This is a genomic window from Pandoraea nosoerga (genome assembly GCF_902459585.1).
Classification (GTDB): domain Bacteria; phylum Pseudomonadota; class Gammaproteobacteria; order Burkholderiales; family Burkholderiaceae; genus Pandoraea; species Pandoraea nosoerga.
In genome coordinates, this window is the sequence record NZ_CABPSC010000002.1 from 57,672 (window position 1) to 115,342 (window position 57,671).

The 57,671-nt window shown below is 66.1% G+C and carries 46 protein-coding genes and 2 tRNA genes (2 of these 48 cut by a window edge); 26 read left to right on the forward strand and 22 right to left on the reverse strand.

Going from position 1 to position 57,671, the window contains the following annotated elements; genetic code table 11:
- The 5 genes from PNO31109_RS03285 to map all read left to right on the forward strand — a co-directional run.
- Positions 1–273, forward strand: partial view of an MFS transporter gene (locus PNO31109_RS03285; RefSeq protein ID WP_150554228.1) — the 3' end only. 1,206 nt of this gene lie to the left of the window's left edge; only the last 273 of its 1,479 coding nucleotides appear in the window; its start codon lies off the left edge, out of view; it ends in the stop codon at positions 271–273.
- A gap of 15 nt (positions 274–288) precedes the next feature.
- Positions 289–987 carry an aspartate/glutamate racemase family protein gene (locus PNO31109_RS03290; protein ID WP_150554229.1) on the forward strand — a complete coding sequence of 233 codons (699 nt, stop codon included), beginning with the start codon at positions 289–291 and terminating at the stop codon, positions 985–987.
- Complete coding sequence (locus tag PNO31109_RS03295) at positions 984–2,321, forward strand: MFS transporter (protein WP_150554230.1); 1,338 nt, start codon at positions 984–986, stop codon at positions 2,319–2,321. Before PNO31109_RS03290 ends, PNO31109_RS03295 begins: the two co-directional genes overlap by 4 nt.
- Before the next feature lie 149 nt (positions 2,322–2,470).
- Entirely contained in the window at positions 2,471–2,722 is a 252-nt protein-coding gene (locus tag PNO31109_RS03300; protein WP_150554231.1) for a ParD-like family protein, read from the forward strand.
- On the forward strand, positions 2,722–3,549 hold the full coding sequence (gene map / locus PNO31109_RS03305; protein WP_150554232.1) for a type I methionyl aminopeptidase: 828 nt from the start codon (positions 2,722–2,724) through the stop codon (positions 3,547–3,549). The genes PNO31109_RS03300 and map overlap by 1 nt, the downstream gene beginning before the upstream one ends.
- A 104-nt stretch (positions 3,550–3,653) precedes the next feature.
- Here the strand turns inward: map and PNO31109_RS03310 are convergent, their stop codons facing one another.
- The 7 genes from PNO31109_RS03310 to PNO31109_RS03340 all read right to left on the reverse strand — a co-directional run bounded on the left by PNO31109_RS03310 (position 3,654) and on the right by PNO31109_RS03340 (position 14,151).
- Positions 3,654–4,481: a hypothetical protein gene (locus PNO31109_RS03310; RefSeq protein WP_150554233.1), complete on the reverse strand. Its 828-nt coding sequence runs from the start codon at positions 4,479–4,481 to the stop codon at positions 3,654–3,656.
- 241 nt (positions 4,482–4,722) lie between these two features.
- Positions 4,723–5,835, reverse strand: a complete 1,113-nt coding sequence (locus tag PNO31109_RS03315; RefSeq protein ID WP_150554234.1) for an HPP family protein — start codon at positions 5,833–5,835, stop codon at positions 4,723–4,725.
- 361 nt (positions 5,836–6,196) lie between these two features.
- The gene (locus tag PNO31109_RS03320) at positions 6,197–6,673 is read right to left on the reverse strand and encodes an RcnB family protein (RefSeq protein WP_150554235.1); all 477 of its coding nucleotides are present in this window, start codon (positions 6,671–6,673) and stop codon (positions 6,197–6,199) included.
- Between the two features lie 384 nt (positions 6,674–7,057).
- A complete protein-coding gene (locus tag PNO31109_RS03325; RefSeq protein WP_150554236.1) occupies positions 7,058–8,599 on the reverse strand; it encodes an efflux transporter outer membrane subunit in 1,542 nt (513 codons plus the stop codon).
- A gap of 12 nt (positions 8,600–8,611) precedes the next feature.
- On the reverse strand, positions 8,612–11,797 hold the full coding sequence (locus tag PNO31109_RS03330; RefSeq protein ID WP_150554237.1) for an efflux RND transporter permease subunit: 3,186 nt from the start codon (positions 11,795–11,797) through the stop codon (positions 8,612–8,614).
- Positions 11,798–11,861: 64 nt separating this feature from the next.
- Complete coding sequence (locus PNO31109_RS03335; protein WP_244958118.1) at positions 11,862–13,226, reverse strand: efflux RND transporter periplasmic adaptor subunit; 1,365 nt, start codon at positions 13,224–13,226, stop codon at positions 11,862–11,864.
- A 28-nt stretch (positions 13,227–13,254) separates the two neighbouring features.
- A complete protein-coding gene (locus PNO31109_RS03340; protein ID WP_150554238.1) occupies positions 13,255–14,151 on the reverse strand; it encodes an alpha/beta hydrolase in 897 nt (298 codons plus the stop codon).
- Positions 14,152–14,413: 262 nt separating this feature from the next.
- Here PNO31109_RS03340 and PNO31109_RS03345 point away from each other — a divergent pair, with 262 nt between their 5' ends.
- Positions 14,414–15,439 carry a LysR family transcriptional regulator gene (locus PNO31109_RS03345; protein WP_150554239.1) on the forward strand — a complete coding sequence of 342 codons (1,026 nt, stop codon included), beginning with the start codon at positions 14,414–14,416 and terminating at the stop codon, positions 15,437–15,439.
- Complete coding sequence (locus tag PNO31109_RS03350; protein ID WP_150554240.1) at positions 15,436–16,011, forward strand: GNAT family N-acetyltransferase; 576 nt, start codon at positions 15,436–15,438, stop codon at positions 16,009–16,011. Before PNO31109_RS03345 ends, PNO31109_RS03350 begins: the two co-directional genes overlap by 4 nt.
- Before the next feature lie 183 nt (positions 16,012–16,194).
- Here PNO31109_RS03350 and cphA (PNO31109_RS03355) read toward each other — a convergent pair whose 3' ends face one another.
- Both cphA (PNO31109_RS03355) and cphA (PNO31109_RS03360) read right to left on the reverse strand, forming a co-directional pair.
- The gene (gene cphA / locus PNO31109_RS03355; RefSeq protein WP_150554241.1) at positions 16,195–18,774 is read right to left on the reverse strand and encodes a cyanophycin synthetase; all 2,580 of its coding nucleotides are present in this window, start codon (positions 18,772–18,774) and stop codon (positions 16,195–16,197) included.
- A 141-nt stretch (positions 18,775–18,915) separates the two neighbouring features.
- Positions 18,916–21,549 carry a cyanophycin synthetase gene (gene cphA / locus PNO31109_RS03360; RefSeq protein WP_150554242.1) on the reverse strand — a complete coding sequence of 878 codons (2,634 nt, stop codon included), beginning with the start codon at positions 21,547–21,549 and terminating at the stop codon, positions 18,916–18,918.
- 294 nt (positions 21,550–21,843) lie between these two features.
- On the opposite strand from cphA (PNO31109_RS03360), the gene PNO31109_RS03365 reads away from it, so the two are divergent.
- The 3 genes from PNO31109_RS03365 to PNO31109_RS03375 all read left to right on the forward strand — a co-directional run bounded on the left by PNO31109_RS03365 (position 21,844) and on the right by PNO31109_RS03375 (position 25,769).
- Complete coding sequence (locus tag PNO31109_RS03365; RefSeq protein ID WP_150554243.1) at positions 21,844–24,297, forward strand: cyanophycin metabolism-associated ABC transporter; 2,454 nt, start codon at positions 21,844–21,846, stop codon at positions 24,295–24,297.
- Between the two features lie 18 nt (positions 24,298–24,315).
- Complete coding sequence (locus PNO31109_RS03370; protein WP_150554244.1) at positions 24,316–24,783, forward strand: cyanophycin metabolism-associated DUF1854 family protein; 468 nt, start codon at positions 24,316–24,318, stop codon at positions 24,781–24,783.
- Between the two features lie 77 nt (positions 24,784–24,860).
- Positions 24,861–25,769, forward strand: a complete 909-nt coding sequence (locus PNO31109_RS03375; RefSeq protein WP_150554245.1) for a recombination-associated protein RdgC — start codon at positions 24,861–24,863, stop codon at positions 25,767–25,769.
- Between the two features lie 108 nt (positions 25,770–25,877).
- On the opposite strand, the gene PNO31109_RS03380 is transcribed toward PNO31109_RS03375, so the two are convergent.
- Positions 25,878–26,594, reverse strand: coding sequence for an SDR family oxidoreductase (locus PNO31109_RS03380; RefSeq protein ID WP_150554246.1), 717 nt, complete (start codon positions 26,592–26,594; stop codon positions 25,878–25,880).
- A 197-nt stretch (positions 26,595–26,791) separates the two neighbouring features.
- Here PNO31109_RS03380 and PNO31109_RS03385 point away from each other — a divergent pair, with 197 nt between their 5' ends.
- A complete protein-coding gene (locus tag PNO31109_RS03385; RefSeq protein ID WP_150554247.1) occupies positions 26,792–27,388 on the forward strand; it encodes a TetR/AcrR family transcriptional regulator in 597 nt (198 codons plus the stop codon).
- A 164-nt stretch (positions 27,389–27,552) separates the two neighbouring features.
- On the opposite strand, the gene PNO31109_RS03390 is transcribed toward PNO31109_RS03385, so the two are convergent.
- The gene (locus PNO31109_RS03390) at positions 27,553–28,458 is read right to left on the reverse strand and encodes a LysR family transcriptional regulator (protein WP_150554248.1); all 906 of its coding nucleotides are present in this window, start codon (positions 28,456–28,458) and stop codon (positions 27,553–27,555) included.
- Between the two features lie 219 nt (positions 28,459–28,677).
- Between PNO31109_RS03390 and PNO31109_RS03395 the strand changes: the two genes are divergently transcribed.
- The 3 genes from PNO31109_RS03395 to PNO31109_RS22270 all read left to right on the forward strand — a co-directional run bounded on the left by PNO31109_RS03395 (position 28,678) and on the right by PNO31109_RS22270 (position 30,567).
- A complete protein-coding gene (locus PNO31109_RS03395) occupies positions 28,678–29,391 on the forward strand; it encodes an SDR family oxidoreductase (protein WP_150554249.1) in 714 nt (237 codons plus the stop codon).
- Positions 29,392–29,414: 23 nt separating this feature from the next.
- A complete protein-coding gene (locus tag PNO31109_RS03400) occupies positions 29,415–30,206 on the forward strand; it encodes an SDR family NAD(P)-dependent oxidoreductase (protein ID WP_150554250.1) in 792 nt (263 codons plus the stop codon).
- 235 nt (positions 30,207–30,441) lie between these two features.
- Positions 30,442–30,567 carry a hypothetical protein gene (locus tag PNO31109_RS22270; RefSeq protein WP_277396700.1) on the forward strand — a complete coding sequence of 42 codons (126 nt, stop codon included), beginning with the start codon at positions 30,442–30,444 and terminating at the stop codon, positions 30,565–30,567.
- Between the two features lie 95 nt (positions 30,568–30,662).
- Here PNO31109_RS22270 and PNO31109_RS03405 read toward each other — a convergent pair whose 3' ends face one another.
- Positions 30,663–30,851, reverse strand: a complete 189-nt coding sequence (locus PNO31109_RS03405; RefSeq protein ID WP_039411560.1) for a hypothetical protein — start codon at positions 30,849–30,851, stop codon at positions 30,663–30,665.
- Between the two features lie 351 nt (positions 30,852–31,202).
- Between PNO31109_RS03405 and minC the strand changes: the two genes are divergently transcribed.
- Genes minC through minE form a run of 3 tightly spaced genes read left to right on the forward strand, consistent with a single transcriptional unit; the run spans position 31,203 to position 33,122 of the window.
- Positions 31,203–31,988, forward strand: a complete 786-nt coding sequence (gene minC, locus PNO31109_RS03410) for a septum site-determining protein MinC (protein WP_150554251.1) — start codon at positions 31,203–31,205, stop codon at positions 31,986–31,988.
- A gap of 54 nt (positions 31,989–32,042) precedes the next feature.
- On the forward strand, positions 32,043–32,858 hold the full coding sequence (minD, locus tag PNO31109_RS03415; RefSeq protein ID WP_150554252.1) for a septum site-determining protein MinD: 816 nt from the start codon (positions 32,043–32,045) through the stop codon (positions 32,856–32,858).
- A gap of 9 nt (positions 32,859–32,867) precedes the next feature.
- Entirely contained in the window at positions 32,868–33,122 is a 255-nt protein-coding gene (minE, locus tag PNO31109_RS03420) for a cell division topological specificity factor MinE (protein WP_010808102.1), read from the forward strand.
- A gap of 140 nt (positions 33,123–33,262) precedes the next feature.
- On the opposite strand, the gene PNO31109_RS03425 is transcribed toward minE, so the two are convergent.
- From PNO31109_RS03425 to PNO31109_RS03455, 7 genes are all read right to left on the reverse strand, one after another.
- Positions 33,263–34,219: a DUF1571 domain-containing protein gene (locus PNO31109_RS03425; protein WP_241014025.1), complete on the reverse strand. Its 957-nt coding sequence runs from the start codon at positions 34,217–34,219 to the stop codon at positions 33,263–33,265.
- Between the two features lie 194 nt (positions 34,220–34,413).
- The gene (locus PNO31109_RS03430; protein WP_174966258.1) at positions 34,414–36,153 is read right to left on the reverse strand and encodes an AMP-binding protein; all 1,740 of its coding nucleotides are present in this window, start codon (positions 36,151–36,153) and stop codon (positions 34,414–34,416) included.
- A gap of 244 nt (positions 36,154–36,397) precedes the next feature.
- Positions 36,398–37,717 (reverse strand): acetyl-CoA C-acetyltransferase, encoded by a 1,320-nt coding sequence (locus PNO31109_RS03435; RefSeq protein WP_150554255.1) that lies wholly within the window; start codon positions 37,715–37,717, stop codon positions 36,398–36,400.
- 94 nt (positions 37,718–37,811) lie between these two features.
- Positions 37,812–38,858 (reverse strand): MaoC/PaaZ C-terminal domain-containing protein, encoded by a 1,047-nt coding sequence (locus tag PNO31109_RS03440; protein WP_150554256.1) that lies wholly within the window; start codon positions 38,856–38,858, stop codon positions 37,812–37,814.
- Positions 38,855–40,276 (reverse strand): 3-oxoacyl-ACP reductase, encoded by a 1,422-nt coding sequence (locus PNO31109_RS03445; RefSeq protein ID WP_150554515.1) that lies wholly within the window; start codon positions 40,274–40,276, stop codon positions 38,855–38,857. Before PNO31109_RS03445 ends, PNO31109_RS03440 begins: the two co-directional genes overlap by 4 nt.
- Positions 40,277–40,329: 53 nt before the next feature.
- On the reverse strand, positions 40,330–42,831 hold the full coding sequence (locus PNO31109_RS03450) for an acyl-CoA dehydrogenase (RefSeq protein ID WP_150554257.1): 2,502 nt from the start codon (positions 42,829–42,831) through the stop codon (positions 40,330–40,332).
- A 372-nt stretch (positions 42,832–43,203) separates the two neighbouring features.
- Positions 43,204–44,046: a TetR/AcrR family transcriptional regulator gene (locus PNO31109_RS03455; protein WP_150554258.1), complete on the reverse strand. Its 843-nt coding sequence runs from the start codon at positions 44,044–44,046 to the stop codon at positions 43,204–43,206.
- Between the two features lie 491 nt (positions 44,047–44,537).
- On the opposite strand from PNO31109_RS03455, the gene tig reads away from it, so the two are divergent.
- From tig to PNO31109_RS03495, 8 genes are all read left to right on the forward strand, one after another.
- Positions 44,538–45,878 (forward strand): trigger factor, encoded by a 1,341-nt coding sequence (tig, locus tag PNO31109_RS03460; protein WP_150554259.1) that lies wholly within the window; start codon positions 44,538–44,540, stop codon positions 45,876–45,878.
- Between the two features lie 125 nt (positions 45,879–46,003).
- On the forward strand, positions 46,004–46,657 hold the full coding sequence (gene clpP / locus PNO31109_RS03465) for an ATP-dependent Clp endopeptidase proteolytic subunit ClpP (RefSeq protein WP_150554516.1): 654 nt from the start codon (positions 46,004–46,006) through the stop codon (positions 46,655–46,657).
- 234 nt (positions 46,658–46,891) lie between these two features.
- Positions 46,892–48,172 carry an ATP-dependent Clp protease ATP-binding subunit ClpX gene (gene clpX, locus PNO31109_RS03470; RefSeq protein WP_150554260.1) on the forward strand — a complete coding sequence of 427 codons (1,281 nt, stop codon included), beginning with the start codon at positions 46,892–46,894 and terminating at the stop codon, positions 48,170–48,172.
- Positions 48,173–48,366: 194 nt separating this feature from the next.
- On the forward strand, positions 48,367–50,787 hold the full coding sequence (gene lon, locus PNO31109_RS03475) for an endopeptidase La (RefSeq protein WP_150554261.1): 2,421 nt from the start codon (positions 48,367–48,369) through the stop codon (positions 50,785–50,787).
- 278 nt (positions 50,788–51,065) lie between these two features.
- A complete protein-coding gene (locus tag PNO31109_RS03480; RefSeq protein WP_477642103.1) occupies positions 51,066–51,368 on the forward strand; it encodes an HU family DNA-binding protein in 303 nt (100 codons plus the stop codon).
- Between the two features lie 56 nt (positions 51,369–51,424).
- Positions 51,425–51,500 (forward strand) — tRNA-Val (locus PNO31109_RS03485).
- A gap of 14 nt (positions 51,501–51,514) precedes the next feature.
- A tRNA-Asp gene (locus PNO31109_RS03490) sits at positions 51,515–51,591 on the forward strand.
- An 82-nt stretch (positions 51,592–51,673) separates the two neighbouring features.
- Positions 51,674–53,596, forward strand: a complete 1,923-nt coding sequence (locus PNO31109_RS03495) for a SurA N-terminal domain-containing protein (RefSeq protein WP_150554263.1) — start codon at positions 51,674–51,676, stop codon at positions 53,594–53,596.
- 50 nt (positions 53,597–53,646) lie between these two features.
- On the opposite strand, the gene PNO31109_RS03500 is transcribed toward PNO31109_RS03495, so the two are convergent.
- The gene (locus tag PNO31109_RS03500) at positions 53,647–54,345 is read right to left on the reverse strand and encodes an arylesterase (protein WP_150554264.1); all 699 of its coding nucleotides are present in this window, start codon (positions 54,343–54,345) and stop codon (positions 53,647–53,649) included.
- On the opposite strand from PNO31109_RS03500, the gene PNO31109_RS03505 reads away from it, so the two are divergent.
- Entirely contained in the window at positions 54,344–55,036 is a 693-nt protein-coding gene (locus tag PNO31109_RS03505) for an ABC transporter ATP-binding protein (protein WP_150554265.1), read from the forward strand. The genes PNO31109_RS03500 and PNO31109_RS03505 overlap by 2 nt on opposite strands.
- A 46-nt stretch (positions 55,037–55,082) precedes the next feature.
- Here PNO31109_RS03505 and pgi read toward each other — a convergent pair whose 3' ends face one another.
- Both pgi and PNO31109_RS03515 read right to left on the reverse strand, forming a co-directional pair.
- Positions 55,083–56,753, reverse strand: coding sequence for a glucose-6-phosphate isomerase (pgi, locus tag PNO31109_RS03510; RefSeq protein ID WP_150554266.1), 1,671 nt, complete (start codon positions 56,751–56,753; stop codon positions 55,083–55,085).
- Between the two features lie 124 nt (positions 56,754–56,877).
- Positions 56,878–57,671 carry the 3' end of an NAD(P)H-hydrate dehydratase gene (locus tag PNO31109_RS03515; RefSeq protein WP_150554267.1) on the reverse strand. It continues 901 nt past the right edge of the window, so the window shows 794 of its 1,695 coding nt (coding positions 902–1,695); its start codon lies off the right edge, out of view — the gene reads right to left on this strand; the stop codon is at positions 56,878–56,880.

The window sequence follows — 57,671 nt, forward strand, 5'->3', positions numbered from 1 at the left end:
GCGTTCATTCTGGCGCTGGGCACGCTGGCCGGCGCGGCCATGCCGCTGGTCGCCGGACGCGTTTTCGACCACGCGGGCATTGGCGGCATGTTCGGCATGATGGCGGCCATGTATGCGGTGTTCGCTCTTGCGCTGACGTTCGCGCCGGAGACGTTCGGCAGGCCGATCGACGGCCCCGAGGCCGACGCCGGGCGCGAGACGTCGGCCGCAACGGACCATGACACGCACGCCGCGAGAACGTCTGCCGGCGCCCCCGTCACACCCGCTTCCTGATTCGCCGACATTGCCATGACCCGTATTCTGCTCATCAACCCCAACACGTCGACGGCGACGACGCACATGATGGCCGGCATCGCCCGAACGTATTTCGCCAGCGTGATGGCCGGGCCACCGAGCGTCGTTGGCGCGACCGTGCCGCAGGGCGCGCCGATGATCGTCGACGAGCACGATCTCGCCATCGCGGCCGAGGCGGTGAACGATCCGCAGATCATTGCGCTGGCGGCGCTGGCCGACGGCGTCATCGTGGGCGCGTTCGGCGACCCCGGCATCGACGCGCTGCGTGCACGGCTCGACGTGCCGGTCGTGGGCATCGGCGCGAGTTCGGTGCGCGAGGCGGCCACTGGCGGCCGACGCTTCGGCATTGCGACGACGACCCCGCGGCTCGCCGATTCGATCGCCGCGAACGTGCGTAAGCTGGGGCTCGGCGCCCACTTCACCGGCGCGCGATTCACCACAGGCGATCCGCTCGCATTGGGCGACGCGCCGGCGCAGTTGGAGTCGAGTCTCGCGGGCGCCGTGCAGGCCTGTATCGAGGCCGACGGCGCGCAAGCCGTCGTGATCGGCGGCGGACCGCTGGGCGAGGCGGCGCAGGCGCTGGGCGAGCGATTCTCGATCCCGGTCATCGGGCCGGTGCCCGCCGCTTGCCGGGCCCTGCTTCGGGCGATGCGCCTCGGCCAGGCACGCCCGTTCAGGGAGGAGACGACATGACTCAACAGCCACCATCACGCATGCAGGACGCGCAGCAGCCAATGCTCGATCCCATCTACAGAAAGATCATGTGGCGGATCATTCCCTTCATCTTCGTGCTGTGGATGCTCGCGTGGATCGACCGCGTGAACGTCGGCTTCGCGAAGCTGCAGATGCAGCAGGACCTCGGCTTCAGCGAGACCGTCTACGGCATCGGCGCGGGCATCTTCTTTCTCGGGTATTTCTTCCTCGAGATCCCGAGCAACTGGCTGTTGCTGCGCATTGGCGCGCGCCGCACGCTCGCGCGCATCACGCTCGGCTGGGGGACGATATGCGTGCTCATGATGTTCACGCATTCGCCCGTGTACTTCTACGTCATGCGCTTCCTGCTCGGGGCATTCGAAGCGGGGTTCCAGCCGGGCGTGCTGCTCTACCTGACGTTCTGGTTCCCGGCGCACCGGCGCGCCAAGGCGTTCGCGTGGTTCATCTCCGCGTCGGCGGTGTCGTCGGTCGTGGGCGCGCCGCTCGCAGGCGCGATCCTCAACGGCATGCACGGCGTCAACGGCTGGGCGGGGTGGCAGTGGCTGTTTTTGCTCGAGGGCGTGCCGACCGTGCTCGCCGGCGTGCTGGCAGTGTGGTTTCTGGTAGACCGGCCCGCGCAGGCGAGCTGGCTCTCGGAGACGGAGAAACGTCTGCTGCAAGCCGATCTCGACCGCGACCAGAAGAGCGCCGGCAAGCGCGAGCACAGCTTTGTGCAGGCGGTGCGCAGCCCCAGGCTGTGGCTGCTCACCGGCATCTACTTCGGTATCGTTGCCGCCAATGCGACGCTGTCGTTCTTCGCGCCGACCATCGTTCGTGCGCTGGGGCCGACCAATCCTTTGCACATCGGGCTGCTCGTCGGGGTGATGTACGTCTTCGGGGCGATCTTCCAGATCGCCATCGGCTACAGTGCGGACAAGCGTCGCGAGGCGCGCGTGCATTGCGCGATCCCGGTGTTCGTGGGCGCGTGCGGACTGGCCGGCGTGGGGCTGTTCGCCGGAAGTCATGGCGTGGCGGCGTTCCTGTGCCTCGTGGTCGCGGTATCGGGCACCATGGGCGCGATTCCCGTCTTCTGGCAGTTGCCGAACGCCTATCTCGCCGGCGGCGCTGCGGCGATGGGCGTGGCCTTCATCAATTCGGTCGCGAATCTGGCCGGCTTCGGTTCGCCGTACCTGCTCGGCATGGTCAAGGATGCGACGGGGAGTTTCAATGCCGGGCTCTGGATCGTGGCGGCGCTCGAAGCGTTCGTGGCGCTGCTGATCTGGTGGCGAATGCACCGCCGGGAGACCCCGGCGACCGTACCGGAGACGGCCTGAGCTCTCGGGGCGGGGCGGGGCAGCGGCACGGCGCTGGGGCCCGGTCCCGCAGTATTGCCGAGCGCCGTGGCGCACCTTGGGCGAGACAATCCCGCGCGGGCCTGTTAATATACGTTTCGTAGTTACTTTGTATATAACAGGGTCGCATCATGGGAATCATCAAAATCTCGGAGCCGATGCACGCCGCGCTGCGTAACACCAGCGGGGCGCTGAGCCGCTCCATCAACGCGCAGGCCGAGCATTGGCTGCGCGTCGGCATGCTTGCCGAGCTCAACCCGTCGCTGAGCTACGGCGAAATTTGCCGCCGTCTCATCGAATCCGACGGTGCGCTGGTCGACGCCAACGCCGCCGTGTCTGCCGCAGCCGGTGCGCTCGTCACCGCATTCGACAAGGTGGCGTAATGGTGCGCGAACGCGTTGTAATCCGCTCGAAAGAAGAAATCGCCCTGTCGCGCCGCGCGGGGGAGATGGCCGCGCAGGTGCTTGCCATGATCGGCGAGTACGTCAAGCCCGGCGTGACGACCGACGAGCTCGATCGTCTCTGCCACGACTTCATCGTGAACGAGCTCAAGGCGATTCCGGCGAACATTGGCTATCACGGCTATCCGAAGACGGTGTGCACCTCGGTCAATCACGTCGTGTGTCACGGCATTCCCGGCGAGAAGAAGCTCCACGACGGTGACATCGTGAATATCGACGTCGCCCTGATCAAGGACGGCTGGTTCGGCGACACGAGCCGCATGTACTTCGCCGGAAAGCCCAGCATTCTTGCCAGGCGCCTCGTCGACACGACCTATGAAGCGATGCTCGCGGGCATTCGCGCGGTGCGCCCCGGCGCGACGCTCGGCGACGTGGGTTACGCGATCCAGACGGTCGCGCATCGCGAAGGCTTCAGCATCGTGCGCGACTATTGCGGACACGGCATCGGCACGACGTATCACGACGACCCGCAGGTGTTGCACTACGGACGCCCGGGTACGGGGCTCACGCTCAAGCCGGGCATGATCTTCACCATCGAGCCGATGGTCAACGTGGGCAAACCCGACACGAAGCAGTTGGCCGATGGCTGGACGGTCGTCACGCGCGACCGTTCGCTCTCGGCGCAATGGGAGCATATGGTGGCGGTGACCGAGACGGGATTCGAAGTGCTCACGCAATGGCCTGACGGGCTCGGCGAGTATGCCCGCTACGGCGAGCTGGCCAGTCCGGCCGAGGCGAACGCCGCCTGATCGCTGATCGCGCCGGCCGATCGCCGGCCCCGTGATGGATGAGCGGCCCGCGCTGCCAATGCAGTGCGGGCCGTTTTTGCGTCTGGCGACGCCGGCACAGCGATTCAGACGTCGTCGGGGGCGCCGTCGAGTTGCAGCAACTCGTTGGCAAAACGCCGGTACACCCATGCCGCGCTGCCGATGGCCACCGCGATCCATGCGACAGACAGCAGCGTTTGCAGAATCAGCGAGCCGAGGACCACCACCGTGGCGTCTGGCGCGACGGCGAGAACCAGGCGGAAGAGCACCGTGAGCACGATGCCGACGACCACGAGCGGGAGCACCGAAACGAACGTCGTGCCGAACATCGCCCAGAAATGCCCGCGCGAGTCGTGCCAGGCGGCGCGCCAGCGCTTGCTGCGGCCCGCGCCGATTTGCCCGTAGATCAGCTGCACGCGCACGAGCGCGTATATCAGCGCACAGAACAGCAGCACGAAAAAGGTGCCGAGCAAGGCAAACGAACTGCCGTGTCCCATGGCGCGCAGGGCGAGCACCGCGAGCACCGACAGGACGATCCACACGACGGCGATGCTCACGAAAATCTGGATCGACGTCCACAGATATCGCCAGAGATCGCGGCCGTACCAGCGGGCTGCGCGTGCGGCTTCCGGCCCGAGGATCACATATCGGAAGATGTGGAGCGCCAGCACGGAGAACGCCACGACGTTTACGATCATCACGGCGAACGAGACGAGGCCCACGCGAATGCGAGGGCCCGCCGCGACGCCGTCGTGCGCCATCGTGGCGGCAAGCGACCTGAGCGAGACGCCGAGCGCGAACATCACCAGTACGATGACGGCAACCGACAGACACAGGATGGGACGATTGCGCAGGGCGTTGAAGCCGTCGCGCCATGCGCCTCTGAAACACTGCTTGAATGTGATCTGTTCCACGATTTCCCCCGGGGCGAGCGTTATTTCGCAGATCGAAGCGATATGGCGTGATGCGTCAGAACGCCGCCATTCTTGCAGAACGAGCCGGGGCTGACAATGCGGGAAGGGAGAACGAGGGAAGGGAGAACGAGGGAAGGGAGAACGAGCGGAGCGCTTCGAGGGGGCGCGGCGGGGCGAAGCCACCGCGGGCGTGAATGCGAACGCCGCGGCAGGGCGCCCGGTGCGGGCGCCCGCAGCGGGTTCAGGCGGTAACGACCCGGCGCAGCACTTCGGCGTGTGTGACGAGACCGACGAGCCGCGCGGCGTCATCGAGCACGGGCAGGGTGCCGTGGCGTTGCGCCATCAGCAGCGCGACGGCTTCGGACAGCGGCATGCCCGCCGTTGCCGTCTTGAGTTCCCCCTGCATGACGTCGCGCACCGCCGGGCGCGGCCTTGCCGCCAGGCCGAAGCGCGGCCAGCGCTGACGACGCGCCCGGCGCGCGTGCAAATCGTGACGCGTCACCAGTCCGATGACCCGAGCGTCGCCGTCGACGACGGGCAGCGCGTCCAGACCGTGCCGCTGCAGCAGGCGCCAGGCAGCCGGCGCTTCCTCATGCGCATGCACTTTGGCCAGCGGCGGGGCCATCACGTCGGCACACGTGAGCTCGCGGGCACGGCGTGCGTATGCTTCGCGCTGTGTGTCGCGCAGCAGACTGGCGAGGTCGTCCGGGGAAATGTCGAGCAGTTCGCTGCGACGCGCGAGTGCTTTTTCGGCGTCCGCGGTCGTGACCGGAATGGCCGACGGGTTGACCGGGCGCACCGGCGTCGTCTGCGCGCGCGCCGCATGCGGATAGCGGTGACCGGTGAGCGCGTGATAGCCGATCGCCGCGCCCAGCAGCACGACCGTCTGCACGGCGATCGGCTCGAGGACAAAGCCGTAGCCGAGCGCATGCACGGCGGGCCCGCCGAGCACGGCAGTCAAGGCGACCGCGCCCGAAGGCGGGTGCACGCAGCGCAGGGTGAACATCAGCGCGATGGACACGCCGACGGCGGCGGCCGCCGCGATGACCGGCGACGGAATGTAGGTCGCACACGTCACCCCCACCACGGCCGCAATCAGATTGCCCCCAACGATGGACCAAGGCTGGGCGAGAGGACTGGCAGGCACACCGAAGAGCAGAACGGCTGATGCGCCCATCGGGGCCACCAGCCACGGAATATAGGTTGCAGGGCCAAGCAGCCAGAGCATCAGGCCGCCCGTCAGCGCGATACCGCACAGGGCGCCGACGCCGGCGCGCAGGCGCTCTCGCCAGTGCACGGCGACTACGGCGGGCAGAAAGCCCGTCAACCATTGCCTCACGTCTTGTTGTGTCATTGCCATGTCGTCCGCTCCACCGAGTGCACCGAATCGGGGCATTCGTTTGATATTTTGTGCATGATATATCGTATATCGATGGATTGGGAGGGCACGAGGCGTGATTTTAGTGTTGCGCCGCAGCGAAAACAGCATCGCGATCAGCGTGGCGGGGAGAGGGCGCAGCAAATTTCAGAAAACGGGACGGACGGGGCGCGAACCTTGCTAGCGTTGTAGCGGCGCCTGGTGACGGAGTGACGGAGTGACGGAGTGACGGAGTGGCGTAGCGGGGGAGACGGGGCGCATGCGGCAGGGGCGAGACCCTGCCGCATGGCTGGCCAGTCAGAAGGAACTGCCGACGATCGCGTGGGCGCGGCGTGGCTCAGCGTTGGCTGCCAAGCACGATTTGTGAAATCACGCCCGTGCCGATAGCCACGAGCAGGAAGTCACCGCCGACGCCCACCCAGTGATAGCCGCGCGGTGGCGGGTTCAGGCGATATTGTCGATAGTCGTCGACGACGTATTGCCGGTCGCGATACTGCTGCGGCACGCGCTCGCCGCGGCGCCATTCGGGATGCTGCCAGGTGTCCGGTGCAGGACCCGCATTGCCGCGCGGCGGCGGGCCGCCATGCTGCGCCTTGGGCGCGCCGTGTTGCGGGTGTTGCGGGCCGTGGCCGGGAGGTCCGCCATGCGGACCGCCAGGGCGCTGCCCCGGAGGACCGCCGGCGCCGGGGCCTTCCGAGCCGCCCGGGCCGCCCGGGCCGCCCTGGGGCGGCGGTCCGCCTTGTGCGAGCACGAGAGTGGAGGAGACCGCCAGACCGGCGGCGAGGCAAAGCGACAACGTTTTGCGCATCTTCATTGTTTGCACTCCTTATCGTAGGGTCGAAGCGACCGAACGCGGGCAAAGCACTCGAGATGACTGGCCAGCGACGATTTCCGCATGCAGGCGCCCCGAGCCGGGGTGCGGCGAAAACCGTGCTGCCATCCTACCATTGCCGGATAAAAAAACGCCCGGACATGCCCGGTGTCGTGGGACGCGGGCATGCGCCGGGCAAGCAGGGACGCAGGGAAGAAGCCTGTGCGCTCCTTATCGGAGCTAGGGTGCATCGAGACCGGCGGCACGCATGACGCGCGTCGGGGGCAGGTCGGCGCGTCGCTCGGCTTGGGGATGACGAGTGGCCGCCGGCCCGATGCATTCACTACCGAGGACGGGCCGGACGCCCGGCGCCGCCCTCGCTTTGCGTTATCGTGCCGCCACCGTGGGGTTGGCGGCGTTCGCGCTGGCCGTGGGCGCACCGTTCGGCTTCGCGGCCGGCACATCGCCCCAGCCACCGCCGAGCGCACGGATCAGGTTGACCGTCGACACCGCCTGTGCGCCGGCCAACTGCACGGCGTTGCGCTGCGCCTGCAGCACGGTGCGCTCGGCGTCGATGACGTCGAGATAGGCGATCGAGCCTTCCTGGTACTGCGTGCGCGAGAGCTGCGCGGCGCGGCGCGACGATCTCACCGCATCGTCCTGCGCGCGGGTTTGCTCGTCGAGCAGACGCAGGTTCGACAGGTTGTCCTCGACCTCGCGGAACGCAACGAGCACCTGCTGGCGATAGTTCGCGACATCTTCTTCGTACTGAGCACGGGCGCGCGCCAGGTTGCCGCTGCGCGCCCCGCCGTCGAAGATCGGCAGCGAGAGCAGACCGCCCACGGCCGGCCCAAGCAGGAACGTGCGGCTCGACCAGTTGAACAGATCGCCGAGCGTGGCCGCTTCGAACCCGCCCGAGCCCGTCAGCGAGATCGACGGGAAGAACGCCGCCTTCGCCACGCCGATGCGCGCGTTCGCTGCCGCCATGGCGCGCTCGGCGGCGGCGATGTCCGGACGCCGTTCGAGCAGCGCCGACGGCAGCCCCGCCGGAATGCGAACGTTGACCGGCGCGAGCGGCGCGGGCTCGAACGTGAACTCCGCCGGCGTCTTGCCGAGCAGAATCGCGAGGCTATGCTCGGAAGCGGCGCGCAGGCGCGCGATGGCCAGCGCGTCGGACTGTGCCGTGGCCAGTTCGGCCTTGGCGCGCGCCACGTCGAGCTCACCGATGTCGCCTTCGGTGAAACGCCGCTGCACGAGCTTGAGCGCTTCCTCGCGCAACTTCACGGTCTGCGTGTACAACGCCTGCTCGGCGTCGAGCTGGCGCAGGTTGAAGTAGTTCTGCGCGACGTCGGCCTGCAGCGCGAGCTGCACCGAACGGTACAGCGCTTCGCTTTGCTCGGCGTCGGCGCGGGCCGCCGCCACGCTGTCGGAGACACGGCCGAACAGATCGACCTCGTAGCCGACGCCGGCCTGCGCGCGCCACAGCGTGTACGGCGCGATGTTCGTGCCATCCGGCTGCAGTTGTGATGCCGGCGAGATTTTCTGGCGCGTCGGCCCGAAGCTGGCGTCGAGCGTCGGGAAGAGCGCGGCGCGGGCCTGACGCTGCACGCCGCGCGCTTCCTGCACGCGGGCGGCAGCCGCCTTCAGGCTCTGATTGGCCGCGAGCGCGTCGGCTTCGAGCTTGTCGAGCGTCGGGTCGCCGAACACTTTCCACCATTCGCCGCGCTCCGTCGCTTCCGACGGCTCGGCGGTCTTCCAGGTGCCGGCCTGATTGGCCGGCAACGCGGCTTCCTTGAAGGCCGTCGGCGTTCCCTTGTCGGTCACCTCGGGCACTTGGTACGCCGGGGCCATCGAGCAGCCCGCCACCACGAGCAGCGTGGCGAGCATACCCGGGACACCCAGGCTGCGTTTGATCGATTGCGGTTGCATGATAGACATCCTTCAGACTTCGGCCTTGACGTTGGCGGGCATGGTCGACGCGTGCGCGCTATGCAGCGGCTTCTTGCCGGCGAGCGCGCGCAACAGCACGTAGAACACCGGTGTGAGCAACAGGCCGAAACCCGTCACGCCGATCATGCCGAAGAACACCGCGATACCCATGGCGTGACGCATTTCCGAGCCAGCGCCCGTCGACATCACCAGCGGCACCACGCCCATGATGAACGCGATGGACGTCATCAGGATCGGGCGCAGACGCAGCCGGCTCGCCTCGATGGCCGCGGCCACGGCCGAGCGGCCCTGCATTTCCAGCTCCCGTGCAAATTCCACGATCAGGATCGCGTTCTTCGCGGATAGCCCCACCAGCACCATCAGGCCGATCTGCGTGAAGATGTTGTTGTCGCCATTGGTGAGCCACACCCCGAACAGCGCCGACATGATGCTCATCGGCACGATCATGATCACGGCGAGCGGCAGCGTGAGACTCTCGTACTGCGCGGCGAGCACCAGGAACACCAGCAGCACCGAGATCGGGAACACCCACAGCGCCGAATTGCCCGCGAGAATCTGCTGGTACGTGAGGTCGGTCCATTCGAACTTCACGCCGCGCGGCAGCGTTTCGGCCGCAATGCGTTCCACGGCCGCCTGCGCCTGACCCGACGAGTATCCTGGGGCCGGGCCGCCGTTGATGTCGGCCGCGGTGTAGCCGTTGTAGCGCACCACCATTTCCGGACCGTAGGTCGGCGAGACCTTCACCAGCGAGGAGAGCGGCACCATGTCGCCATTCGCATTGCGCGTCTTGAGCAGGCCAATGTCTTCGGCATGGGCGCGGAACGGCGCGTCTGCCTGCACACGGACCTGATACACGCGGCCGAACTTGTTGAAGTCGTTCACGTACAGCGAGCCAAGATAGATCTGCATCGTGTCGAACACGTCCGTGATCGGCACGCCGAGCTGCTTGGCCTTCACGCGATCGAGGTCCACGTTGAGCTGCGGCACGTTGATCTGGTACGACGAGAACGTCGGACCGAGCTCCTTCGTCTGCGACGCCTTCTTGATGAAGGCCTGCGTGGCGTCGTTCAGCGCTTCGTAACCGAGCGCGCCGCGGTCTTCGATCTGCAGCTTGAAGCCGCCGAGCGTACCGAGGCCCATCACCGGCGGGGGCGGGAACACGGCGATGAACGAATCCTTGTTCTTCGAGTACTCGGCATTGAGCTTGTCCGCGATGGCGGCTGCCGCGAGCGTCTTGTCGTGACGCTTGGCAAAGGGCTCGAGCATGACGAACACGATACCGGCGGACGACGAGTTGGTGAAGCCGTTGACCGACAGGCCGGGGAAGGCCACCGCGCTTCTTACGCCGGGCGTCTTCAGCGCGATGTCCGTCATGTCGCGGATCACCTTGTCGGTGCGGTCGAGCGACGCGCCGTTGGGCAACTGGGCGAACGCGACCAGATACTCCTTGTCCTGCGCCGGCACGAAGCCGCCCGGAACCACTTTGCCGAGCAGCATCGTCACACCGATGAGCACCGCGAAGATTGCCATCATGAGCGCCTTGCGGCCGACCGCGCGGGTCACGCCCTGGCCGTACTTCTCCGAGCCGCGATGGAACACCCGGTTGAACACGGCAAAAAAGCGGCCGAGATATCGGTTCATCTGGCGCGTGAGCCAGTCCGGCTGCGCGTGATGGTCCTTGAGCAGCAAGGCTGCCATGGCCGGCGAGAGCGTAAGCGAGTTGAACGCCGAGATCACCGTCGAGATCGCGATGGTCATCGCGAACTGCTTGTAGAACTGGCCCGTCAGACCCGACATGAACGCCAGCGGCACGAACACGGCAACGAGCGTGAGCGCAATGGCGATGATCGGTCCGCTCACTTCGCGCATGGCCTGATACGTGGCCTCCTTCGGCGAGAGCCCCGCCGCGATGTTGCGCTCCACGTTCTCGACGACCACGATGGCGTCGTCCACCACGATACCGATGGCAAGCACCATGCCGAACAGCGAGAGTGCGTTGATCGAATAACCGAAGCCGAGCAGCAGCGCGAAGGTGCCGACGATCGAGACCGGCACGGCGAGCAGCGGAATGATGGATGCGCGCCACGTTTGCAGGAACACGACCACCACCAGCACCACGAGCGCGATGGCTTCGAGCAGGGTGTGGATCACGGCCTTGATGGATGCGCGCACGAACTGCGTCGGGTCGTACTCGATGCGGTATTCGATGCCCGGCGGCATGTCCTTCTGCAAGTCGGCCATGGCCTCGCGGACCTGGTCGGAGATCTGCAGCGAGTTCGCGCCCGGTGACTGATTGATGGCCAATGCCACGGCGGGCTTGTTGTCGAGCAGCGAGCGCAGGCTGTAGCTCGAGGCGTCGAGCTCCACGCGCGCCACGTCGCTCAGATGCGTGACGGCGCCGTCCGGCGACGTCTTCAGGATGATGTCGCGGAACTCTTCTTCCGTGTTCAGACGGCCGCGCGCGTTCACGTTCAGTTGCAGCGGCGTGTTGGGACCGGCCGGCGTCGCACCGATCACGCCGGCGGCGACCTGCACGTTCTGCTCGCGAATGGCGTTCACCACGTCCGAGGCGGTGAGGCCGCGCTGGGCCACCTTGGCCGGATCGAGCCAGACGCGCATCGAGTAGTCGCCGCCCCCCCACAACTGCACTTCACCCACGCCCTGGATGCGCGAGAGGCGATCCTTCACGTTGATGAGCGCGTAGTTGCGCAGGTACGTCATGTCGTAGCGGTCGTTCGGCGAGATCAGGTGCACCACCATGGTGAGCGTGGGCGAGGACTTGATCGTCGTCACGCCCAGACGCTGCACGTCTTCCGGCAGACGGGGCAGGGCTTGCGAGACGCGGTTCTGCACGAGTTGCTGCGCCTTGTCCGGGTCGGTGCCCAGGCGGAAGGTCACCGTTGTCGTGAGGTTGCCGTCGCTATTGGCCTGCGACTGCATGTAGAGCATGTTTTCCACGCCGTTGATCTGCTCTTCGAGCGGCGAGGCAACGGTCTCGGCGATCACCTTCGGGTTGGCGCCGGGGTATTGGGCGTGCACGACGACCGACGGCGGGACCACTTCCGGGTACTCCGAAATCGGTAGCTGGAACACGGCGATCAGGCCGGCCAGCAGCGTGACGACCGATAGCACCCCTGCGAAGATGGGCCGGTCGATAAAGAATTTTGAAATGTTCATAACGAAACTCTGGGGTGTCGTTCAGCGCGCGAGGCGTGTGATGTGTCCGTGTGCCCGAACACGCTCACGAACGCGTCGCCGCCGTCGTTGCAGCCACCGACTGCGACTTCGCCGTCCGGGCCGGGCCGGCTGCTTTGCCGTCGGTGCCGTTGTTCTGAGAGGTCTTGGCGCCGGCTTCGCCCGCGGCGGATTTGGCCGACGCGTCCTTGGTGCCGCTGGTGCCGCTGGTGTCGCCAGCGGCGAGAGCCGTCGTGGCGGCGTCGACCGGACCGCCGGTGTCGCCGGCCATCTTCACGACCTTGGGCGAGACCGCATCGCCCGGACGCACGCGTTGCAGGCCGTTCACGACGATGCGCTCGCCTTCCTTCAGACCGCCGGCCACTTCCACGAGCCCGCCGTGGCGCTCGCCGAGCTGCACTTCACGGTACTGCACCTTGTTCTGGGCATCGAGCACGAGCACGAACTTCTTGCTCTGATCGGTGCCGATGGCGGCCTGGTCCACGAGCAGCGCCGGGTGCGGCTCGCCGCCGCCCACGCGAATGCGGGCGTAGAGGCCGGGCACGAGCGCGCCGTCGGTGTTGTCGAAGCGCGCGCGCACGCGGATCGTCCCCGACGTGGTGTCGAAGCGGTTGTCGACCGAGTAGACGGTGCCCTTGCGCGAGTAGCCCGCTTCGTTGGCGAGGCCGAGATCGACCGGCACGCCGCCCGGTTTCGCGGTGTCGCGCGACAGATAGCGCAGGTACGTCTGTTCGTCGACGTCGAAGGCCGCGTAGATCGGTGAGACCGACACCACGGTGGTCAGCGCAGGCGACTGGGCGCCGGCCGAGACGGTGTTGCCCACGGTGATTTCCGCGCGCGAGACACGCCCCGAGACGGGCGCCACGATCTGCGTATAGCCGAGGTTGATGCGCGCCGCTTCGAGCGCGGCGCGAGCGGCCTTCACGCTGGCGGCGGCTTCGCGCGCGGCGTTCTCCTTCTGGTCGAAGTCCTTCTTCGCGATGGCGTTATCCGCGATCAGGCGTTGCGCGCGCGCAAGATCGGTGCTGGCGAAGACGTCGCGCGCCTGTGCCGAGGCGAGCTGGGCGGCGGCGCGGTCCACTTCGGCCGCATACGGGCGCGGATCGATCGTGAAGAGCGGGTCGCCCTTCTTGACGAGTTGTCCGTCCTTGAAATGCACGGCGGTGATGGTGCCTGACACGAGCGGCTTGATGTCGACGCGGTCCACGGCGTCGAGCCGGCCCGAGTAGCTTTGCCAGTCGGTCACGGTGCGCGAGATCACGTTGGCCACGTCGACTTCGACCGCGGGCATGACTTGCGCAGCGGGGGGCGTGCTGGCGTCGACGCGCACGACGGTGAACGTGCCTATGGCCACGAGGACGGCCGTCGCAGCGGCGGCAATGAGGACGGGTTTGCGAGCGAGGGTGGTCATTTCTTCAAATCTCCGGCTTCGGATGGACTCACTGGGTAGAGCCGGCGGCAGGCGGTGCCAGCCGGCGTGTCAGGAACGCGGCCACCTCGCGCAGTGCTGCGGGCAAGGCGGCCAGACCGTGATGGGAAGCGCTGCGATGGCGCGTGACCTGCGTCGGCACGCCGGCCGCGATGAGTTCGGCAGCGTATTTTTCAGCTTCGACGTGCAGCAGGTCGTGTTCGGCGGAAGCGATCAGCGTGGGCGGCAAACCCGCGAGACGGCGTGATTCGAGCGGCGCCGCGTAGGGGTGCAGCCGCTGCGCCGCGTGGGGCAGGTAAGCGCGATAGCACTTGGCGCATTCGCTTGCCTCGATGTCGCTCGGCGTGCGGCCGTCGGCCAGGCGCGTCATGCTGGGATCGAGCAGCGGGGCGAGCAGCGCCTGTGCCGCGATCGCGATTTCACCGCGATCGCGTGCAATCATCGTGAGGGCCGTGGCAATATTGCCGCCGGCATCGTGACCGGCCACCGCGAGACGGCGCGCGCTCGCCCCATACCGGCGGGCGTGGCGGTGCAGCCAGAGCGCGGCGTTCCAGGCGTCTTCGGGCGCGGCCGGAAACGGGTGCGCCGGAGCGAGCGAGTAGCCGACCGAGACGACCAGCGCCGGGATGTGAGCGGCGAGGTAGCGCGCGGCGGCGTCCCCGTCGTCGAGCGAGCCCCCGCAGAAGCCGCCGCCGTGGAAATACAGCACGGCGGGCAGGTGCGCTTCGAGCGGGACCACCACGCCCGGCTCGCCGGTGTGACCGACGCACGGCGCGGCAGACGGATTCGGCCGGTACAGGCGCAGCGTGACCGGGCCGACGTGGCCGGCAACGCTCACCTCTTCGATGCGCAGCCCGTCGTCGGTGCGGGACAGCTGACCCGAGTGCGGCTTGGTGTTGACAGACATATGGCGTTGGGCGCGCGCGAGCGACACCCCTCTGATGACATTGGATGGAGCGAAGTCTAGAGGCCACGGACATCCGGATAAACGCCTATAATTTGGCAACACTGTTCGGCTAGCTCGACTAATCGACGCAAGCCTTATGGGCATTGGCTTATGCCGCCGACCAATATGCATATGCCCGCGCCGTTCGGGCGGGTGACGGGCACTGCAGCGGGTGCGATGGCGGTTCGGTCAGTGCAACATCATTCTCATCGAGGGAAACACCATGGATCGCTTGCAGGCAATGCAGGTCTTCACGCGGGTGGTCGAGGCGAATAGCTTTTCGCGCGCGGCCGACAATCTCGGGCTGCCGCGCACCTCCGTGACCACCATCATTCAGAATCTGGAGGCGCATCTGGGCACGCGGCTGCTGCAGCGCACGACCCGGCGGCTCAATCTCACGCCGGACGGGGCGGCGTACTACGAGCGCTGTCTGCGCATCCTGGCCGACATCGAGGAGACGGAATCTTCGTTCCGTGAGAGCAGCCAGCGCGTGCGCGGCAAGCTGCGCGTCGACATGCCGGGCTCGCTCGGCAAGCTCGTGGTGCTGCCGTCGCTGTGCGAGTTCCACGACCGCTACCCCGAGATCGAACTCATGGTCGGCATGGGCGACAAGCCGGTCGACCTGATTCAGGAAGGTGTCGATTGCGTGCTGCGCGTGGGCACGCTGCAGGATTCGAGCCTCGTCGCGCGCCGCGTCGGGCTGTTCCAGAGCCTGACGTGCGCCTCGCCCGCGTATCTCGAGCGCATGGGCGTGCCGCATACGCTGGAGGATCTGCAGCGCCACACGGCCGTGCACTATTTCTCGAGCCGCACGGGGCGCGTGCTCGAAGAGCAGTTCCTCGTGGACGGCAAGGAAGTCGAAATTCGCGTGCAGGGCTCGGTGGCCGTCAACGACGCCGAGGCGTATCTGCAGCTCGGCCTGGCCGGTTTCGGCATGGTGCAACTCGCGCGCTTCATGGCGCTGCCGTACCTGCAATCGGGCCAACTCGTGGAGGTGCTCCATCAGTGGAAACCGCCGCCCATGCCGATCTCGGCGGTGTATCCGCACAACCGCCATCTGTCGCCGAAAGTGCGCGTATTTGTCGACTTCATCGCCGAACTCTTCGAACGTTGCCCGTTGCTGCAAGGACTCGACGAGACGGCCGGCCAGTGCAAGCCGACGGTCGCGGCGGCCGATGCCGATGCCAGCCCGAACGGTCGCTGGGGCACGTATGGCACCGAAATGGCGCCACAGGAGGTGGTGGTTTGACATCCGGGCCGGCGGCGCGGGTGAGGCGCGCCACGCCGGCCGACGCCGCCGCATTGCCGGGCGTCGAGCGCAGCGCCGGCGACCTGTTCCGGACGCTGCCCGGCCTGGGCTGGCTCGCAGATGGCGAGCCGATTGCCGAAGCGCATCATCGGCGATGGATCGCCTCGGGCACGGTCTGGGTGGCGGTGGACCCGCACGGCGAGCCCGACGCTCCCGTCGGTTTTCTGGACGCTGAAGCCTTTGACGACGCCCTGCACGTTTGGGAAATGTCGGTGCACAGGCGCTGGCAAGGGCGGGGCATCGGGCGGGCGTTGCTCGATGCGGCGAGCGCCCATGCGTGCGACGTGGGCCTTGCCAGGCTGACCCTCACCACGTTCTCCGACGTTCCCTGGAACGCGCCGTATTACGCGCGCATGGGGTTCACGCGCATCGACGCCAGCGCACTATGTACGCGTTTGCAAAGCGTACTGGAAGCGGAAATTGCCGCCGGTCTGCCGGCGGCACGGCGCTGTGCAATGCAGCGGTGGACGAACGCAACGGCCGGAACGTCAGGAATCACAGGATCGGCCTGACGCCGCGGCTTACGCAACGCCAGGCGCGCGGCCCAAAGAAAAGCCCCCGGCATTGCGGCTCGGGGGCTTTCGCGATACCTCCCTGTGTCAGGCGTCGGCAGCCGTGAGCCGGAAGGGCGGAAGAAGGGCGGAAGAAGGTGGGGGGAACGGGGCAGAAGCGGAGAGAAAAGGAGGGCGGTCCGGTCAGTGTGCCGAGGCTTCCTTGACGCGCTTGCCGATGTGCTCGAGCGCTTCGTCGACCTGATCGATGAGGATCAGGCACAGGTCGCCCGGTTGCAGGCGCGCCAGCGCCGTGTCGATCGCCACGAACTCGCCGCGGATTTCGTCGATGTGAGTGGCGCGGCGCGCGTTGGCCAGACCCTCGCGCAGCAAGCGCAGCACTTCACCGTCTTCGCGGCCTCGCTGGCATTGATCCTGATAGAGCAGCACGTCGTCGAAGGCGTCGCCAAGGATCTGCGTCTGGCGGCGGATGTCTTCGTCGCGACGGTCACCCGCCCCCGAAATCACCACCGAACGGCGGCGCGCCGGCATCGTTTCGACGGCCTGCGTGAGCGCCGCGATCGCATCCGGGTTGTGGCCGTAGTCCGCAATCACGGTCGCGCCCTTGTAGTCGAACACGTTGAATCGGCCGGGTGCGGTGCCCGCATCGTTGACGAACGTGGCAAGGCCCGCGCGGATCGTCACCGGGTCGAGCTCGAGCGCCCATGCCGCGCCGATGGCGGCCATCGCGTTCTCGACCTGGAAGCCGATCGCGCCACCGCGCGTGAGCGGAATTGCCGCCAGCGCATAGCGGGTTTCTTCGCTGCCGCGCGCGGCCACGATGTGACGGTCCTCGACGTACACGACTCGCTTGCCCTTCGCGCGATGCGTGGCGAGCACGGGATGCGCGCCGTCGACGGCGAAATAGGTCACGTCGCCGGGGCAGGCGTCGGCCATGCGCGCGACCATCGGATCGGCGGCGTTGAGTACGGCCATGCCGCGCGGCGCCACGTTGCGCACGATTACGCTCTTGAGCACCGCCAGATCCTCGACGGTATTGATGTACGACAGGCCCAGGTGGTCGCCCATGCCGATGTTCGTCACCACCGCCACGTCGCAACGGTCGTAAGCGAGACCCTCGCGCAGCAGACCCCCGCGCGCGGTCTCGAACACGGCCGCGTCCACGTCCGGATGCATCAGCACGTTGCGCGCGCTGCGCGGACCGCTGCAGTCGCCGGTGTCAATGCGTTGACCGCTGATATAGATGCCGTCGGTGCCGGTCATGCCCACGCGCAGCCCTTGCTGTGCAATCAGGTGGGCAATCAGGCGCACCGTGGTCGTCTTGCCGTTGGTGCCGGAGACGGCCACGACCGGAATGCGGCCGTCGTCTCCGTCTTCGAACATCGTCGAGACGATCGCTTCGCCGACCGCGCGGCCCTTGCCGTATGACGGCTGCAGATGCATGCGCAGGCCGGGCGCGGCGTTGACTTCCACGATGCCGCCCGCCTGTTCCTCGAACGGGCGGATGACGGTCTCGCACACGGCGTCGACCCCGGCGATGTCGAGCCCGACCTGCTGGGCCGCGGCTACCGCACGCGCGGCGATTTCCGGGTGGACGTCGTCGGTCACGTCGGTTGCCGTGCCGCCCGTCGACAGGTTGGCGTTGTTGCGCAGCACCACGCGCGCGCCGGCCTCGGGTACGGAGTCGGCGTCGAGCCCCTGCTTGGCGAGCGTGGCGAGTGCGATGTCGTCGAAGCGAATCTTGGTGAGCGACGTGGCGTGGCCTTCGCCACGGCGCGGGTCGGCGTTTACCGCATCCACGAGCTGGCGCACGGTATGCACGCCGTCGCCCGTTACCTGCGGCGGGTCGCGACGCGCGGCCGCCACCAGCTTGTTGCCGATGACCAGCAGGCGGAAGTCATGACCGGGGATGTAGCGCTCGATGATGACGTCGCGGCTGATGTCCTGCGCGGCCTCGAACGCCTTCTCGATCTCTTCGCGCGTGCGCAGGCGCACGGCGACGCCCTTGCCCTGGTTGCCGTCGCGCGGCTTGACCACGACGGGCGCATCGATTTCCTGCACGAGCTTCCATGCATCTTCGATATTGCGCACGGTGCCGCCGAGCGGGACCGGCACGCCGGCCGCGTGCAGCAGCGTCTTCGTCAGGTCCTTGTCCTGCGCGATCGATTCGGCCACGGCCGAGGTGCGATCGGTTTCGGCCGCCTGGATGCGACGCTGCTTGCTGCCCCAACCGAACTGCACCATCGAGCCTTCGGTGAGACGGCGGTACGGAATGCCGCGCGCCACGGCGGCATGGACGATCGAACCGGTGGACGGGCCGAGGCGCACGTCCTCGTCGAGATCGCGCAGGCGATGGAGCGCGTCGGCCAGATCGAACGGGCTGTCCTCGAGCGCGGCATTGACGAGCTGCTGCGCGAGATCGAACGCGAGACGGCCGACCGGCTCTTCGCTGTACTGCACCACGACCTGAAACGTGCCCGGCTCGATGGTCTGCGTCGTCTGACTGAAGGTGACCGGACAGCCCGCGGCGGCCTGCAGGTGCAGCGCCGTCGTGGCGAGCGCGTCGGCCAGCGACACCGGACGCTCCTCGGCATCCGGCGTGAGCGCCGGCAGCTCGGCGAAGCGAGCGCGCAGACGAGCCTCGAAGCCGGCCAGATTGCCGATCGAGTATTCCAGATCGGTGCACGTCACGATCGCCTCGATGGCGGTGTGGCGGCTCCAGAGGTTCGGGCCGCGCAATGCGCGGATACGGGAGACTTCCATAAATTGCAATCCCTGTCTGTCCACTTCGCGTCCCCTGTATGGCGGTTGGTCGGCGAGAAAAACGACTGTGGTTTGGGTATTCGGTAGCTATCTATATAGAGAAGACGGCGGCGGGCGGCGCGCGCCGTCTTCAGGCGCCGCTCAGGCGGCCAGCGCGCGCATCGGCTGGCCCATCCACAGATGCACCAGATCGAGCATTGCCGCGGCGCCGCCTTCGTCAGCCTGCAACACGAGCAGTTCGCCGCTCGCGAGTTGCGCGAGCGCCGCTTCGGCCGCTGCACGCCGCTCGCCCGCATCGCTCACCTGCACCTTGGTGCCGGCCGCGTCCAGGCCTGCGCGCAGCTGGGCCCGCATCTCGTCGGCCGGGCGCTTGCGCGCGACGCTCAGGTCGTCGCACAGCACCACGCGGTCGAAGGTCTCGCCGAGCAGCTTGCCCTGGGCTTGCAGGTCTTCGTCCATGCGGTCGGCGCCGGCGCCGTACACCGCAATGCGGCGGGCGGCAGGCAGCGTGCCGAGCGCGGCGGCGAGCGCGGCGAGCGCCGGGGCGTTGTGGGCGTCGTCGACGATGACCGTCGCCCCTTGCTTCTCGAACAGCGTGAAGCGACCCGGCGCGTCGACCTGACCCACGTCGAACGTGATCACGCCGGTGCGCAGGACCTCGATGGCGACGCCCATCGACCAGGCGGCGGCCACGGCGGCGAGCACGTTCTCGACCTGGAAGGCGACTCGGCCGGCATACGTCAGCGGCATGCTGGCCGTGGCGCCGAGCACGGTTTCGTCCGTGCCGGTGGCGAGGATCACCTGAGCGTCGCGCACGAACACCACGCGCTTGCCTGCGGCGCGATGCGCCACGATGGCCGGCAGGTTTTCGTCCAGACCGAAGAAGATCACGTCGCCATCGCACAGCTCGGCCATTTCCACCACGAGCGGATCGCGGGCGTTGAGCACCGCGACGCCATCGGGCAGCACCACGTCGACTTGCGTGCGCAGCACGCTGAACATGCGATCCACGTCCTCGACGAAATACTGGCCCAGATGGTCGGGGCGGTCGATGTTGGTCACGATGCCGACCTGGCAGCGGTCGTAGGCCAGCCCTTCCGAGAGGATGGCAGTGCTGTCGTTCTCGAAGACGGCGGCGCTCACGCTCGCGTTCATCAGCACGCGCCGCGCGGCATCCCAGTTGGCGCGGTCGCCGCCCTGAACGAGGCGCTTGTCGAGGAACAGGCCGTCGCTGCACGCGAGTCCCGTGTGCTCGCCCGCGAGTTGCAGCAAATGCGCAAGCAGGCGGGCCACCACGGTCTTGCCGTTGGTGCCGGTGATGCCGACGACGGGAATGCGGCCCGCGTCGCCCTCGGGAAACAGATGGTCGACGATGGCGCGGCCCACCGGACGCGGCGTGCCTTCGGCCGGCTTGAGATGCATGAGCAGGCCCGGGCCGGCGTTGACTTCGACGATGGCGCCGCGCTGCTCGGTGAGCGGGCGCGAGATGTCTTCGGCGACCAGATCGACGCCTGCGATGTCAAGCCCGACGATGCGCGCGGCGAGCGATGCATGGGCTGCCACGCTCGGGTGCACGCGGTCGGTGACGTCGAATGCGACGTTGCCGTTGCGCTGGATCAGCACGTTTTTGCCTTCGGGCGGCACGGAGTCGGCGTCGAAGCCCTGGCGCCGCAGTTCCAGCCGGGCCGACGAATCGATGCGCACGCGGTTGAGCGGCTGGTCTTCGGCGCTGCCGCGGCGCGGGTCGCTATTGATCTGCAGCTCGATGAGTTCCGAGATGGTGTGCTTGCCGTCGCCGACGACGCAGGCCATCTCGCCCATGGCCGCGGCCACGACGCGGCCGCCCACCACGAGCAGGCGGTGCTCGAGGCCCGGCACGAAGCGCTCGACGATCACGCCGCTGCCTTCCTCGAGCGCAACGTCGAACGCCGTGGTGACCTCTTCTCGCGTGGTGAGATTGATGAATACGCCGCGGCCGTGGTTGCCGTCGTAGGGTTTCACGACGACCGGCAGACCGATGTCTTCAGCGGCCTCCCAGGCGTCCTCGGCGCTGTCGACCAGCCGGCCTTCAGGCACGGGCACGCCGCACGATTCGAGCAGTTGCTTGGTGAGATCCTTGTCGCGCGAGATGCTCTCGGCAATGGCGGGGGTGCGGTCGGTCTCGGCGGTCCAGATGCGGCGCGCGGCGGCGCCGTAGCCCAATTGCACCAGATTGCCGTCCGACAGACGCAGGTGGGGGATGTCGCGGTCGTCGGCGGCGTCCACGATGCACGCCGTGCTCGGACCGAGACAGTGCTTGTCGACCAGGCCGCGCAGGTTTTCGACGGCGGCCTCGACGTCGTAGGGGCGGTCTTCGATGGCCGCCATGACCAGATCGCGGGCGGCGAACAGAGCCGCGCGCGTCACATCTTCGTGCCAGGCGCGAACGATCACCTTGTAGACGCCCGGAATTGGCGTCTCGCGCGCCTTGCCGAAGCCGCCGGGCATGCCGGCGAGGTTCTGAAGTTCGAGCGTGACGTGCTCGAGAATGTGACCAGGCCAGGTGCCTTCGCGCAAGCGCTGCAGGAAGCCGCCGCGCTCGCCGATGCTGCAGCGGTGCTCGATGAGGCTCGGCAGCCATTCGGACAGCCGCTCGGGGAACCCCGGGATCTTGTTGGACGGGAACTCCTCGAGCTCGCCGATATCGACCCATGCCTCAAGCACCGGCCGATATGTCCACATATTCGGCCCGCGCAGTGACAGGACATCGAAAATTTCAATGTCTTTCTTTTTCATCTAAGGCTTATTTCACGCGTTCTGGCTGGTCTGGGAAGCCGGCGAGGCCGATTTCGGGCGGCGCAGCCGGTCGCGCTATTACAGTTAACTGGTTACTTAACGTGAAAATCCGCAAACGGTTGACCGTCGCAACAATATTTCCATTGTGCGGTGTGTCATCGGGGAACTCCGCGCCGCAAAGGGCGTCGCTGTGGTTATACTTGCGGCAAATTCGCGGACTGACAGGGAAAGTCCGCCTTGATTCTTCTCCGTTTGCCTCGATGTCCGCCCCTTGAGGACACGTCTGCCGCAGCAATGACCGACACTTCCACCCCGGCGCCTTCTGGCGCTGCCACGCCGCAAGCCGCTTCCGATAGCGACGCCTCCGGTTCGCCTTCGCCTTCGCCTTCATCTTCGTCTTTATCCTTGCCTTGCGCCTCCCCCCTCGGCCGCAGTGCCGCCGCCCAGCCCTGGTATCCGGAAGTCGCCGCGCAACTGGCCGCCGGCGAATCCGTGCTCGCGTGGCTGCCCGTGGACCTCGACGCCCAGTTGCATTTCGCCCGCGGCGTAGTGGTGGCCACCGAGCGCCGCTTGCTCGCACGCGAGCCGCGCCGCGATGGCGCGCACGGCGAATGGCGGTCGCTGCCATACCGTGCCGACCTGTCGCTCTCGCACACGGACCACGCAGGCGTGGGCTCGCTGGAGGTGTGCGACGCGCGCGAGAGGCTCGCTCACTGGCGCTACACGCTCGGTCACAATCCGGCCGCGCTGCAGTTGATGGATAGGGTCGCGCGTGAGCGCGACGCGCTCGTCGCCGGGCATACGGCGACTGCCGAACCGGTCGAGGCGGGGGTGTGCCCGATCTGCCAGGCCGAGTTGCCGGCGGGCGTCGACGACTGCCCGCAGTGCAATTCCGAGACGGAAGCCCCACCGTCGACGTGGGCATTGCTGCGCCTGTGGCGCTTCGCGCGTCCGTACCGTTTCCAGTTGCTGGCCGGTTTCCTGCTCACCCTGTGCGCGACGGGCGCCACGCTGATTCCGCCGTATCTGACCATGCCGCTGATGGATAACGTGCTGATTCCGTTTCAGAACGGTCAGCCGATCGACTACGGCCGCGTGGCGATGTATCTCTCGGGACTGCTCGGGGCCGGTCTCGCGGCATGGGTGCTTGGCTGGGCGCGCACATACCTGCTGGCGAAGGTGTCGGAGCGGATCGGGGCCGATCTGCGCACGGCCACGTACTCGCACCTGCTGCGGCTCTCGCTCGAGTATTTCGGCGGCAAGCGCACGGGCGACCTGATGGCGCGCATCGGCTCGGAGAGCGACCGCATCTGCGTGTTTCTGTCGTTGCACCTGCTGGACTTCGCGACCGACGTGCTGATGATCATCATGACGGCGGTCATTCTCGTGTCGATCAACCCGTGGCTCGCCGTGGTCACGCTCGTGCCGCTGCCGTTCATCGCCTGGCTCATCCATCTGGTGCGCGATCGCCTGCGTCACGGCTTCGAGAAGGTCGACCGGATCTGGGCGGAGATCACTAACGTGCTCGCCGACACGATCCCGGGCATTCGCGTGGTGAAGGCGTTTGCGCAGGAAAACCGTGAAGTCGCGCGCTTCAAGGAGGCGAACCGGCACAACCTGGTGGTCAACGATCGCGTGAACCGCGTATGGTCGCTGTTTTCGCCGACCGTCACGTTCCTTACCGAAGTCGGCCTGCTCGTGGTGTGGATCTTCGGCATCTGGCAGATTTCCCGGCACGAGATCACGGTCGGCGTGCTGGCCGCGTTCCTCACGTACATCAGCCGCTTCTACACGCGTCTGGACTCGATGAGCCGCATCGTCTCGGTCACGCAGAAGGCGGCAGCCGGCGCCAAGCGCATCTTCGACGTGCTCGATCACGTCTCGAACGTGCCCGAGCCGGCCAACCCCGTGCATCTGAAGGAAGTGAAGGGCGCCATCGACCTGCGCGACATCGGCTTTCGCTACGGCAACCGTTCGGTGATTCGCGGCATGGACCTGCGTATCGCGCCGGGCGAGATGATCGGGCTCGTGGGCCATAGCGGCTCGGGCAAGAGCACGCTGGTCAACCTGATTTGCCGCTTCTACGACGTGGCCGAAGGCGCGATCCAGATCGATGGGGTCGACATTCGCGCGCTGCCGGTCTCGGAATTTCGCCGTAACGTGGGGCTCGTGCTGCAGGAGCCGTTCCTGTTCTTCGGCACGATCGCCGACAACATTGCATACGGCAAGCCGAACGCCACGCGCGCCGAAATCGTGGCGGCCGCGCGCGCGGCGCACGCTCATGAGTTCATTCTGCGGTTGCCGCACGGTTACGACTCGCTCGTGGGCGAGCGTGGCCAGGCGCTCTCGGGCGGCGAACGCCAGCGTATCTCCATCGCGCGGGCGCTGCTGATCGATCCGCGCATTCTGATTCTCGACGAGGCAACCTCGTCGGTGGACACCGCCACCGAGAAGGAAATCCAGAAGGCGCTCGACAACCTCGTCAAGGGCCGCACGACGATCGCCATCGCGCACCGCCTCTCCACGCTGCGCAAGGCCGATCGCCTCGTGGTGCTCGACCGCGGCAAGATTGTCGAGGTTGGCAATCACGACGAGCTGATCGCGCGCGAGGGCGCGTACTACAAGCTTTACCAGGCCCAGCAGCGCAACGTCGACACCGACGTGGACGACGTCGTCGCTTCGGCCGAAGCGGCCGCCACCGTTGCCGCCGTGGCGGCTGCGCCGGCCCAGCCGCTCTCCGTCAACTGAACGTTCGCGAAGCTCCTCATGCAGATTGATTTCACTCTCTCGCGCAACGCCTTCGGCCGTCTGGTGCTGACCGATGCGGCGGGCGTCGCCCACGAAGGCGTGGTGCCCGTGCGCGCCTTTCCGATCGCCGCGCCCGAGGCGGGCCTCGCCCTCGTGAGCACCGAAGGCCGCGAACTGGTCTGGCTCGACTCGCTCGACGCGCTGCCCGCCGCCGTGCAGGCGCTTGTTCGCGAAGAGCTCGCCGCGCGCGAATTCATGCCGGAAGTGCTGCGCATCAAGGGCGTGTCGACCTACGCCACGCCCAGCACGTGGACCGTGGAGACGAATCGCGGCGAGGCGTCGTTCGTGCTGCGCGGCGAGGAGGACATCCGCCGCCTGGGTGGGCAGACGCTGCTCATCACCGATAGCCACGGCATTCACTTTCTCATTCGCGATGCGGGCAAGCTCGACAAGCCCAGCCGCAAGATCCTTGACCGCTTCCTCTGACGCGAAACGCGTCGCGGGATTCGCCGCGCTTCGCGTCGCTGGTAGAATCGCTGCTTTTGCTTGTTGCGGTGATGCCGATGTGGTTCAAGAATCTTCAGTTGCACCGAATTCCTGCCGGTTGGTCCATGAGCGTCGCGCAAATGGAAGAGGCGCTCGAGAAGCACGCCTTCCGCGAGGGCGGCAGCCTCGAATTGCAGGTGCAGGGCTGGGCGCCGCCGCGTGATGGCGGCGAGCTCGTTCATAGTGTCAATCGTCAGTTCCTGCTGGCGTATCGGGCGGAGAAAAAGCTGCTGCCCTCGACCGTGGTGAATCAGGTCACGCGCGCCAAGGCCGCCGAACTGGAGGAGCAGCAGGGCTTCAAACCGGGCCGCAAGCAGATGCGGGAGCTCAAGGAGCAGGTCACCGACGAGTTGCTGCCGCGTGCGTTCGGCATTCGTCGCGATACGCGCGTATGGATCGACCCGGTCAACCGCTGGCTGGTCATCGACGCGGCCTCGCCCGCGAAGGCCGACGAAGTGCGCAGCCTGTTGCTCAAGACGCTCGACATCGTGCTCGAACCCGTGGAGCTCAACGAAGCGCCAGTCGCGATGATGACGTCGTGGCTTGCCGGCAACGAAGCCCCGTCGGGCTTCACCGTCGATCAGGACGTGGAGCTGCGCTCGAACACCGACGAGAAGGCGGCCGTGCGCTACGTGCGCCACCCGCTCGACGGCGCGGACGTGCGCCAGCATATCGAGGCCGGCAAGCGCTGCACCAGGCTGGCAATGACGTGGAACGACCGTATCTCGTTCGTGCTCACGGACGCGTTCATCATCAAGCGCGTGACGCCGCTCGACGTGATCAAGGACGCCGCCGACCCGACGGCGGAAGGCGAAGCCGAGAAGTTCGACGCCGACGTCGCGCTCATGACGGGCGAGCTCGCACGCATGCTCGACGATCTGGTCGAGGCGCTCGGCGGGGAGCGCCAGATGGACAAGGCCGCCTAAGTCACCTGCGCCACCTGCGCCACCTGCGCCACCTGCGCCATCTGAGGCCGGCGGCAACGGCGCACGCCAGGCGTTTCGCCCGCGGCAGGCCGCGCTGCCGGCACCCGATCAGAACTGCGTCTGCGCTCGCGTGTCGCCGAGATAGATGCCTTGCGAGAGCCCCTGCCTGACCTGTCGCGTGGCGTCGTCGACGCACACTTCCTCCTCGCCGGCCTCGATGGCGTCATAGGCCTGACGCACCACCTCGGCCGGCGCGATCTTCTGTGCTTCGAAGCCGCGCGTCAGGTCGGTGTCGATGAAGCCCGCGTGCAGACCCACCACGAGCGTATTCTGCTCGCGCAGTTCCTTGCGCACGCCATTGGTCAGCGACCATGCGGCCGCCTTGGTGATCGAGTATTCCGGAATCGCGCTCGAACTGATCCAGCTCACGATGGAGAGCACGTTGAGCAGTGCGCCGCCGCCGTTGCGCCCGAGCGTGCCCGCGAAGGCCTGCGTCATTGACAGCACGCCGAACAGGTTCGTCTCCAGCGTGGCGCGCAGTAGCTGTGCCGAGCCGGGACGGGTGAGCCCCTCGGTCAATCCCGCCGTGCCCGCATTGTTGATGAGCAGCGTGACGTCACCGGCCAGCGCTGCGGCGGCGGCCACGTCGTCCGGATCGTTCACGTCGAGCTTCACCGGGATGACACCCGGCAGCGTAACCCTGGACGGATCGCGCGATCCGGCATAGACCTTCTTCGCGCCGCGCGCGAGCGCCTGTTTGGCGAATTCCAATCCCAGACCACGATTGGCGCCCGTGATGAACACCACGGCATTTTCGATCTTCATTTCCATAACTCCGGTAGAGAGGGGACGAGTGGCCCGGTCATTGCGCGGCCTGGGCTATACTTCATGACGATTGTGATCGACATCGTCATGTGTCAGGCATTGTGCCGAGTCCGGCAGCGCCATGTCAATGGTGATCAACATTGTCTTTTTCGATGGCAACGATAGGCGCGATGGCGCCGGGTTGCGGGGAGTACGTGATGGGGATTTCGAGAGAGCAGGCGGCGGAGAACCGCGAGGCGATCGTGGCGGCGGCCGAACGGTTGTTTCGCGAGCACGGCGTGGACGCGGTGGGGCTCAGCACATTGATGAAGGCCGCGGGCTTCACACAGGGTGGCTTTTACAACCACTTCAAATCGAAGGACGCGCTGGTCGAGGCGGTCATGGCCCGTGCCGTGGCAGGCAACGTCGGCCTGCTGGCCGGGGGCGATGCGCGGGCCGAGGCGGCGCTGTCGCCGCAAGCGGCCGTGGCCCGTTACCTGTCACCGGAGCATCGGGACAACGTTGCGTGCGGCTGTCCGATGGCGGGATTTGCCGGCGACGCGCCGCGCATCGGCGAGGCCGCGCGGGCCTGTTACGCGGCCGGGCTGGCCGAGGTGATCGCACGCATGGCGGCCGCCGGCGTCGCACGCGGCATGTCGCCTGGGCAGGCGAGTCAGGCGGCGATGGCAAGATTCGCGCAGATGGTCGGCACGCTGGTGCTCTCGCGCGCCGTGGCGGGAGCAGATCCCGTGCTGTCGGACGCGTTGCTGGCAGCGGGCCGTGAGGCGCTCAATGGCGCCGAGGCACACGAATGACGTGCTCGGTCACTGGCGCGTAAGAGAAAGGCGCACCGCGCGCCGCGCGTGGGAGAGAGGCGCACTGCGTGCGGCGCGTGGGAGAAAGGCGCACTGCGTGCGGCGCGTGGGAGAAAGGCGCACCGCGTGCGGCGCGTGGCGGCACGGGCGCGAAGGCGGCGAGGTCAACGCTGCGGCCAGCGCCACGAGGCGCGCAGCCGGTCGCGCAGGAAGTCCACGAACGCTCGCGTGCGCGGCGCGAGATGGCGGCTGTGCGGATACACCGCATGAAGCGGCGACGCCGGAATCTGCATCGCGGGCAATACGCGAACGAGGCGCCCGGCCCGGATGTCGTCGCCCACATCCCAGATCGATTTCTGCGCGATGCCCGCGCCGTGCAGCGCCAGTTCGTGCGCGGTGTCGCCATCGTCCACCACGTAGGTATCGCGCACCTGAACCCGTAACGTTTCGGAGTGCCATACGAATCGCCAGTCGCCGTGGGGCGCGTTGCCGAACAGGATGCAGTCGTGCTGCTGCAGATCGCCGAGCTCGTGCGGGGTGCCGCGGCGCGCCAGATAGTCGGGTGAGGCGACCAGCACGCGGTAGTTGGGCGCGAGTTCCTGCGCCACGAGGCTGGAGTCTGGCAGGGAGCCCACGCGAATCGCGACATCGGTGCCGTGCGCCACCAGGTCGACCCACAGGTCGGTGAGCTCGAGATGCACCTTCAGGTCGGGGTGGCGTTCGCGAAACGCCACCAGCAGCGGCGCCAGGTGGCGGCGGCCGAATGCGCGCGGGGCGCTGATGCGCAGCACGCCGCCGACGGTTCCCGCCTGTCGCGTCATGAGGCGCTCTGTCTCGGCAATTTCGGCGAGGATGCGCTGGCAGCACGCGTGAAAGACCTGGCCTTCCTCGGTGAGCGCCTGCCTGCGCGTGGTGCGATTGAGCAGCCGCACGCCCAGGCGCTGCTCGAGCAGCCCGAGCCGCTTGCTCACGACCGCGAGCGACAGCCCCATCTCGCGCGCGGCCGCCGACATGCTGCCGGTGGCGACAACCCGATCGAAGAGCGTGAGGTCAAGCGTTTGATCGATCATTTCCTGTCGGTTCGTGTCAGTTCGTGTTGATTATCAATATTTTGAAGAGAGTCATTCAGTCTGAAGGTGGATTATCGTCCTCTTCGATGAGGATCACAATGGCGCCATGACATCGCGCAGGGACGGTGCAGGGCGCCGGCGCGGTGTCCGTGCGCGGCGATCCGCCGGATCGCTTTGCAGCGAACTCAAACCGTATCCATCGTTTCCAGGAGTCATGCCATGTTCAATTTCGAAGGTCAGCGCGTGTTGGTCATCGGCGGCAGTTCCGGCATCGGCCGCGCTGCGGCCCAAGCGTTCGCCAGGGCCGGGGCGGCGCTCACCATCGCCTCGCGTAATCAGGCCAAACTCGACGAGGCGCTTGCCACCATCGGCAACGCCGCGCGTGCGGCCGTGCTCGATACGGGCGACGCCGCTGCGATCGAGCGCTTCTTCGCCGAGCACGCGCCGTGGCACCATGTGGTGATGTCGGCCGCGCAAACGCCGACGGGTCCGGTGCGCAAACTCTCGCTCGACGATGCGCATGCCGCCTTCGACAACAAGTTCTGGGGCACCTATCACGTGGCGCGTTTCGCCCGCATCGAGGACGGTGGCTCGCTCACGCTGACGTCCGGCTACCTGAGCGTGCGGCCGAGTACGTCGTCGGTGGTGCAGGGTGCCATCAACGCGGCTATCGAGGCATTGGGCCGCGGCCTGGCGCTGGAACTCTCGCCGGTGCGCGTGAATACCGTGTCGCCGGGCCTGACGATCACGCCGCTGTGGAACAAACTCGCGCAGGCCGATCGCGAGGCGATGTACCGAAACGCTGCCGAGCGCTTGCCGGCACGCCGCGTGGTGGCCGCCGAAGACGTCGCCAACACGATTCTCTATCTCGCAGGCACGCCGAGCGCCACCGGCTCGACGGTGCTGATCGACGCAGGCGGCGCGATCGCCTGACGATCCACACTCGAGGAGGCTCCATGCATATCGATCTGAAGGAAAAAATGGCGCTGGTCACGGCGTCGACGGCCGGCATCGGCTTGGCCATTGCCCATGGGCTGGCTGCTGCCGGCGCCACGACCATCATCAACGGCCGCTCGCGCGAAGGCGTGGACGCCGCCGTCGCGAAGCTGCGCGCCGCGCTGCCCGAGGCGCAGGTACGCGGGCTGGCGGCCGACGTATCGAGCGCGGCCGGCTGCGACACGCTGGCACGCGCCGTGCCCGACGTCGACATTCTCGTGAACAATGCGGGCATCTTCGGTCCGCAGGACTTTTTCGAGATCCCGGACGAGCGCTGGCAGCACTTCTACGACGTCAACGTCATGTCGGGCGTGCGCCTCTCGCGCGCATATCTGCCCGGCATGGCCGCGCGCGGCTGGGGTCGCGTCGTGTTCATCGCTTCGGAGTCGGCGCTGAACATTCCGGACGACATGATTCATTACGGAATGACCAAGACGGCGCAACTGGCCATTTCCCGAGGCCTGGCCAAGCGCATGCGCGGCACGGGCGTGACGGTCAATGCCGTACTGCCCGGTCCGACGCTCTCCGACGGCATGGCGGCGATGCTGCACGCCTCGGGCGTGCCCGACGACGCCGATATGGAACAGGCCGCGGCAACGTTCGTGCGCGAGCACCGTCCGAGCTCGCTGATCGGACGGGCGGCCAGTACGGAGGAAGTCGCGAACATGGTGATTTATGTTGCGTCGCCGCAGGCGTCGGCGACGACCGGCGCGGCCCTTCGCGTCGACGGCGGTGTGGTCGACTCGCTGTGAATCGCTGCTGCCGTGAGCAGCGCAAGCGCCGTATCCTGGCATTGCAGGGCGCCGGCGTGCTGCGCTGCGCAAGCGAGCCGGGCCCACCAACGCAGCACTTTTGACCCGGCGCAAACGCGGTATACCCGAATGACTTTCGGGTACCCAATTCGATAGGGATTGCCTAGAATGAAAGCGTGCCATCCCGCCATGTCGAAGTTAGGAGGCCGCGATGCTTACAGGGAGCTTGATTGCAATGTTGGTAATCGTGCTGGTCGTCGGCGCCGCCGTCGCCTGGCTCGTGGATCGCAACTGGTGTCGCGAACATCCCGCGGCGCGCCACACGTGGCGCCGGCACCGCCGGGACGTGCGCCACGGTTGAGCCCTACACGCCACAGGGGAGCCCGCGCCAAACAAAAAGCCCGCCGAAAGGCGGGCTTTTTGTTGTTGCTTACACCTCAACAACGGGCTGGGCGCTCAGGCAACGGCCTGAAGGACATACTTGCCCTGGACAGTCAGTCGCGGGGATTTCCCACCCGTTTCCAACTCTTCCCATTCGATCAGTTTGCTCTCGAGCAACGATTCGAGGTCCGGGCGATCAAGCTCCACTTGTTCCGGAGCGTCCTTGACCAGCATCAGGGTGGCAAATTCATGATGACTCAGCATCTTCGTCTCCCGGTTTGCGGTTCCACTGGGGGTCCCTCGTCAGGGACTTTAAGGATAGGTCACGAATATGGCACTTGTGCGACAAAATTCGTACTTTCGATGCTGCTATGCAGCATTTCTCGTGGCGACTTCCCCCGACGCCAGCATAAGCTCGCAGGGTGACATTACGATGTCATTCCGATAGCATTCCCGCCGCTCCGGAATGCATGCAGAATTCATCTGAATGCTGCGATGCAATAGTGACGAAATTCATGCCGCGCACGCGCTTATGTCGCTTATTTTGGGTTTGCTCGGGCACGAGGGACGGTAGAATGGCCCAATTTGCCAGCAATTCGCGCACAACAACCTGACATGCCGCAAAAGAAAACGCCGTACTTCGAGTTACGCAGCGGTGCAGTGGACACGCTGCATTTCGTGGTCAAGACGCCTGAACTGGATACGCTGCGCACCGAACTGGCGCAACGTTTCGAAGCGACCCCGGAATTCTTTGCCGGGGACACCGTCGCCATCGACGTGCGGCGTCTGGCGGGCAACGAGCGTGTTGCCGTGCCGGCGTTGGCCGAAATGCTGACCGAATTTCGCATGAAGCCGATCGGTGTGGTCGCCAATACCGAGCAGGCCGACTGGGCGGTGGTGGAGGGTCTGCCGCGTCTGGATAGCCACGAGCGGCGCATCTCGCGCACTCCGCGCGACGCGGGCGGTGCCGGCGACGACGAGGGGGCGCCCGCCGGGCAGTCTGCCGGGGCCACTGCTGCCGCCGCCGCTGTTGCCGGCGGCCCTGCGCCGGCCGAAGCCTCCGCCATCGCCTCGACCATCATCGACAAGCCGTTGCGTTCGGGCCAGCAGGTCTACGCGAAGGGTGACCTGATCATCCTCGATCTCGTCAGTTACGGGGCCGAGGTGATCGCCGAAGGTAATATTCACATTTACGCGCCGCTGCGGGGACGGGCGCTGGCAGGCGTGAAGGGCAAGCTCGATGCGCGCATCTTCTGCACCTGCCTCGAGCCCGAGCTGATTTCCATCGCCGGAATTTACCGGACCGGTGAGCATGCGCTGCCGCCTGAAGTGCAGGGGCGTTCGGTGCAGGTGCGGCTGGTAGACGACAAATTGATTTTCGAGCCCCTCGGGCTCAAGTGATTCGTAGCTAAGGTAGCTAATTTCATCCTCAATAGTTTGGGAAGGCATCGACAGATGGCAAAAGTGATTGTGGTGACCTCTGGCAAGGGTGGCGTCGGCAAGACGACGACCAGCGCCAGCTTTTCCGCCGGCCTCGCCTTGGAGGGGCACAAGACGGCAGTCATCGATTTCGACGTCGGTCTGCGCAACCTCGATCTGATCATGGGTTGCGAGCGCCGCGTGGTCTACGACCTGATCAACGTGATCCAGGGCGAGGCGAACCTCAATCAGGCGCTCATCAAGGACAAGTCCTGCGAGAACCTGTTCATCCTGCCCGCCTCGCAAACGCGTGACAAGGAAGCGCTCACGCAGGCAGGCGTGGAGAAGGTCATCAACGACCTTGCCGACATGGGCTTCGAGTACATCGTGTGCGATTCGCCGGCCGGTATCGAATCGGGCGCGCTGCTCGCCATGCACTTCGCCGACGAGGCGCTCGTGGTGACGAACCCCGAAGTGTCGTCGGTGCGTGATTCGGATCGCATCCTGGGCATTCTCTCGTCGAAGACGAAGCGCGCCATCGAGGGCAGCGAGCCGATCAAGGAACACCTGCTCATCACGCGCTACAACCCCAAGCGCGTGAACGACGGCCAGATGCTCTCGCTCGAAGACATTCAGGAAATCCTCCGGATCAAGCTCATCGGCGTGATTCCGGAGTCGGAGTCGGTGCTGCACGCATCGAACCAGGGCACTCCCGCGATCCATCTCGACGGCACCGACGTGGCCGACGCATACCGCGACGTGGTGAGCCGATTCAAGGGCGAAGACAAGCCCATGCGCTTTACCGACTATCAGAAGCCGGGGTTGTTTCAGCGCATTTTCGGCTCGAAGTAAGGAGCGCCCATGTCCTTCCTGTCTTTCCTCCTGGGGGAGAAGAAAAAGACCGCCGCCGTTGCCAAGGAGCGCCTGCAGATCATTCTGGCGCACGAGCGCGCGGGCTCGTCGCCGCCGGCCGATTATCTGCCGGCGCTGCAGCGCGAGCTGGTCGCCGTCATCTCCAAGTACGTCAAGATCGCCCAAGACGACATCAAGGTCAGCGTCGAGCATCAGGACAACCTGGAAGTGCTCGAGGTGAAGATCGAATTGCCGCAGACCTGAGCGGTCTAGGCACGGCGACGCCAATGCGCGTCGCCGGTCGTCGCGTGGCTGCCGACGCGCGGCATGGCCATGCCGTGCCGTGCGAATGAGCGAGACGGCCCGCCACTCCGCTGTGGGGCGGCGGGCTCCCGCCATGTCCGTCAGAACTTGTAGTCGGGATTCTTCGGATCGAACGTGAGGTCGGTCCACGTCTGTCGGCGCACCTTTTCGAAGCGCATTTCCTCGATCTTCTGCCCTGCGGCGTCCCACGCCTCGATGCCGCGCGGGCGCCCCGTCCTCAGATCGAGCAGCACGCGCGACCGGTTCGCGTAATGCTGCGGCGGCCCTGACGGCGCGTCCCATTCGAGCGCGGCCACGCGCACGCCATTCAGTTCGGACACCGATATTCTTGCCGGCTTCTCCGAGAGTCCGGCGGCCCGGAAGCTGCGGCCGTCATGCGCGATCTGCTCGGCGATGAATGCGAAGCCCAGGTCGCGCACGGTGTGATTCGATTGCGAGCGCGCGAGCGGCCCGTCGATGCCGCTCCAGATCGACGTGAAGCCCAGGATGCCGCCGAGATGACCGTACATTTCCTTCGGATTCCTCGTCTCGTCGTAGATGATCTCCTGGCCGGCATGAGCGCCGTCGGCCAGCCACTTGGCGTAAATCTGCAGCGGCTTTTCGCGGATTTTCACGAGCATGTGATCGGGTGTGCCCTGCCACTGGTCGTTGATGCGCTCATGGCGCGTGAGTTCGTACTGATACTCGGGCATGGCGGCCGCTTCCGCCTTGAGGAACCGAACCAGCGCGTCGGGCGAGAGCGCCTGCAGGTGGGCGACGATCTGCGCGTCGCTCATCTTCGCGAATTCGCCGCTTTTGATCGCGCGCGAGAACCATTGCGCTTGCGCCGCGACGGGCATGGCGGCGAGCCGGGCCGCGTCGGCGTCGTTCGGCGTGGCGCCCGCGGCACCCACCCCGCTTGCCGCTGACGCCGTCGGGCTCGCCTGAGGAGCGGTTTGTGCGCACGCGACCGATGCGCTCAGCACACCGGCGGCCAGCGTGAGCGGCAGCCAGCCGAGTACGAGCGCCAGACGTCCCACGCGCGGCGCTCGCCACATTGCGTGGCGTGGATGGAAACGCCGCTTGCCGTGGCGGCGCGCAGGTGCTCGGGCAATCGAATTGCGAAAGATGACCATTGTCGTTGTCTCCCTGAATCGATGGGGCGCCGGCGGAGGGCGTAGAAGTGCGCCGGCGCGCTTGGATCCGGCCACGCAGGCGCCTCGGGCCGCGTGAAGACGCTTCCAGGCCCTTTTCAAGGCGGCGTGGCCGGCGTCGGCGCCGGCTCGCGCAGTTCGCGCCGCAGGATCTTGCCGACAGTCGTCTTGGGCAGCTCGCCCTGGCGAAATTCGACGATGCGAGGCACCTTGTACGCCGTGAGGTGCTCGCGGCAGTGAGCGAGGATCGTCGCGGCGTCCAGTTGCGGATCTCTCGCCACGAGGACGAGTTTCACACGCTCGCCCGCCACGGGGTCGGGCACCCCGACGACCGCCGCTTCGCGCACGCCGGGATGCAGCATCACGACGTCCTCGATCTCGTTCGGATAGACGTTGAAGCCCGAGACGAGAATCATGTCCTTCTTGCGATCGATGAGCCGGACGTAGCCGCGCTCGTCCATCACGCCAATGTCGCCGGTCATCAGCCAGCCGTCGGCGTCGAGGGTCTTCGCCGTCTCTTCGGGGCGTCGCCAGTAACCGCGCATGACCTGCGGCCCACGCACGCACAGCTCGCCGGGCTCGCCGATCGCAGCCCACGTGCCGTCTTCGCGCCTGAAGCGCACTTCGGTGGACGGCGCGGGCAGGCCGATCGATCCGGTGAACTCGTAGTCGTCCATGTGGGCGAGATCGACCGGGTTCATGGTGACGATGGGCGAGCATTCCGTCAGACCGTAGCCTTCGATGATCGGCTTGCCGGTGACCTGCTTCCAGCGCTCGGCAATGGCGCGTTGCGTGGCCATGCCGCCCGCGAGCGACAGCTTGAGCTTCGAGAAGTCGCGCGCGCAGAAGTCCTTGTTCTCGAGCAGGCCGTTATAGAGCGTGTTCACGCCCGTGACGCCGGTGAAGGCCTCGTTGCGGATGATGTAGACGACCTTTTTCACGTCGCGCGGATTCGCAATGAGAATGTTGCGTCCGCCCAGGCTCATGAACACCAGAAGGTTCACGGTGAGCGAGAGGATGTGGTACATCGGCAGCAGCGACAGGTTGACCTCGATGTCGCCGTCGAGCTGATCGGCCGCCCACGCCTCGGTCTGGAGCAGGTTGGCGAGCACGTTGCCGTGCGTGAGCATCGCGCCCTTTGCCACGCCCGTCGTGCCGCCCGTGTATTGCAGGAACGCGAGATCGTCGCGCGCGAGCGGCACGGCAGCGGCGGTGAGCGTTGCGCCTTGCGCCAGCGCGCGGCGCAGCGCGACGGCGCGGGGCAGGTGATATGCCGGCACCTGCCTGGCGATGTGCCGCATGAGGAAATTGACGGCGCGTCCCTTGGCGTTCAGGCCGGCCCCGAGCAGGTCGCCGATCTGGGTGACGAGCACGTGGCGCACGTCAGTGTCGGGCAGCGCGTCCTGCACGGTCTTCGCGAAGTTCTCGAAGACGACGATCGTCTGCGCGCCGCTGTCCTGCAACTGATGCTTGAGCTCGCGCGCGGTGTAGAGCGGATTGACGTTGACCACCACGCCGCCGGCGATGAGCGTGCCGAACAGGCAGATCGGGTACTGGAAGCAGTTGGGCATCATGAGCGCCACGCGATCGCCGGCGCGCACGCCTTGCGCTTGCAGCCACGCCGCGAATGCGCGCGCCTGACGCGCGACTTCACCGTAGCTCATTTCGCTGCCGAGGCTCACGAACGCCACGCGGTCGCGATACCTGGCGATCCATTCATCGAAGGCCTGCACGAGCGACGTGTACCGTGTCACGTCGATGTCGGCCGGCACGCCGGGGGGATAGGCGCCGAGCCAGATGCGGTCCTGCTGGACAGCTTGGTCCATCGTTGTCTCCATGAAAAGCTCCCCGCGCTCGCGCATTCGCTCGCCAATTCGCCAGCTAATTCGCTCGCTCATCTGCTGACTCGCTCGCATGCTGCGGCTTGCTCTGCCGGCAAGACTCGTGCGCGCGCGGGCGCGGTGATGGCTGCCCCTGTGATGCCGATTCCGTTCTCGTTATGTGATTCGCGTCCTGGTTCGTATCGTCGTTGGTGGCGTCGTTTCGGTAGTTCCCGGTCGTCTGCGCTCCGGCCGTCTCACGTCAGCGCTCGAGCATCGCCACGACGCCCTGACCACCTGCCGCGCAAATCGAGATGAGCCCGCGCCCGCCGCCGCGCATGGCAAGCAGCTTGGCGAGCGTGGCGAGAATGCGCCCGCCAGTGGCCGCGAACGGGTGTCCGCACGCGAGTGAGCTGCCGTGTACGTTCAAACGCTGGCGGTCGATGCCGCCCAGCGGCGCGGCAAGCCCCAGCTTGTCGCGGCAGTACTGCGGGTCTTCCCACGCCTTGAGCGTGCAAAGCACCTGCGCGGCGAACGCCTCGTGGATTTCGTAAAAATCGAAGTCCTGCAGTGTCAGGCCGGCCTGCGCCAGCATGCGCGGGACCGCGTAGACCGGCGCCATCAGCAAGCCCTCGCGTTGCGATTCGTCCGGATTGAAGAAGTCGACGGCGGCCGTCTGCGAGTACGTCAGGTACGCGAGTACCGGGATACCGTGCGCGTGCGCCCACGCTTCGCTCGCGAGCAGCACACACGAGGCGCCGTCGGTGAGCGGCGTCGAGTTGCCGGCCGTGAGCGTGCCGGCGGCGCTGCGGTCGAACACCGGCTTGAGGCTGGCGAGTTTCTCGAGGGTGACGTCGGGCCGCAGGTTGTTGTCGCGTTGCAGGCCGCGAAACGGTGTCATCAGATCGAGGAAGAAACCTTGTTCGTAGGCCGCGGCGAGACGCTCGTGGCTCGCGAGCGCGAGCTCGTCCTGCGCGGCGCGCTCGATCTGCCAGTGCTTGGCCATCAATTCGCAGTGCTCGCCCATCGACAGACCGGTGCGCGGCTCGCCATTGCGCGGCAACGACGGGCGGAACAGCATGCCGGGCCGGGCTTTCGCGAACGCGCCGATCTTCGCGCTCGTGCTGCGTTGGCGGTTGGCTTCGAGCAGGATCTTGCGCAGCGTCTCGTTCACGCCGATGGGGGCGTCCGAGGCGGTGTCGACGCCGCCCGCGATGGCCACGTCGATCTGGCCCATTGCGATCTTGTTGCCGGTGAGGATGACCGTCTCGAGCCCGGTGCCGCATGCCTGCTGCACGTCGTAGGCGGGCGTCTGCGGCGCGAGCGTGGTCGACAGGACGGATTCTCGCGTCAGGTTGAAGTCGCGCGAGTGCTTGAGCACGGCGCCTGCGGCGACTTCGCCCAGCCGCTGGCCATGCAGGCCGAAGCGGTCGATGAGGCCCTGCATGGCCGCGCTCAGCATGTCCTGGTTCGATGCCGTCGCGTAGGCCGTGTTCGCGCGCGCGAATGGAATGCGATTGCCGCCGAGGATCGCGACGCGTCGCAGCGCGGGTGCGGGGGCGGTAGGTTTGATGGCGCTCATGAAAGGTCCGTTCCGGGTGCGGTTTCGGGGGCAGTTTCGGGGGCGATTTCGGTTGCGATTGCGGTTGCGATTTCGGGTGAGGTCTCGGGACCCGTCATGAAGCGGCGGGGGCGTCGACGGTGCCGGTGGCGCCGAGGGCAGCCCCCGTATCGCCGGCGCCGCGGCGCTGTGGCGACGCTGTGGCGGCGTTCTCGGCGAGTTGCCATCGTCCGCGCAGATGCGGGACGGTCCCCGCCGCATCGCGCAGTTCGAACACGGTCCCGGGCTCGGATCCGTCACCCGCTGTGCCGCTCGCCGGGGCGCCGTCGGACTGGCGCCAGAGCGTCACCTGGCCCGGCAGCAAGATCGGCGTCTTGAATTCGACGAGCAGATCGAGGGTCGCGGGCGAGCCTGGCAGCACGGCCGCGAGCGCGCGCGCGAAGCTCCACATGCCGTGGATGATCGGACGCGGAAAACCGAAGCATCTTGCCGTGATCGGCCACAGGTGGATCGGGTTGTAGTCGCCCGACACGCGCGCGTATTGCCGGCCGAGGTCGCGCGGAAGCGACCACGCTTGCGTTTGGATCAACGACGTGCGCGCGCCGAGCGCCGCGCGATAGGGTGTGCCCAGCGCAGCGCCCACGCCCGTGCGCAGATACAGGCTTTCGCCGCTCCAGACGACTTCGCCGCCGCGGCGCGCAGTGGTGAGCACCGTGAACGCCTGTCCCTTGTCATGCGCGTACAGCGCGCCGCAACGCACGTCGAAGTCGAGCCGGTCGCCGGCGTGAAGCGTCGCATGCTGCACGATGCGATTGGCCAGATGCACCATGCCCAGCATCGCGAACGGGAAGGCGCGATCGGTCATCAGCAGCATGTGTAGCGCAAACGCGAGCAGATGCGGCCACGTGGGCGGCACGGCGGACGTCTGCGCAAAGCCGCACAGACGCGCGTAGCGAGCGATGGCCTCGGCCTCGAGCGCCACGTTGCGCCATTCGAAGGCGAGCGGGGGCAGCGGCCGGGCGTGCGCAGGCTTGCGCGAGGCGAGCAGCGCACGCACGTAGCACCGCAGCGGCGAGGGCAGGTGCGTGATGCGACGGGCGGCGCCCTGCGCCGGGTCGCGTGAACGGTCGTGCGGCGGCGAGCGGTCGTCGGCCATGGTCATGCCCCCAGCAGGCTCTGGCCGCACACGCGCACGACCTGACCGGTCAACGCCCCGGAGGCCGGATGGGCGAGCCACGCGATCGTCTCGGCGACATCGACGGGCTGGCCGCCCTGGCCGAGCGAGTTCATGCGGCGTCCGGCCTCGCGAATTGCGAACGGCACCGCTGCCGTCATCTGCGTTTCGATGAAGCCCGGGGCCACGGCGTTGATGCTGATGCGGCGCTGCGCGAGCCGCGGCGCCCAAGCCTCGACCATGCCGATCACGGCCGCTTTCGATGCTGCGTAGTTCGTCTGCCCGCGATTGCCGGCAATGCCGCTGATCGACGCCACGCCGACGATGCGGCTGTTGGCGCGCAGCATGCCGGCCTCGAGCAGCGCCTCGTTCAGGCGCTGCGGGGCGCCCACGTTGATGTCGAGCACGCTGCGCCATTGCGCCTCGCTCATGCGAACGAGCGTTTTGTCGCGCGTGATGCCGGCGTTGTGCACGAGCACGTCGAGTCCGCGCGGCGCGTGAGTCGCCAGATGCGCGAGCAGGGTGGCGGCGGCGTCCGGCCCGGCGATGTCGCAGGCAAGGGCGCTGCCTTCCAGGCGCGATGCCACGGCTTCGAGAGGGCCCTGGGCGGACGGAATGTCGACGCATACGACATGCGCGCCGTCGCGCGCCAGCACGCACGCGATGGCTTCGCCGATGCCGCGCGCCGCACCCGTTACCACGGCGACCTGCCCGGCAAGCGGGCGCGCGTCGCGCATTGGCGGTACGTCGAAGACCGGCGCCTGCAGCGTGATCGCCTGACCGTCGACGTAGGCCGCTCGCGGCGAGAGGAAGAACCGCAGGCTCGAGTGCAACGCCTCGTGCGCCTGAGGGGCGACGTAGAGCAGTTGTGCCGTGGCGCCGCGCTTGAGCTCCTTCGCGAGCGAACGCACGAAGCCTTCGAGCGCGCGTTGCGCCGTGCTCGCCTGCGGGGTCGCGGCCAGATGCGGCGGCAGGCCGAACACAAGCACGCGAGCGCATGTGTCGAGCGAAGCGAGCGTGTCGTGGAAGAACGTGTAGAGCGCCATCAACGCGTCGGTGCTGGCGATGGCGCTCGCATCGAAGAGCAGTGCCTTCGGGCGTACACCTTCGGCCGGGTTGAAGCGTCCGCTCATCGTCCCGGCGGCGTTCGCATGACCAATCCAGTCGAGCGTGGCCGCGTGCGCGAGGCTCGGCACACCGAGCCAATGGAGTTCGCGCGCAAGCGCGCGGAGCAATGGCGCGGCATCTCCGCCACCGACGACGGCCAGGGGCGGCGTGGGGCCTTGTGCTTCGGCCGCGCCGTGCTGCGGCATGCGCTCGAGCGGCACGGGGCGCGGCAGGCCCAGCGCGTTGGCAAGACGGCTGCCCACGGCGGAGTTGGCGAAAGCCAGATATCGGTCGGACATCGTCACAGCCTCGATTCCTCCAGGTGATGGGGGGGCGATCCGGGTTTCCGGGTTCAGCTCGTGACGGCTTCGCCGGTCGCCGCCTGTTGCTGCGCACGCCGCATGTCGGCAAGGCGGCCAAAGTCGGCGGGGAAGTCGTCGACCGCCACGGCCCGCGCGGCATAGTCGGCGTACTGTGCGAGCACGCGGCGCTCGTCCTCGCTCAGCAGTTGCAGCGAAGCGGCCCGGTCGACCCATTGCGTGAATTCCGGCAGGCTCTGCGGCATGGCCGGCAGACGACCTTCCCTGATCGCGGCGCGCAGACGGTGCTCGATCGCGCTGACTTGCGGCGTCATCTGGAACACGATCTCGCCATACGCCAGTCCGTCGATCTCCGGGCGCGGCGAATAGCTGCCGGCGATCAGCCGCTCGCGCGCGTCGCCGGGCGTCTGCATCAGTTCAGCCACCTGCGCGCCGAGGGCGTCGGACGGCTTGGCGTAGGGTAGGCCCAGCGGCGTGAGCTTCCAGCGCATCCACCAGGCGACGAACCGCGACGGATAGTTCGCCAGCACGCCTTCGAACGCTTCGCGCGCTTGCCAGAGCGCGTCTTGCGCGGCCCAGTGCACCAGTGGCAGATCGGGCTGCGGGCGTCCTTCGTCTTCGAAGCGCTTGAGTGTTGCCGTCAGGAGGAACAATTGCGAGAGGATGTCGCCCAGGCGCCCCGTGATGCTCTCGCGGCGTTTGAGCGAACCGCCGAGCACCGCCATCGAAACGTCCGCCGCGATGGCCAGCAGCGTCGAGAAGCGATTCGCCGCGCGGTAATACGCGTGCAGTTCCGGCGCGCTGCGCTCGGGCACGGCGGAAAAGCGCGCATGTGTGATGCCGTGCAGCGCGCCTCGCACGATGTTGCTCGTCACAAACGTCAGGTGACCGAAGAGGGCGTCGTCGAAGGCGCGCACCGCGGCGTGGCGATCGGGCATCCGTGCGGCGGCGAGTTCCTTGAGCACATATGGGTGGCAGCGGATTGCGCCCTGGCCGAAGATCATCAGGCAGCGCGTCATGATGTTCGCGCCCTCGACCGTGATCGACACGGGAATCTGCTGATATGCGCGGGCGAGGAAGTTGTTCGGGCCCATGCAGATGCCCTTGCCGGCGACCACGTCCATGCCGTCGTTGACCACCTTGCGCGCGCGTTCGGTCACGTGATACTTCGCGATTGCCGAGATCACCGACGGTTTCTCGCCGAGATCGACGGCAAGGGCGGCGAGGCGGCGTGCGGCATCCATCGCGTACAGATTGCCCGCCATGCGCGCGAGCGCTTCCTGCACACCCTCGAACTTGCCGATGGGGGTGCGGAACTGGCGCCGGACGGCCGCATACGCGCCGGTCGCCCGCACTGCGATCTTCGAGTAGCCGACGTTCGATGACGGCAGCGAAATGGCGCGGCCGGCCGCCAGGCACTCCATCAGCATGCGCCAGCCTTTGCCGACCTGTGCGCGTCCGCCGATCACCCAGTCGAGTGGAATGAAGACGTCCTTGCCCGAATTCGGGCCGTTCTGGAAGACGGCGTTCAGCGGCCAGTGGCGACGGCCGATGACGACGCCCGGGTGATGCGTGGGAATGAGCGCGCAGGTAATGCCGGGCTCGTCTTCGTCGCCGAGCAGATGATCCGGGTCCAGCGCGCGAAACGCGAGGCCGAGCACGGTAGCGATCGGGCCAAGGGTGATGTAGCGCTTGTTCCAGGTCACACGAAAGCCCAGCGTCTCGCGGCCTTCGTGCATGCCCCGGCATACGACGCCCACGTCCGGGATGGCGGCGGCATCCGAGCCCGCGTAGGGGCTCGTGAGCGCGAAGCAAGGGATCTCCTCGCCCTTGGCCAGGCGCGGCAGATAGTAGTTCTTCTGCGCTTCGGTGCCGTAGTGCAGCAGCAGTTCGGCCGGCCCCAGCGAATTCGGCACCATGACAGAGACCGCGGCGGCCGAGCAGCGCGAGGCGAGCTTCATCACGACCTGCGAATGCGCATACGCGGAGAATCCAAGGCCGCCGTAGCGCTTGGGAATGATCATGCCGAGAAAGCCGGCTTCCTTCGCGTATTGCCAGGCCTTGGGCGGCAGATCCTGCCAGACCTGCGTGCTTTCCCAATCGTTGGACAGATCGCACAGACGCTCGACCTCGTTGTCCATGAACGCCTGTTCTTCGGCGCAGAGCCCGGGCGCGGGCAGCGAGGCGAACTTCCGCCAGTCGGGGCGCCCGGAAAAGAGGTCGGCGTCCCACCAGACGCTGCCGGCTTCGATCGCATCTTTTTCGGTTTCGGACATTTCCGGCATGATCGTGCGGAATTTGGCAAGCGCGGGGGCCGTGATGCAGGCGCGTCGCAGCGGGCCGATGCTCAGGAACAGGGCGGGCAGGACGAATACGACGGCCAGTATCGCGGCGGCAACGGGACCGCACAGGCCGAGCGCGGCGCCTGCGCCCACCCACAGCGCGGTGGCGATCAGCCACTGCCATGCGCGTGCGCGATAGAACAGCAATGCGCATACGCCTACGATCAACGCAAGAATCCAGATGGCCGTCATGTTTTCCTCCCTTCGTCCCTTCGTCCCTTCGTCCCCTCGTCCAGTTTCGGTTCGGCCTCCGGTGCGTCGCTTTCCACCTTCTGCCTACCGCCTTGCGGCGTTGCGACGTGTCATGGACTGCCGCGTGATGGCGCCGTCGCGCGGAGGGCGTCGTCCTCTTGCCGGGCAGTGCGAATCGCGTGCGCTGCGCCGCTGCCGGCACTCTTGTTGGATCGTTTCGCCGGACCTTGGTGCGCGGCGAATTCGAGTGATACGTCGAAACTGAAACGCGAGCCTCGCATTCGGCGCCGACGCGCCACGGGGCGTGTGCGGGCGCCGTGGCTCGCAGGCCTCGCCGTGCTGCCGGGTGTGCCGGGCGAATCGGACAACCGCTCAGGCGCTTGCCAGTGAGCGGCTCGCACCGCCGGAGGCGCGGCCGGCCTCGTCGCCCGACGTGGACGACGACATCGCCGCCGGCGAATCGGGATCGGGGTGTCCGGCTTCGCGCGGCGGCGTGACGCCGGCTTCCCTGGTCAGGGCGAACACTGCGGCAAAGCTCGCGAGCTGCGCTTCGCCCGGCATCGGCGCCTTGAGCGCGGCGACCATGAGCGCGGTGAGGCGCGCCACCACCTGCAGGTCGCCCATGGGCTGGCCCTGGGCGAACGTGTCGATCAGACGCGTCGTGTCGCTGCTCGCCAGCACGCCCGAGAGCGCCTGCAGCGCGAATTGCAGGCGCCAGCGCAGCTCCTGATGCGGCAGCTCGGGCAGCGCCTGCGCGAAAGCGTCGAAGAAGCGCTTGAACACCGGCGCGTAATGCTGCTGGAGATAGTCGCGAATGAACGGCGACGGGTCGGCATAGACCCGGCCGAGCAGGCGCAGGAACGCCGGCCCGCCGATGTCGCGGTGGTGCGAGATCGCCAGCGCCGGGATGAACATCGCCCCCAGCACGTGTTCGCACGTCAGGCGCGACCCGGGCCATGCGGCTTCGGCGCGCGTGAGCAGCGCGAGACGTTCCTCGTTGAGCCGGTCGAGCCGGCGCGAGAGCATGGCCTGCAACAGCGTTTCCTTGCTGCCGAAGTGATAGTTCACGGCCGCCAGATTCACCTCGGCACGCGAGGTGATCTGACGCAGCGACATGGCGTCGTAACCGTATTCGATGAAGAGGTCTTCTGCCGCATCGAGAATGCGCAGTTTGGTGTCGCCGGCTTGTCGGCCGGCCGGGACGCGTGGGCTCACGACGAATCTCCTTGGGGGCGCCGCCAGGCGCCGTGTCGTCTTGTAATGAACTTCCGTTTCATTCAAACGTTCGATTGAATGCTAGGCCGGGATCGGCTGTCTCCCAAGGGGTTTTTCTGGAGAGGGAACTCTAAAGCGGCGGATCGGCCAATGAAGGCGTGGGCCCGGCGGTGGCCAGAGGCGATTGTTAAAGGGGGCTGCCGTGAAAGGGGGGGCGGGGAGAGGCTCGCCAAGGGAACCGGCCTGGATTTCGTGAATTCCCCGATATTTCCTCGATGCCGGGCCGGAAAGTCTAAAGGCGGGGCAATAGTTTGCTAAAATGTCCCGCTTTGTGTGCAAAACCGTTTTGGCGCTACCCCGGTTTGCCGGGGGCGGAGGGAAGCCGGCGTCGCTTCGTCGGTACCGGCCCAAGGTTGATTAACTGACAGGGTCCGCTTGCGGCATTCCCTCGCCGCAACACAGAACGACCCTCTGGATGGACGAATATCCTCATGACTATCGTTGTTGAAAACCTCGGCAAGCTCGAGCGTCGCTTTACCATCGCCCTGCAGAAGCAGGACGTCGAGAAAGAAGTTGCGGCACGCATTCAGAAGCTGTCGAAGACGGTTCGTATGCCGGGCTTCCGTCCGGGCAAGGTGCCCCTGAAGATGGTCACGCAGCAGTACGGTGGTCAGGTCGAAGCCGAAGTCGTGAGCGACAAGGTCGGCCAGCAATTCTTCGAAATCAGCAAGAACCAGGATCTGCGCGTGGCCGGCCAGCCGCGCTTCGCCCCGAAGGCAGACGCCGCCGAGACCGAATACGCGTTCGACGCCACCTTCGAGGTCTACCCGGAAGTCAAGATCGGCGACCTCGCCGCCGCCGAAGTCACCCGTACCACGACCGAAGTGTCGGAAGCGGAGATCGATCGCACCATCGACATTCTGCGCAAGCAGCGCGTTCACTACCACGTGCGCGGTGAAGCCGGCGCCCATGGCGACGGCGGCTCGGTCGAAGCCAAGGACGGCGATCGCGTGACGGTCGACTTCGTCGGCAAGATCGATGGTGAAGCCTTCGCGGGCGGCAGCGCCGAAGATTTCGTGTTTGTGCTCGGCGAAGGCCGCATGCTGCCGGAATTCGAAAAGGCCACGCTGGGCCTGAAGGTCGGCGAGTCGAAGGAGTTCGAGCTCAAGTTCCCGGACGAGTATCACGGCAAGGAAGTGGCCGGTAAGACCGCCACGTTTACCGTCACGCTCAAGAAGGTCGAGTGGGCGCACCTGCCGGAAGTCGACGCCGAGTTCGCCAAGTCGCTCGGTATTGCCGATGGCAGCATCGAGAAGATGCGCGCCGACATCAAGGAAAACCTGTCGCGCGAAGTGAAGCGTCGCACCCAGGCGCTGCTCAAGGACCAGGTGATGAACGCCCTGATCTCGGTGTCCGAGCTCGACGTGCCGAACGCGCTGGTCGCGCAGGATCAGGAGCGTCTGGTGGCGATGGCGCGTCAGGACCTCGCACAGCGCGGTGTGCCCAACGCCGGCAACGTGCCGATTCCGGCCGAGATGTTCAAGGAGCAAGCCGAGCGCCGCGTCAAGTTGGGCCTGATCCTTGCCGAACTGGTCAAGCAGCACGATCTGCAGGCCAAGCCGGAGCAGATCAAGGCAGAAGTCGAAGAGTTCGCGAAGAGCTACGAAGACCCGCAAGAAGTCGTCCGCTGGTACTATGGCGATCAGCAGCGCATGGCGGAAATGGAAGGTTTCGTCGTCGAGAACAATGTTGTCGAGTTCGTCCTGGGCAAGGCCAAGGTGACCGACAAGCAAGTGAGCTTCGAAGAGCTGGCCGGCAACACGCAAGGCTGATCGAGCACGACGGACTGACGGAGCCGCCGCGGCCGCAAGGCCGTGGCGGTTCTTTTCCAAATGGCCTCCGGGCCTCCTCCCTGCGGCGCGCAAAACCATCTCGATAGAAGGGTCGAACCGATATGATTACCCGTTCCGAATTGCTCGCCCAACTCGCTTCCCCGACGCACAACTCCGCTCTCGAATCGCAGGCTCTGGGCCTCGTGCCGATGGTCGTCGAGCAAAGTGGCCGCGGTGAGCGCGCTTACGATATCTACTCGCGTCTGCTCAAGGAGCGCATCATTTTCCTGGTGGGCGAGGTCAACGACCAGACCGCCAATCTCGTCGTTGCGCAATTGCTGTTTCTCGAGAGCGAGAATCCGGACAAGGAAATCTCGATGTACATCAACTCGCCGGGCGGCTCCGTCTCGGCAGGGCTCGCGATTTACGACACGATGCAGTTCGTGAAGCCGGCCGTCTCCACGCTGTGCATGGGCATGGCCGCGAGCATGGGCGCGTTCCTGCTCGCCGCCGGCGAGAAGGGCAAGCGCTATGCGCTGCCCAACGCCCGCATCATGATTCACCAGCCGCTGGGCGGCGCGCGCGGTCAGGCCTCGGACATCGAAATTCACGCGAAGGAAATCCTGTTGCTCAAGGACCGCCTGAACCGTCTGCTCGCCGAGAACACGGGGCAGCCGCTCGAGGTCATCGCGCGCGACACCGATCGCGACAACTTCAAGTCCGCGACCGATGCCGTGGAGTACGGTCTGATCGATCGCGTGCTCGAAAAGCGTCCCTGAATCGGTTGCCGATTGGGGGCGCGCGACGGCAAAACGCTGGCGCGACATCCGGTAATTTCGACGTCGAACACCGGGTGATCGCGCCAAGTCTTTGTCGTAAAAGGAAATTTGCGGCTGTCGCGGGTGGGCCACACGCCCGCGCAGCATGGCGTTACAATGGGATTCACGTATGCCGCGTTTGCCGCCCCGGCGGGGGACGACCGGGGCGCAAATTGCTAGCAGGCTGACACAGATATGGTGGATAAAAAAAGCACTTCCAACGGCGAAAAGCTGCTCTACTGCTCCTTCTGCGGAAAGAGTCAGCACGAGGTCAAGAAGCTCATCGCGGGACCGTCCGTGTTTATCTGCGACGAGTGCATTGACCTGTGCAACGAGATCATCCGCGACGAGGCTGCGGCAGCCGAGGACGAGAGTGGCAGCGGCGGCAAGTCCGATCTGCCTTCGCCGCAGGAAATCCGCGAGAGTCTCGATCAATACGTGATCGGTCAGGACCGCGCCAAGAAGATTCTGGCGGTCGCGGTCTACAACCATTACAAGCGGTTGAAGCACCTCGGCGACAAGCGCGACGAGGTCGAGCTTTCCAAGAGCAACATCCTGCTGATCGGGCCGACCGGCTCAGGCAAGACGCTGCTCGCGCAGACGCTCGCGCGTTTGCTCAACGTGCCGTTCGTGATCGCCGACGCCACCACGCTGACCGAGGCCGGCTATGTGGGCGAGGACGTCGAGAACATCATTCAGAAACTTTTGCAGAACTGCAATTACGAGATCGAGCAGGCGCAAAAGGGCATTGTCTACATCGACGAAATCGACAAGATCAGCCGCAAGTCGGACAACCCGTCGATCACGCGCGACGTGTCCGGCGAGGGCGTGCAGCAGGCGCTGCTCAAGCTCGTCGAAGGCACGATGGCATCGGTGCCGCCACAAGGCGGGCGCAAGCATCCGAATCAGGACTTCATCCAGGTAGATACGACCAATATCCTGTTCATCTGCGGCGGCGCGTTCGATGGTCTCGAGAAGATCATCATGAACCGCACGGAGAAGACCGGGATCGGCTTCGGCGCGACGGTCAAGACCGGTGAAGAGCGCGACGCGGGCGAATTGCTGCGCGACGTGGAACCGGAAGACCTGATCAAGTTCGGTCTGATCCCGGAGCTGATCGGCCGTCTGCCCGTCGTTGCCACGTTGGGCAAGCTGGACGAAGACGCGCTCGTGACGATCCTGATCGAGCCGAAGAATGCGCTGGTCAAGCAGTACCAGCGTCTGTTCGCGATGGAAGGCGTGGAGCTCGAGATCCGCCCGGCGGCGCTGCATGCGGTGGCTCGCAAGGCCATCAAGCGCAAGACCGGTGCGCGCGGGCTGCGTTCGATCATCGAGCAGGCGCTGCTCGAAGTCATGTACGAGCTGCCGTCGCTCAAAGGCGTGACCAAGGTGATTCTGGACGAGAACGCGATCAGCGGCGACGGCAAACCGCTGCTGATCTACCAGGAGTCGCCCAAAGTTGCCGGCTCCAATTGAACGGTCAACTCAACTTGCTTCGAAGCCGTTCATGGAAACATGGACGGCTTTTTTTCCTTCATACTAGTGCCACGGGCAATGAAACCCCGAGTGGTGCACCTTATCGGCGAAGGGGCCTTTCCACCCCCTTGTAATTCTCGCCGGCGGCCTCAATTAGCTGGAACACAACGGTATCGTTAATTATGGGGAACGAGATGTCAGGCACCCAAATCCTCCCGCCCGAAGCGATTCAACTGCCCCTGTTGCCTCTGCGCGACGTGGTCGTGTTTCCGCACATGGTGATTCCCCTTTTCGTGGGGCGTCCGAAATCGATCAAAGCGCTTGAAACCGCCATGGAAGGCGGCAAGCACATCATGCTGGTCGCCCAGAAAGCCGCGGCCAAGGACGAGCCCACGGCCAAGGATCTCTACGAGATCGGCTGCGTGGCCAACATCCTGCAAATGCTCAAGCTGCCGGACGGCACCGTGAAGGTGCTCGTCGAGGGCATCCAGCGTGCGCGCACGCTGAGCGTGGATGAAGAAGAAACCCAGTTCACGTCGGAAGTCATGCCGCTCGAACCGGATGACGGCAATTCGCCCGAATCCGAGGCGCTGCGCCGTGCCATCGTCGCGCAGTTCGACCAGTACGTGAAGCTCAACAAGAAGATCCCCCCGGAGATCCTGACCTCGCTGTCGGGCATCGACGAAGCGGGTCGTCTGGCTGACACCATCGCCGCGCATCTGCCGCTCAAGCTCGAGCAGAAGCAGAAGATCCTGGAGATGTTCCCGGTCATCGAACGGCTCGAGCATCTGCTCGCGCAGCTCGAGAGCGAGATCGACATCCTGCAGGTGGAAAAGCGCATCCGCGGCCGCGTGAAGCGCCAGATGGAAAAGAGCCAGCGCGAGTACTACCTGAACGAGCAGGTCAAGGCCATCCAGAAGGAACTCGGCGAAGGCGAGGAGGGCGCGGATCTCGAAGAACTCGAGAAGCGCATCAAGGCCGCGCACCTGCCCAAGGAAGCCAAGAAGAAGGCTGACGCGGAACTCAAGAAGCTCAAGCTGATGTCGCCGATGTCGGCCGAAGCCACGGTCGTGCGCAACTACATCGACACGCTGGTCGGACTGCCGTGGCGCAAGAAGAGCAAGGTGAACAACGACCTGTCGAACGCCGAGAAGGTGCTCGACGAAGACCACTTCGGTCTCGAGAAGGTCAAGGAACGTATCCTCGAGTATCTTGCCGTGCAGCAGCGCGTGGACAAGGTCAAGGCGCCGATCCTGTGCCTGGTCGGGCCCCCGGGCGTGGGCAAGACTTCGCTCGGCCAGTCGATCGCGCGTGCGACGAACCGCAAGTTCGTGCGCATGGCGTTGGGCGGCGTGCGTGACGAGGCCGAGATTCGCGGCCACCGTCGCACGTACATCGGGTCGATGCCGGGCAAGATCCTGCAGAGCCTGTCGAAAGTGGCCGTGCGCAACCCGCTGTTCCTGCTTGACGAAGTGGACAAGATGGGCATGGACTTCCGTGGCGACCCGAGCTCGGCGCTGCTCGAAGTGCTTGATCCGGAGCAGAACCACACGTTCTCGGACCACTACGTCGAAGTCGACTTCGATCTGTCGGACGTGATGTTCGTGGCGACGTCGAACTCGCTGAACATTCCGGCGCCGCTGCTCGATCGCATGGAAGTGATTCGCCTATCGGGCTACACGGAAGACGAGAAGGTCAACATCGCCCAGCGTTATCTGCTGCCGAAGCAGAAGAAGAACAACGGGCTGAAGGAAGGCGAAATCGAGCTCACGGAAGCCGCGATTCGCGACATCATCCGCTACTACACGCGCGAAGCCGGTGTGCGTTCGCTCGAGCGCGAGATCTCGAAGATCTGCCGCAAGGTCGTGAAGATGCTGTTGCTCAAGAAGGTCGAAGGCACGTCGATCAAGGTCGACGCCGGCAATCTCGACAACTTCCTGGGCGTGCGCAAGTTCGACTTCGGTCTGGCGATGAAGGAAAACCAGATCGGCCAGGTCACGGGGCTGGCGTGGACGGAAGTGGGCGGCGATCTGCTGACCATCGAAGCCGCGTTGATGCCGGGCAAGGGCAACATCATTCGCACGGGCTCGCTCGGCGACGTGATGAAGGAGTCGGTCGAGGCGGCCCGCTCGGTGGTACGCTCGCGTGCGCGCCGCCTGGGGGTGACGGATGACCAGTTCGAGAAGAAGGACATCCACATCCACGTGCCGGAAGGCGCGACGCCGAAGGACGGCCCGTCCGCCGGTATCGCGATGACGACGGCGCTCGTGTCGGTGCTCACCGGCATTCCGGTGCGTGCCGATGTCGCGATGACCGGCGAGATCACGCTGCGCGGCGAAGTGTTGCCGATCGGTGGTCTCAAGGAGAAGCTGCTGGCCGCGCATCGCGGCGGCATCAAGCTCGTGTTGATTCCGGAAGAGAACGTGAAGGATCTCGCAGAGATTCCCGACACGGTGAAGAACGCGCTGGAGATCGTGCCCGTGCGCTGGATCGACAAGGTGCTGGAGCTGGCGCTGGAGCATGCGCCGACGCCGCTGCCCGAAGAAGAGGCGAAGGCTGCACCGGTGACGCCGAGCGCGGACGCCGGCGGCAAGCAGGACGTCATCAAGCACTGACGGCGTCGCTTGCCGGGGAGGGGAGGCGGTGTTCGCCGCAGCTCCCGGCATCGGAAAAGTGTGAAAGGCGAAAAAAGCTCGGGGTTTTCCCCGGGCTTTTTTTATTCACGCAAAGTGCTCGAAAATAGCGGCCGGAAAGCGCAGGTTCAGGAGTGCTTCCGAAGCCGCCAAAATGGCGCAAAACGGCTTGACATAAGGGTTTTCGGCTTGTCTAATGGCAAAGCCAGCGGACCTCGCAGATCAATGTCAAGGCGCGCGAAGAGCGCCTCCGCGGCTCAATCGCCTACTATCCTTGCAAGGGGGTTACAGTGAATAAGACGGAACTGATCGATCATATCGCGAGTGAGGCAGATATCTCGAAGGCCGCCTCGGGTCGAGCACTTGATGCATTTGTAGCTGCAGTAAAGAAGGCGCTGAAGAAGGGTGACGATGTGACGCTGGTGGGCTTCGGCACGTTCTTCGTGAACAAGCGCGCAGCGCGCACCGGTCGCAACCCGCGCACCGGCGACGCGATCAAGATCAAGGCCGCAAAGGTTCCGAAATTTCGCCCTGGCAAAGATCTCAAAGATACTGTAAACTGATCGACTTTCCTGCTCCGGCGGGAAGTAGCAGCAAGAACAACACTAGAATCGGGAACGGGTGCTTAGCTCAGCTGGTAGAGCGGCGCCCTTACAAGGCGTAGGTCGGGGGTTCGAACCCCTCAGCACCCACCAGTTCCAGATCTTGGGGAGCGGTAGTTCAGTTGGTTAGAATACCGGCCTGTCACGCCGGGGGTCGCGGGTTCGAGCCCCGTCCGCTCCGCCAAATTGTGAAAAGGCGAACTTCGGTTCGCCTTTTTTGCCATATGACGTCCTAAGACGCCTCCAGACGACTCTTCCGATTTCGTATGTTCGACTTCATCCGACGCCATCAACGATTGGTCCTCATTTTCCTGACGGTGTTGATCGTGCCGTCGTTCGTGGTCTTCGGCGTTCACGGCTGGCAGGAGTACGCCTCGGATGCCGGCACGATTGCCAAGGTGGGCGATCAGACCGTGACGCGTCAGGAATACGACAGCGTGTTGCGTGCCCAGACCGAGCGCATGCAGCAGATGTTCGGCGGCGCGGTCGACGCCAGCCAGATCAATACGCCCGAAATGCGCACGGCTGTGCTGGACAACCTGATCCAGCAGAAGCTGCTCATGCGGGAAACCCTCAAGAAGAATCTGTCGGTGCCCGATGCCCAGGTACGCGAGGCGCTGCTCGCCATCCCGGCAATTGCGCAGATGCGCCGCCCGGACGGCTCGATCGACGAAGCCAAGTACGAGCAACTGCTTGCCGCGCAGAACCTCACGCCGCAACGTCTCGAAGCTCAGGTGCGTTTCGAGCTCGCTTCGAACCAACTGCCGGCGAGCGTGCAGGCTAGCGCAATGCTGCCGAAGACGGTGATCGATCGTTTCGCGCAGCTTCGCGCACAGGAGCGCGAAGTGTCGGCGCTGACGTTCCCGGCCGCCGAGTACGCAGGCAAGGTCGCGCCGACGGCGCAGCAGATTCAGGCCTACTACGACGCCCACAAGGCCGCCTTCCAGACGCCGGAGTCGGCCGAGATCCAGTACGTCGTGCTCGATCCGAAGGCAATGCCGGCCTCGGCGCAGAGTGCGGCGAGCGATGACGTGCTGCGCAAGATGTACAACGACAACCTCAAGCAGTACACCACGCCGGAGGAGCGCCGTGCGTCGCACATCCTGATCGCCTCGCCGTCCGATGCATCGCCGGCCGAGCATGCCAAGGCGAAGGCCAAGGCCGAGGCGCTGCTCGCACAGCTCAAGCAGCATCCGAACGATTTCGCCAAGCTCGCGACGGAGAACTCCGACGATCCGGGTTCGAAGGCCAACGGCGGCGACCTCGGTTATTTCCAGCGCGACGCCATGGTCAAGCCGTTCGCGGACGCCGCCTTCGCGCTCAAGAGCGAAGGCGAGGTGAGCGACGTCGTGAAGAGCGACTTCGGCTATCACATCATCAAGCTGACCGGCATCAAACCGGGGCAGACGAAATCGTTCGAGGAGGTCAAGCCGCAACTCGCCGAACAGTATCGCCAACAGGAGTCGGCCAAGGCTTACGCCAAACTCGCCGACCAGTTCACCAACGCCGTGTACGAACAGCCGGACAGCCTGCAACCGGTGGCCGACAAGCTGAACCTGAAGGTGCTCGCCGCGACGGTCACGCGCACGCCGGACCCCGCGCAGGCCAAGGGGCCGCTCGGCAACGAGAAACTGCTCAAGGCCGTGTTCGGCGACGAGTCGCTCAAGAACAAGCGCAACACCGAAGCGGTGGACGTCGGACAGGGCGTGCTGGTCTCGGCGCATGTCGTCAACTATCATCCGGCCGCGACGCCGCCGCTCACGCAGATCGAAGCGCAGGTCAAGGAGAAGGTGGCCACCGATCTGGCCGCGCAAGACGCGAAGAAGGCCGGCGAAGCGAAGCTCGATGCGCTGAAAAAGGGCGGCGATGCCGCATTCGGCCCCGCGCAGACGGTCTCGCGCGACAACCCGGGCAAGCTGCCGGCCGCCGCGCTCACCGCGATCTTCGGTGCCGACACGGCCAAGCTGCCGGCATACGTCGGCGTGGATCTCGGCGAAGGCCAGGGCTATGCGGTGTACCGCATCAGCAAGGTCTCGCAGCCCACGGTGCAAGACCCCCAACGGTTGGCCGCCGAAACGCAGCAGCTCAACCAACTGGCGGCGCAGGCTGAATGGAACGCCTGGCTCGGGGATCTGCGCGCGCGCTCGAAGGTCAAAGTGGTCAACGACGTGACCAAGCCGGGCGCCTGATTCAGCGAGGCTCGGTGCAATGAAAAACGCGGCTCCCGGGCCGCGTTTTTTCATGCGCCGGACTTCGGCGTAGGAGCGTCGATCGCTTTGGCCGCCGGCTTGCCGGCAGGCTTGAGCAGCGGTTTCACGGTTGGCCAGACGTTTTGCAGAATTTGCGGGTGCGCCTTCGCAAGCGGATGAATCTGGTCCTGCTGGAACCAGTCCGGATGCTCGGCCACGCCGGCCAGCAGGAACGGCACATAGCCCGTCTTTTCCTGTCGGGCGAGTGTGGCGTACATGTTGTAGAACTGCTCGCTGTAGTCGGGCCCGTAGTTGGGCGGAATGCGCATGCCGACGACGATGACACGGCTGCCCGCCTTGCGTGCGGCTTCGATCATCGCCCGGAGATTGGTGCGCGTGAGCTCGAGCGGAATACCGCGCAGCGCGTCGTTGCCGCCCAGCTCGAGGATGGTGATCGCAGGGCGATGCCGTTCGAGAAGCGGGGCGAGCCGTGAGCGCCCGCCGCTCGTGGTGTCGCCGCTGATGCTCGCGTTGACGACGTTATAATCGAAGCCGTTTTGCGTGATCGTCTGCTGCAGGAGGTTGACCCACCCGGCGCCGCGTGCAATGCCATACTCGGCCGAGAGGCTGTCGCCCACGACGAGAATCGTCGGCGCGCTCGAACTTGCCGCGTTCGCCACAGTCCCTGACAGCAGGCTCCAGCCCACGAGGGCCGTGGCGGCCAATTTCAAGAACTCTCTTCTTGCCATGTCGTTTTCCGAAAACGTAATTGAGGTGCGGGGGCTCGGCAAGCGCTTGCGCGACGCCACCGGCGAGCTCGTCATTTTGCAGGATATCGATTTTTCCGTCGCGAAAGGCCAGACGGTGGCCATCGTCGGCGCTTCCGGCTCCGGCAAGTCGACGTTGCTGGGCCTCATGGCCGGCCTCGACACCGCGACGGACGGCAGCGTGACGCTGCTGGGCAAGTCGCTCGGCGATCTCGATGAAGAGGGCCGCGCCGCCCTGCGCCGCGGCGCCGTGGGCTTCGTCTTTCAGTCGTTCCAGCTGATGCCGCACCTGACGGCGCTCGAAAACGTCATGCTGCCGCTCGAACTGCTCGGTGAGACACGCGAGGTCCGCAATCGTGCCGTGAAGTTGCTCGAACAGGTGGGGCTCGGCTCGCGACTTACGCACTACCCGAAGCAGCTCTCCGGCGGCGAGCAGCAGCGCGTGGCACTGGCGCGCGCGTTCGTGACCGAACCGGCCGTGCTCTTTGCCGACGAGCCCACCGGCAGCCTCGATACGGCGACCGGCGAACGCGTCATCGACCTGATGTTTTCTCTGAACGAGGCGAGCGGCGCGACGTTGGTTCTCGTCACGCACGACCTGGCCATTGCGCAGCGTTGCGACGCGACGGTGCAGCTCGCCGGCGGCCGGCTCGTCAACGGCGCCCACGTTTGATCGGGGCTGCGTCGCCGCACCGCAAAGCAAAGAAGGAGAGGGGAGATCAGCCCTTGCGCCGCCGGAGCGCCTCGCCCGCCAAGCGGATGAGCGAGGCGGTCGAAGCATCGTGAGCGCCGGGTCTGAGCGTGTCCGGATCGAGAAGCTCGGGCTCGATCGCGCGGCATAGTGTCTTGCCGAGTTCCACACCCCACTGGTCGAAGGGATTGATGTCCCAGACAGCGGCCTGCACGAAGATCTTGTGCTCGTAGAGTGCGATCAACGCGCCCAGACGCTCCGGCGTCAACTTGTCGATGACGATGGTGTTGCTCGGCCGGTTGCCGTCGAAGCGACGCTGTGCGCCGAGCGGGCTGCCAGCCTGTTCGCTCGTCGCCATCGAACCGCCCTGGAGCAGGGCTTCGCTTTGCGCGAAGCAGTTCGCCAACAGCTTGCGATGGTGTTCGAGATAGGCCGCACCTTCGTACTGCGGCTCCAGCACGGCGATGAAGTCGACCGGCACGAGCGTCGTGCCCTGGTGCAGCATCTGGAAATATGCATGCTGCCCGTTCGTACCCGGTTCGCCCCAGATGATCGGTGCGGTCTGCCACGCCACCGGCGTGCCGTCGATCTGTACGGACTTGCCGTTGCTCTCCATGTCCAGTTGCTGCAAATATGGCGGCAGCTTCTGGAGCGCGTCCGTGTACGGGGCGATGGACAGCGTTTGCGCATCGAAGAAATTGCGATACCAGATGCCCAGCAAACCGAGCAACACAGGCATGTTGGCTTCGAGCGGCGCGGTGCGGAAGTGTTCGTCCATCGCATGCGCGCCGGCGAGCAGGGCGTCGAAGTGCTGCGGGCCCAGATAGAGCATGATGATCAGCCCCACCGACGACCACAGCGAATAGCGCCCGCCCACCCATTCGCCGAATTCGAAGACATTCTCGCGGTCGATGCCAAAGCGCGTTGCCTCGTCGGCGTTCGTCGATACCGCGACGAAATGCTTGCCCAGCGCGCTCTCCGGGATGCCGTTGGCCAGGAACCAGGCGCGAATCGTGCGCGCGTTGGTCATGGTCTCGAGCGTGGTGAACGTCTTCGAGCACACGACGACGAGCGTGGTTTGCGGATCGAGCGTGGGCAGCGTGCGGGCGAGTTCGGTCGGATCGATGTTGGCGATGAAGTGCGCCGTGAGTTCCGCGCGTCCGTAGACGGCGAGCGCGTCGCAGACCATGCGCGGCCCCAGATCGGAGCCGCCGATGCCGACGTTGACCAGATGCCGGATGCGCTTGCCGGTGGCGCCAAGCCACCGGCCGTCGCGAACGCGCTCGCTGAAGGCGCGCATGCGCGCGAGCGTCTGATGCACGCCGGCGCTGACATCGCCGGCGGCGTCGCGAAACGCCGCGCCCTGCGGCGCGCGCAATGCCACGTGCAGCGCCGCGCGGTCCTCGGTGACGTTCACGTGTTCGCCGGCCCACATTGCGTCGCGCTTGGCGGGTACGTGGCATTCGCGCGCGAGATGCGCGAGCAAGGTGCGCGTCTTGTCGGTGATCCGGTTCTTCGAGTAGTCGAGATAGAGGCCGGCGGCATGCAGCGAGAACTGCTCGACGCGTGCATTCGCGCCGGCGCCGGCAAACCAGTCGCGCATGTGCTGCCCTGCGATTTCATCGCGATGCTCGAGCAATGCACGCCATGCGGCGAGTTGATCCAGACGAACGGAGGGCGCGGAAGGCTTGTACGACATGTGCGGTAAGGGCATTTCGATAAAGCGAAGTATAACGGGAGTCACGCGCGATCACGCCGAAATGACGCCGTCGCGCGGCCATGGCGCGTGCTTCGGCCGTGCTTTCGACAGTTCTGTGGCGCACTCATGTCGCGGTCCGGGTCGCACCGCGCGCGCCGCGCTCCGACAACGCCGCCAGTTCGGCGCGCATGGCCGGCAACAGTTCGGATGCCGTCAGTCCCGCGGGTCCTGCGCCTTCGGCGACGCAACGGTCCGCGGCCTTGCCGTGCAGCCAAACGCCGGCCAGCGCGGCGGTGTTTGCGGGCATGCCCTGCGCGAGCAATGCGCCGATGGCGCCGGTGAGCACGTCGCCCGTGCCGGCCGTCGCCAGCCCCGCATTGCCGGTGGTATTGATCCACGCGCCGGCACCATCGTCGACGATGCTGCCCGATCCCTTGAGTACGACGACCGCACCAAAACGCTTTGCCAGCGAGCGCGCGGCGCTCAGGCGGTCGGACTCGACGTCTGCGACGCTGCACCCGGCCAGTCTTGCCGCTTCGAGCGGATGCGGCGTGAGTATCGTAGGACCGGCGCGGCGGCGCACGCGCTCGGCAAGCGAGGCGTGCGCCGCGATGAGATTGAGGGCATCGGCGTCGATGACGAGCGGCGTCTGCTCGAGCGACAGCGCACGGGAAAGACATGCCGCCGAAGCCGCGGACGTGCCCAGCCCAGGGCCGACGCACACCGCCTGCATGGCTGCCAGATCGACGTCTTCTGCCGCACGCAGCATGAGCTCGGGATGGACGGGGTCCCATGCAGGTGCGTCGGGGGCGACGAAACCGACATAGACGCGCCCGGCGCCGGTCATCAGCCCGGCGCGCGCACACAGGAGCGGCGCACCGACCATGCCGGGGTGGCCGCCGAGCACCGCGAGCGAGC

Coding starts and splice junctions, on each gene's coding strand:
- PNO31109_RS03290 (WP_150554229.1), top strand. CDS start 289: ATGACCCGTATTCTGCTCATCAACCCCAACACGTCGACGGCGACGACG.
- PNO31109_RS03295 (WP_150554230.1), top strand. CDS start 984: ATGACTCAACAGCCACCATCACGCATGCAGGACGCGCAGCAGCCAATG.
- PNO31109_RS03300 (WP_150554231.1), top strand. CDS start 2,471: ATGGGAATCATCAAAATCTCGGAGCCGATGCACGCCGCGCTGCGTAAC.
- map (WP_150554232.1), top strand. CDS start 2,722: ATGGTGCGCGAACGCGTTGTAATCCGCTCGAAAGAAGAAATCGCCCTG.
- PNO31109_RS03315 (WP_150554234.1), bottom strand. CDS start 5,835: ATGACACAACAAGACGTGAGGCAATGGTTGACGGGCTTTCTGCCCGCC.
- PNO31109_RS03320 (WP_150554235.1), bottom strand. CDS start 6,673: ATGAAGATGCGCAAAACGTTGTCGCTTTGCCTCGCCGCCGGTCTGGCG.
- PNO31109_RS03325 (WP_150554236.1), bottom strand. CDS start 8,599: ATGCAACCGCAATCGATCAAACGCAGCCTGGGTGTCCCGGGTATGCTC.
- PNO31109_RS03330 (WP_150554237.1), bottom strand. CDS start 11,797: ATGAACATTTCAAAATTCTTTATCGACCGGCCCATCTTCGCAGGGGTG.
- PNO31109_RS03335 (WP_244958118.1), bottom strand. CDS start 13,226: ATGACCACCCTCGCTCGCAAACCCGTCCTCATTGCCGCCGCTGCGACG.
- PNO31109_RS03340 (WP_150554238.1), bottom strand. CDS start 14,151: ATGTCTGTCAACACCAAGCCGCACTCGGGTCAGCTGTCCCGCACCGAC.
- PNO31109_RS03345 (WP_150554239.1), top strand. CDS start 14,414: ATGGATCGCTTGCAGGCAATGCAGGTCTTCACGCGGGTGGTCGAGGCG.
- cphA (WP_150554241.1), bottom strand. CDS start 18,774: ATGGAAGTCTCCCGTATCCGCGCATTGCGCGGCCCGAACCTCTGGAGC.
- cphA (WP_150554242.1), bottom strand. CDS start 21,549: ATGAAAAAGAAAGACATTGAAATTTTCGATGTCCTGTCACTGCGCGGG.
- PNO31109_RS03365 (WP_150554243.1), top strand. CDS start 21,844: ATGACCGACACTTCCACCCCGGCGCCTTCTGGCGCTGCCACGCCGCAA.
- PNO31109_RS03370 (WP_150554244.1), top strand. CDS start 24,316: ATGCAGATTGATTTCACTCTCTCGCGCAACGCCTTCGGCCGTCTGGTG.
- PNO31109_RS03375 (WP_150554245.1), top strand. CDS start 24,861: ATGTGGTTCAAGAATCTTCAGTTGCACCGAATTCCTGCCGGTTGGTCC.
- PNO31109_RS03380 (WP_150554246.1), bottom strand. CDS start 26,594: ATGAAGATCGAAAATGCCGTGGTGTTCATCACGGGCGCCAATCGTGGT.
- PNO31109_RS03385 (WP_150554247.1), top strand. CDS start 26,792: ATGGGGATTTCGAGAGAGCAGGCGGCGGAGAACCGCGAGGCGATCGTG.
- PNO31109_RS03390 (WP_150554248.1), bottom strand. CDS start 28,458: ATGATCGATCAAACGCTTGACCTCACGCTCTTCGATCGGGTTGTCGCC.
- PNO31109_RS03395 (WP_150554249.1), top strand. CDS start 28,678: ATGTTCAATTTCGAAGGTCAGCGCGTGTTGGTCATCGGCGGCAGTTCC.
- PNO31109_RS03400 (WP_150554250.1), top strand. CDS start 29,415: ATGCATATCGATCTGAAGGAAAAAATGGCGCTGGTCACGGCGTCGACG.
- PNO31109_RS22270 (WP_277396700.1), top strand. CDS start 30,442: ATGTTGGTAATCGTGCTGGTCGTCGGCGCCGCCGTCGCCTGGCTCGTG.
- PNO31109_RS03405 (WP_039411560.1), bottom strand. CDS start 30,851: ATGCTGAGTCATCATGAATTTGCCACCCTGATGCTGGTCAAGGACGCT.
- minC (WP_150554251.1), top strand. CDS start 31,203: ATGCCGCAAAAGAAAACGCCGTACTTCGAGTTACGCAGCGGTGCAGTG.
- minD (WP_150554252.1), top strand. CDS start 32,043: ATGGCAAAAGTGATTGTGGTGACCTCTGGCAAGGGTGGCGTCGGCAAG.
- minE (WP_010808102.1), top strand. CDS start 32,868: ATGTCCTTCCTGTCTTTCCTCCTGGGGGAGAAGAAAAAGACCGCCGCC.
- PNO31109_RS03425 (WP_241014025.1), bottom strand. CDS start 34,219: ATGTGGCGAGCGCCGCGCGTGGGACGTCTGGCGCTCGTACTCGGCTGG.
- PNO31109_RS03430 (WP_174966258.1), bottom strand. CDS start 36,153: ATGGAGACAACGATGGACCAAGCTGTCCAGCAGGACCGCATCTGGCTC.
- PNO31109_RS03435 (WP_150554255.1), bottom strand. CDS start 37,717: ATGAGCGCCATCAAACCTACCGCCCCCGCACCCGCGCTGCGACGCGTC.
- PNO31109_RS03440 (WP_150554256.1), bottom strand. CDS start 38,858: ATGACCATGGCCGACGACCGCTCGCCGCCGCACGACCGTTCACGCGAC.
- PNO31109_RS03445 (WP_150554515.1), bottom strand. CDS start 40,276: ATGTCCGACCGATATCTGGCTTTCGCCAACTCCGCCGTGGGCAGCCGT.
- PNO31109_RS03450 (WP_150554257.1), bottom strand. CDS start 42,831: ATGACGGCCATCTGGATTCTTGCGTTGATCGTAGGCGTATGCGCATTG.
- tig (WP_150554259.1), top strand. CDS start 44,538: ATGACTATCGTTGTTGAAAACCTCGGCAAGCTCGAGCGTCGCTTTACC.
- clpX (WP_150554260.1), top strand. CDS start 46,892: ATGGTGGATAAAAAAAGCACTTCCAACGGCGAAAAGCTGCTCTACTGC.
- lon (WP_150554261.1), top strand. CDS start 48,367: ATGTCAGGCACCCAAATCCTCCCGCCCGAAGCGATTCAACTGCCCCTG.
- PNO31109_RS03495 (WP_150554263.1), top strand. CDS start 51,674: ATGTTCGACTTCATCCGACGCCATCAACGATTGGTCCTCATTTTCCTG.
- PNO31109_RS03505 (WP_150554265.1), top strand. CDS start 54,344: ATGTCGTTTTCCGAAAACGTAATTGAGGTGCGGGGGCTCGGCAAGCGC.
- PNO31109_RS03500 (WP_150554264.1), bottom strand. CDS start 54,345: ATGGCAAGAAGAGAGTTCTTGAAATTGGCCGCCACGGCCCTCGTGGGC.
- pgi (WP_150554266.1), bottom strand. CDS start 56,753: ATGTCGTACAAGCCTTCCGCGCCCTCCGTTCGTCTGGATCAACTCGCC.